Raw genomic sequence first — 57,671 nt, 5'->3', positions numbered from 1 at the left:
GGTTACTGCAATCAACAGAGATGATGCCACTTGTGTTTGACTATGCGTGGATGATGAACGGGCAGTTTGCTTTTTACCTCGTCGATTCATCGTCGTCTGATAATGGCGGCTCCGCGACAACATTGTTAGTGAGAGCGCTGTTCCACGATTACATAAGAAACAGAAAAGATTTTAATGTTGATCTCAAAGATATTGCTGAAATCTTAGAGAAGGGGATTCGTTGCTCTAAATGCTCCACCCCAGTGAATGCCTTGTTTGGTGTTGCTGACCTTGCCGAGGGAACCATCTCCATTTTGCCTGCGGGTCTAGACGGGCAATGGTCGAATGGTGAATTGAATCAATATATTGCAGCAGGTGAGCGCTTGGGTGAGAACTGCAAGAAGAACTTTATTACGCGGGACCTTCCGATCGAACAGGGCTGCCAACTGTCGTTGAGCCTACTTGGAGCGGCAAGTTTTAGTTTAGACATACACCAAGGGTCTACTGATTAACCCTATATTTCCTCGGTTTTTGTGAATAATTGATTAAGGTATAGTTGCGCAAATGGTGTGGCTATGCCTTTTTTGTTAAATGTCGATTTAGCAAAGCGGGTTTGGTTCGCCGGATACTTACCTTCACTAACAAAAACAAGAAGCAATCATGGCAGATAACAAAGACTTTCAAGACCCGTTTAATGTATTCTACTTTTTAGGATTTTTAGCCGCATTTTTAATGATTCCATTGCTACCAGCAACACTTACGTTGATCCGTGTATTCAATGGTTACGCAACATTCTAGTTAAGCTGTCGTCGCCGATTGGTGATAGCTAACTCAAGGAGGCCACAATTAGCGTTCGAGTTTTAAGCCTCAATATTGCTGGTGGCCTTTGTATATTTCTCGCAGTTCTAGGGATAGTTTTGCCCGTTCTGCCAACCACTCCTTTTCTCCTTCTTGCCAGCGCATGCTTCATGCGAAGCAATCCGCAAGTTCATAAATGGATGCATGAGCACAAAACGCTGGGTCCTTTGCTGAACAATTGGTATCAACACGGTGCCGTCACCAAACAAGTTAAAACGCGTGGCGTATTCTTTATCTTGTTGAGTTTTGCGTTATCCATCTACTTTGCCCCTATCATTTGGGTCAAGGCTTTCCTAATTTGTGTACTTGTTATTCTTCTCACATGGTTTATGCGACTTCCAACCCATGAGTTGGTTGCTGACAGCAAAGAAAATCACTACCATTAAGCCAGTGTGCCTGCTTGTATAGCGGGCGTTTATTATTTCAGCAATCAGAGTTATGACTCTCGTTGCAATGAATACCAATCGTACCTTTCCTTAATTCCGAGCGTTGATGTTTGATTCGTTAACGAGAGTTTGGAAAGCGGCCTAATGAAGTGCATAAGATTATGAACACAGAAAAAATCTCTCTGATCAAAGCAAGCATCAAAAGCATTCCTGATTACCCTAAAGCGGGTATTTTGTTCCGTGACGTAACAAGCTTGATGGAAGATCCAGTAGCTTACAAAGCGACTATCGACCTGCTAGCGGAAACATACAAGGACATGGGCTTTACTAAGATCGTTGGTACTGAAGCTCGTGGTTTCCTATTTGGTGCGCCTTTGGCACTTGAGCTAGGTGTTGGCTTCATTCCTGTTCGTAAGCCGGGCAAGCTGCCTCGTCAAACTGTGGCACAATCTTATGAGCTTGAGTACGGCACCGACACTCTAGAAATCCATACTGATGCTATCGTTGAAGGCGATAAAGTGTTGATGGTTGATGATTTGCTAGCAACGGGCGGTACGATTGAAGCAACAACAAAGTTGATTCGTCAGCTTGGTGGTGTGGTAGAACACGCTGCATTTGTTATTAACCTTCCAGAAATCGGTGGTGACAAGCGCTTACAAGGCTTAGGTCTAGAAGTGTTTAGCATCTGCGAATTCGACGGTCATTAATCCTTTTCGGAATTATTCATGAGCTATCTTGCGTTAGCGCGAAAATGGCGACCAACCAAATTCAAAGAAGTGGTTGGTCAAGCCCATGTTTTAACAGCATTAGAGAATGCCCTTAGCCAGAATAGGTTGCACCACGCATACCTGTTCAGCGGTACACGAGGTGTTGGTAAAACAACCATCGGTCGTTTGTTTGCTAAGGGACTCAACTGTGAAACAGGCATTACCTCAACACCTTGTGGTGAATGTGCAACCTGTAAAGAAATCGATGAAGGTCGCTTTGTTGACCTGCTCGAGATCGATGCGGCATCACGAACTAAGGTAGAAGATACCCGCGAGCTTCTGGACAATGTTCAGTACAAGCCTGCACGTGGTCGCTTCAAGGTTTACCTAATCGATGAAGTCCACATGCTTTCCAGGCACAGCTTTAACGCGCTTCTAAAGACCTTAGAAGAGCCGCCTGAGTATGTGAAATTCTTGCTCGCAACAACGGATCCACAGAAGCTTCCAGTAACGATCTTGTCGCGTTGTTTGCAGTTCCATCTTAAGCCGATCAGCGTTGATAATATTCACGAGCAGCTCGATCATATTCTTGAACAAGAAGATGTGACGTCTGAATCTCGTGCGCTTGGAATGATTGCTCATGCTGCTGATGGCAGTATGCGTGATGCGCTAAGCCTTACAGACCAAGCTATCGCATTGGGTAATGGCAATGTCGTAACAGATACTGTTGCTCACATGCTCGGAACACTGGATACCGACCAAGCTATCCACTTGCTTGAAGCGATTAGCAGTAAGCAGCCACAGCAAGCGATGGCGTGTATCCAAAGCCTTGCTGAGAACGGTGTTGAGTGGGATGGTTTGCTGAATCAGCTTGCGGCCCAACTGCATCGTCTTGCGATGTTCCAAGCTTTGCCATCTACATTAGATAAGGCACAGCCTGACGCTGAGAAGCTTGAACTACTGAGCAAAGCGCTTAGCCCACAAGACATTCAACTCTATTACCAGATCGTGTTGAAAGGTCGTGAAGACTTACCATTGTCGCCAACCGCTCGCGTTGGTATTGAGATGGTGGTTCTGCGTATGTTGGCATTCAGACCTGCTGAGCAAACTGTTGCTACGGCTATCTCGACTGAGTCGACTAGCCCAGCGCCTGCTCCTGCAGCTCAGAATCCGGTTCAGAACGTTGCTCAGTCAGTGAGTCAACCTGCGCCAATGGCAGCTCCGAGACAGCCTCAGATGCAACAACAGGCGCCTCAACAGCAAGCTATGCAGCAGCCACCCGTGCAACAGACTCCAGCACAGTATTCAGATTCGCAAGGTTACGCTGAACATTCAGGCAACCAAGGTTATCCTGAGCAGGATTACCCGCATAGCCAGTATGACGCGCCTCCTGCTTATGATGAGCGTCCAAGCTACGGTGCAGAGCAGCCTCAGCAGCAACAAACGAATTATCAAAACCAGAGTCCGGTTCAACAGCCAAGCGTTGCACCTTCTGCTCCGCAAGAGCAGCCAGCGCGTGCAACTTCGCCTGCGAGTGGTTTACGCCACCAATTACGTTCTCAACGTAGAGGCAGTTCGGCAACAGAAAACAAAGGCTCGGCGCCAAAAAAGGCTAAAGCGACACCAGCTAAAACTTCAGTTCTTGATCGAGTTGCTCAGCAACACGGTGGTTCTGAGCGGGTGTCGCCAGCTTCTTTATCAGCCTCTTCGACAGAAAATGTGACCAACGATAATGAACCTTATCGCTGGAAACCGTCTAAACCTGTAGTGAAAGAGGTGAGCAAAGAGCTTACACCTACTCAGATCAAACGTGCGTTGGAGCATATTAAGACACCAGAAATGGTCGATAAATTGCTTCAAGAGTCGATTGCTCAAGATGAATGGTCAGCCACGATTCAAAAGCTAGACACAGCCAAGCTTGTTGAACAGTTAGCATTGAACTCAGTGTTTGCTAAAAACGACACATCAATCACTTTAACGTTAAGAGCGAGCCAAGCTCACTTGAATACCGACCGCGCGCAGAGTGAGTTATTGCAGTCTCTCAATACTGTGCTTGGAGAAGAGTGTCATTTGAGTGTTGAAATCGGTGATGGTGGAGAAACGCCGCTAGAATTACGAGAACGATTGTATCAAGGTAAGTTGAAAGACGCGTTTACCGCTTTAGAAAACGATGCCAACGTACAGTTCATTGAAAGACGTTTTGCCGCTGAACTCGACAGAGACAGCGTTCGTCCTATCTAGAACGTTTTCTTGTTTAGTGACCGGCGTATCATCCCAGATAAGCAAATCTGAGAACTGAACATCGAGGGGTTGAATCACACTGTTTTAACCCCCATTTAAGCTCGTATAGCTTAATTAATTTTAATAAACCAATTAGACCAGAGAGTATTAACATGTTTGGTAAAGGCGGTATGGGCAACATGATGAAGCAAGCCCAGCAAATGCAAGAGCGCATGCAAAAGCTTCAAGAAGAAATCGCAAATATGGAAGTTACAGGTGAGTCAGGTGCTGGCCTTGTAAAAGTAACGATCACTGGTAGCCACAGCGTTCGCCGTGTTGATATCGATGAAAGCCTAATGGAAGACGATAAAGAGATGCTTGAAGATCTTATCGCTGCTGCTTTCAACGATGCGGCTCGTCGCGTTGAAGAAACTCAAAAAGAGAAAATGGCTAGCGTAACTGGCGGAATGCAACTTCCACCAGGTATGAAGATGCCTTTCTAAGTAACTTATTCTTAAAGGTTAATTCAGGTGGTGGTTTGTGTTGAACAGGCTATTACTTGAACATTAGAACGGTTAAATATGCGTACCAGTCATATGCTGGAGCATTTGATGGAGGCCTTACGTTGTCTACCTGGGGTTGGCCCCAAGTCGGCGCAGCGTATGGCCTTTCATTTGTTACAGCGCGATAGAAAAGGCGGCCTACAGTTGGCTGAAGCTCTTAGCCAAGCAATGACCGAAATTGGTCACTGTAATGAGTGCCGTACTTTTACTGAAGAAGATACTTGCCACATTTGTACCAATCCTAAACGTCAGGAAAATGGTCAAATCTGTGTAGTAGAGAGCCCTGCAGACATTGCAGCTATCGAAGCAACTGGCCAATATTCAGGTCGTTACTTTGTATTGATGGGTCATCTTTCACCACTTGATGGTATTGGTCCAAGCGACATCGGTCTCGATGTTTTGGACTACCGCCTGCGTCGTGGTGATATCTCGGAAGTAATCCTAGCGACTAACCCAACAGTTGAAGGGGAAGCGACAGCGCATTACATTGCTGAGCTATGTAATGCCCATGAAGTGAACGCAAGCCGTATCGCTCATGGTGTTCCCGTTGGTGGTGAGCTAGAGCTGGTGGATGGCACCACGCTTTCGCACTCCTTACTCGGTCGTCATAAGATCTAAAAAAGCCGCTTGGTGAAGCATCACTAAGCGGCTTTTTCTTTTATTGCTTTAGACGTTTTTCAGCGCTTAATCTGAACCTCTTACCGCTTTGTATATCATCGCGCCAATCACGGCACCAATAATCGGTGCAACCCAGAATAGCCACAATTGCGAAACGGCCCAATCACCGACAAATACAGCCACGCCGGTACTTCGAGCAGGGTTCACAGAGGTGTTGGTTACAGGAATACTGATAAGGTGAATCAAGGTCAAACAGAGACCAATCGCGATAGGTGCAAATCCAGCCGGTGCTTTCGAATCAGTCGCGCCCATAATCACGAATAGGAAAACCATGGTCATGACTACTTCACAAACGAGAGCCGCAGTGAGCGAGTAACCGCCCGGTGAGTGTTCACCATAACCATTGGAAGCAAAGCCAGAGGCAGCTGCATCAAAGCCAGCTTGGCCTGAAGCAATCACAAATAGCACGCCGCCCGCGATAATACCGCCAATCACTTGGGCAATAATATAAGGCGCAACATCCTTGCCATCAAAGCGACCACCACTCCATAGACCGATGGTGACAGCAGGGTTGAGGTGGCAACCGGATATATGACCAATAGCGAAAGCCATAGTGAGTACGGTTAAACCAAAGGCAAGGGAAACTCCGAGTAGACCAATTCCCACATCAGGGAAAGCCGCGGCTAAGACGGCACTACCACAACCGCCTAACACCAACCAAAACGTACCGAACATTTCTGCGATATACTTATTCATAACTATCCTTATTAATCTTTACCAGTATCAATAAGATAGTTTAGATTTCGCAGAAGTGTGAAATCTTGTGTATATAGTTGAAAGAAAGAACAGAGAATCTTATGTAATCACTTCGAACTCGCACTAAAGATCGTTAAGGTCAGTCGTATTCTATCGCTATTTTAGCAAGTAAGAGTGACCTGATAATTAGCCGTATTTGTGTCAGTATTCTTTTTATTTAAACTACGATGAGTTGATAAAAATTAAGTAAGTTCTACTTCTACCAACACCCCAAAGTGATCTGATACAACCGGATAAAAATCGTGATTAAAAATCACCTTATGCTGCTTTACCACTACAGGCTGATTACTAAGTACTAAATCAATGCGTAACGCTTGGCTATTTTGCTCCCAACCATCAATGTTTTTAATGACAGTGGTTCCATCATCTTTGATTTCAGCAACTTCATAACAATCCATCAAACCGCGTTGTAATACGTAATCATAGCCTTCATTACGTATATGGCTTGGGTTGTTGAAATCGCCTAATAGAAAGCTCAACTCTGTTGGTAAAGTTGCCTTGATTCGGTCGAACTGATCCTCAAATGAGTTCTCTGAGTCATTCCACCAGCCACAATGACAATTATAAAGATTAAAATCACCCTGTTGAGAGGTCACTTTAATACGCACTGCTCGCCGATGTTTCCAAAAGCTCACATCATAGTTATCACTTAAATCAATGACCTCATGTTCGACAATCGGTAGTCGCGTTAAAAATGAGAGCCCCTCTTGATATACTTCATAACTTTGATGAACGAAATCCCACGTAAGTTGGTAGTGATGACCGTATTCCATGAGTTTTTTCTGTAATAAATAACCATAGTTATTCGCCAACACAGTGTGATTGGTTAATATATTGGCATCAACGGCCGGGCTATCTTGATGTTGATTCACTTCCTGTAATGCAACCACATCGCACCCTTGCTCGATAATGGCTTGCGCGACCACATCTAACTTTTCTAGCTGTTTTTCTTCTTGCCAACTGTGGGTATTTAGTGTCATTAACTTCATTATTATTCACTTATTTATTCTAGTGAGATAAAACGCAGCGCACGGCTGCGTTTCTCGAGGTTATTTGATCTAAAAAGAATTACGCAGGTTGTGCTGAATATTTCTCTATTAACTTAGATTTAATAACATCCACCCCAGGGCCATAAATAACTTGTACACCCTGTTCTTTAATCACAGCACCAAGAGCCCCTGTCGGCTTCCATGACGCATATTCAGCAACCAACTTTGGATCATTAACTGTAATACGCAAGCGAGTCATACAAGCATCAATCTCAGCAATATTGGCACGGCCACCTAAATTCTGAATAATAATGTTCATCTTCTCATCTTCTGACATCGATTCTGAGCTTTCATCCAGGTAGTTACCCATACGACCCGGTGTTGGTAACTTCAATTTCACGATTAGGAAGCGGAACAATCCATAGTTAACCACAAAGAAAACAATAGAAACTAATGCAAAGCGAACCAGATCACCACCGATGCCCGCTGAAACCATCATAGGTATACGAGTGAGTAACTCAATCAAACCAAAGGCATGTACACGTAGGTCCATCACATCGACCAACGCAAATGCAACTCCTGTTAACACAGCATGTGCAACATACAAAACGGGAGCGATAAACATAAACATGAATTCAATAGGCTCAGTCACACCGGTTAATAACACAGCAAGACAGGCAGATAAGAACATTGGCTTATATTGTGCGCGCTTATCACTATCAACACAGTGATACATCGCAAGTCCAATACCAATCAATGAAGAGGCTGCGATAATAACTTGGCCTGCTTTAAAGCGTGCTGGGTGCACCGTATCTAACAGGTGTTGGTAAGTTGTCGGATCGCTTAATTTAAGATTATTTAAATCGCTGACCCAAGCAAGCCATAATGGATCTTGACCATAAACACTTGAGCCCGCATTCATCCCAGTCAAAAGCTCATAAGTACCACCCAACTCGGTGTAATTCATTGGAATAGTTAAAGTGTGGTGTAAACCAAATGGCAGTAATAAACGCTCTAACGTACCATACAAGAAAGGAGCAGTGATCGGCGCAGTGTCTTTAGAGGTAGCAATCCATTGACCAAAATCATTAAGCGCACCTTGAATTAAAGGCCATATTACAGATAAACCAAACGCAATAATCAGCGAATAGAAAATAACAACAAAAGGTACAAAACGCTTACCGTTGAAAAATGCTAATGCCTGAGGTAAGCGAGCGAAGTCATGATAGCGGTTAAATAAGTTGGCACCTAAATAGCCAGACATAATACCGATAAACACACCCATATTTAGGGCAGGAGCACCCAAAATATTCGTGAAGAATTGAGAGACAGGTAACTCAGAACCAAATAGGCTCATCACAACCGCTTCTGGGTCACTGAGCATAGCGTTATCCACGCCCAATATAACCCCAGTGATACGGTTGATTAAGATGAAGGCAATTAGCGCGGCAAATGCGCCACCTGCACGCTCTTTTGCCCATGAGCCACCAATCGCGACCGCAAATAATAGGTGAAGGTTAACAATGATCCCCCAACCTATGTTTTCCATTATAGCGCCTAGTGTTTCAATGGCACCAAACCCACCCGCATACATTGCGACCACTTTACCTAGTGATATCATGATACCAGCGGCAGGCATCACCGCGATAACAACGATAAGGGACTTCCCAAATCGTTGCCAAAAATCAAACGATAGTAACTTACTCATAAATAGTTCCTTGATTTAAATACAGGCTAACGTTATCAGCGCCTAGCCATAAATATAATTTAGTGCTTTCTTGCAAATATATACGCGGCATAAGCGGGGGCTATTTGCGTTGTTATAAAATCTGAGCGAACGTGTTCATTGTTAATATTCTGATTATCAAGCATTAACTCGCCTAATTGTGTGCAGTCGATATCAACAACGCTCTCTTGTGGACTTAAATTGGTAATAATGGTCCATGTCATATCTTGAGCAACACGTTGATAAACATAGATATTAGGATCGTTAGCTAGCAGTAATTGATAACGGCCAACCACTAAGCTTTCATGTGACTTGCGCAAAGCAATCAACTGCTTATAGAAACCTAAGATCGAATTTGGATCTTGCTGTTGTTGCTCAACATTGATATCTGCATACTGTTGATTCACCGAGAACCAAGGTTGCACCTCAGAAAAACCGGCAAAATCCTGGTCATTCCATTGCATTGGCAAGCGACTGTGGTCGCGGGATACTTGATTTAACAAGGCTAAGATATCGGCATCGCTCTGACCTTGTTGCGATAGCTTTTGAATTAAATTTCTCGCAGACACATCGTTAAATTCGTCAAGAGAAGTAAACTGATGATTTACCATACCAATCTCTTGGCCCTGATAAATAAATGGAGTTCCTTTCATCAAGAAATAACAACTCGCTAACGCGGTAGCACTGGCATACCTAGAGTTAGGATCGGCAAAAGTATCAATACTACGAGCTTGATCGTGGTTTTCTAAATAAAGCGCATTCCAGCCTTTACCTTCTAAGGCATCTTGCCAACGCGATAAAATGCGTTTGAACGCCACGAGATCGAAATTCTCGTTGCTTTGTTCTTCCGACCATAGCTTCATGTGTTCAAACTGAAAAATCATGTTAAAAACACCACCTTGATCGTGCTCGGTCGCTTCAGCAACCCAAGGCAATGCGTTGTCGGCCGTCACCCCATTGGCCTCACCAACGGTCACGATATCAAAAGGCGAAAACGCCTGCTCTTTTAACTCATACAGATGTTTTTCAATCCCTGCCACATTCATATGATAATCGAATGAAGAGACATAGTTTTCACCCTTTGGATTGGGTAAAGAGGGTAAACCAGCTTGTTTTTGAATATGGCTAATTGCATCGACACGGAAACCATCAATACCTCGTTCCAACCACCAATGAATCATTTTAAATAGTGCTTGTTTAACTTCAGGGTTTTCCCAATTAAGATCTGGCTGTTTTTTAGAAAATAGGTGCAAATAATATTGTGCAGTTTTGTCATCATATTCCCATGCACTACCATGAAAAATACTTTCCCAGTTATTTGGTTCGCAAGTCGGCTTTTCAGCTGTAGGCTCACAACCATCACGCCAAATATACCAATCACGCTTAGGGCTATCTTTGTTATCTCGCGATTCGATGAACCATGGATGCTCATCGCTAGTGTGGTTTATCACTAAATCCATAATAATGCGAATGCCACGTTCATGAGCAGCAGTGATTAATTTATCCACATCCTCAAGGGTTCCAAAGTCAGGATGAATCGCTTGATAGTCACTGATATCGTAACCGTTATCATCATTCGGTGATGCGTAGAATGGGCAGATCCATATTAAATCAATGCCCAAATCAGCAAGATAATCTAGCTTAGCAATGATCCCATTGATGTCACCAATACCGTCCTGGTTTGTATCATAAAAACTACGGGGATAAATTTGGTAGGCAGTTGCTTTCTTCCACCACGCGAGTGGTTTTGAGTGTAGATTATTAGCGAGTGTCATCGGTTATACTATGTGTGTTATCGTTAACACATAGTGTTAAATGGAACCTATTTGGACTCAATACAATTTCAGAGAAACTGTGAACTTTCTCTCATTCTTATGTCGAATGTGCCTTCAACGGAACTGAAATCGCGCTTGAGCAATTTTTTGACAGCTTGGTAGCCCACTTGATAGTAGTTAAAAGCGACAGTAGTCAGGCTTGGGACTAACAAATCGCTGTAGTCATAGTCACCCATGCCTACAATCCATAAGTTATGACCAATCTTGAGTTGCTGTTCTTTGGCGCGACGATATAAACGAATCGCAATATTATCGGTGGCACAAAAGTAGACATGATTAGGCTGTAATTGAATTGCCTGGTAGCCGGCTTTGTCCTCCGAGTTGGCTAGAGCTTGTAGTGAAAAATTCAACTCAGGGACGGTGTCAGTAATGGTGGCTTGCATCAACTTAGTACGGCTGGAAAGCATACGCTCATCATAAATATAATGTACGGCTGCCAGCGGTGCCTGCTGTTGTTTTAACTGAGTGATGGTTTGGGAAACGAGTGCTTTAATTGCAGCATGGTCAGGGTAATATAAACAGCAATGGTGGGGGGTGTTTTTACCAATAAATAACACATTGTCTAAGGTTTGATAAAACGTCTCTTCGACACTGTGCTTTGAAGCAATAATAATAGTGCCCAATGCATTTAAGCCATTAAACTCTCTCACAGCTTGGCATTCTGACTCATGGTTAAACCCTGAGGCATGAAAAAGCATTCGTACTTGTGATTCATTGGCAGCCGCCAGCGCCCCTTTGATTACTAAACTGGTTGTATATGACTCAATGCGAGGAGCAACGAAACCAATAATATTAGATTGGCTACGAATGGAACGAGCAAATATATTAGGGGTATAATGATTTTCTTTGACGATAGCATCAATTTTAAGGCGATTTTCAGCTGAGACATAACCGTCATTAAAGTAACGTGACACGGTCATTGTTGAAATTCCAAGCTGTCTTGAAATCTCCGCCATGGTCATTTTTTTACTCATCACATTTTCCTTCCATAATGTATTATTGCCATATTATCCAATATATTGGCTGACAACAAAGTAAATAAAAACGCTACCTGATGATATACACATAGTACTTCAAGTTTATAAGATATTGTCCACTTCTTGACCTGAACTGAATACCCGTAGTTACGGCCTTGCTCGCTCAGGTCTTCAGTGCAACGACTGCTAATTTAAAAATGGGCAGGAGATATCACCGACGTAGCTACAAACAAATATTGGCTATAATTAGTTGCCATTATTGACCTTTATTCAAGGCAAGTTATTGGTTGGTTTATGGGTACGAGAATAAAGGCCTCATTGATCTGTGATGTCTTATCGATGGCTTTATTTCGCCGAGAGTTTCCTGAAACGGTTATTACTCATAGCGAGGTAGTCAGTATTGTTTGAAAGACTATTGAGGCCTCATAAGCACCTATAACCTAAAGCAAAGTATGAGTAGGAAAAGAAATTGCTGGGATATAGAAAAGGGCTAATACGCTTAGGTAATAGCTTCTAACTCGATCAGGTTATCAAGGGCTTCTTGGTCGGTTTTACCACAAATGACAGGGCAAGCTTTGAATTGGTGACATACCTTCGGGCGTGAAGGTTGACCAAATAATTTGCAGAGATCTTGCTCATTTAATTGGATGCAGCGTACCCCAGCAGGCTTACCATTAGGCATTCCAGGAATAGCAGATGTAATACTTGGAGCGATACAGCATGCTCCACAACCTAGGCGACATTCCATCAAATTAAACTCACTAAATAACAGGGTGCGCGATAGTAGCAAAAAATGATGAGAGTGACAGCTGTTGATTGAATCAAAGAATGAACAATTATTATCCTTGAACTTTTTATGGGCTAGCGGTATAACACGCACCCCAGTAAAAGAGTAAGAAGTAATCCTATGACGAATCCATTTTGGCAAGAAAAGACACTAGAACAGATGACCGAGAATGAGTGGGAATCACTTTGCGACGGTTGTGGTAAGTGCTGCCTACATAAACTAATGGATGAAGATAGCGATGAAGTTTACTACACCAATGTGGCGTGTAGCTGGTTAAACGACAAAACATGTTCGTGTAAAGATTACCCGAACCGCTTCACTTCAGGTGAAGAGTGTTTGAAGCTGACTCGTGACAAGATCGATGAGTTTCACTGGCTACCAGACACTTGTGCTTACCGCCTTTTATCAGAATCTAAGCCGATTCCTGAATGGCACCCGTTGATCACCGGATCAAAAACAGAGATGCATGCAGCAGGTGAAAGCGTTCGTAACAAAGTGGTATACGAAATCGATGTTGTCGATTGGGAAGATCACATCTTGAACCACCCGAACCGCTAGTTAACGAAGACTAGTCAATCACCCGAATAAAAAAAGGCTCACATTTCTGTGAGCCTTTGTCGTATTTAGGAGGGTCCAAATCAATGGACTGTGTCATGGCTAATGTCAAGCAAGCGGTAAGTCTGCAACCACCTGATTGAACGTGATACGAGCATTCTGAGCTTGCTCAGATAACTCGATCTTTTTCGCTTGTGCGGCACTAAGATTACTCTCGGCCTGCTCAAGTGCTTGTTGTAGGTTCTCTGGTAACTCGTGAGTTTCCATTTGTGAACCTTGTTCTAACACATAAGCGCGAATTTCTTTCTTCACTGCGGCAAGTTCTGTGTAAGCAACACGCTCAAGTTCTGCGGCTTCTTGTGCTGCATCTCTTTCTTTCTCAAACTGAGCCAACGCCATACCTTCAGCAGACCAAGGGTCCATGTCTGGCAGTTCTTCGATGTTGATCGTTGGCTCGATATACGCATCTTGATGGCGTAGGTCGAGGTTAGTCGCACGAACCGCTGAAATCATCAGCATCACAGAGATAGCAAGCAGTGGTAAGCCACCAACAATCGCCGCCGTTTGTAGCGTACTTAGACCGCCTAAGAACATTAGAATCGTTGGTAAGAACGACAGAGTAAATGCCCAGAACATACGGTTCCAGCGCATTGGCTCTTCGGTCACGTTGTTTTGTACAACAGACGCTAGGATGTATGAGATAGAGTCAAATGTTGTTGCCGTGAAAATGATACACAGCATTGTAAATACAGCGATAACCAGCGTGCTCATTGGCAATTGTGCAAGCATCGAGAAGATAGCTTTGGTTGCGCCTTCCGCATTCAAAATGGCAACGACATCTAGCTCACCAGAAAGCTGCAGTGATAGGCCGTAGTTACCTAAGATCATGAAGAACAGGAAACAACCTAGAGAACCAAAGAAGATCGACCCTGACACCATTTGTTTGATGGTTCTGCCGCGAGAGATACGCGCAACAAACAGACCCATACTCGGTGCAAATACTAGCCACCATGCCCAGTAGAAAATCGTCCAGTCTTGTGGGAAGTGAGTGTTTTCGAATGTACCGTAACCACCAAATGGTTCAGCCCACGTTGCCATCACGAAGAAGTTAGACAGTAGACGACCAATTGAGTCTAAGCCTGTTTCTAACATGAAGATTGTTGGACCCGCGATCAGAACGAAAGCCAGTAGCCCCATCGCACCCCAGAAGTTGATGTTACTTAGGATCTTGATGCCTTTTTCCAATCCAGCATAAGATGAGTAAGCAAAAATCGCAGTACACACTAAAAGCACCATCACTTGCGTTAGGTTATTTTTAGGTAGACCAAATAGGTGATTTAGACCTTCAGTGATCAGAGGAGCGGCTAAACCTAATGTTGTTGCAGCGCCGCCTAATAGACCGAAAATGAATAGGATATCAACGATCTTTCCTGGTACGCCTTTACTACGGTGTTCACCAAGAACAGGCATTAATGCGCTTGAAATCTTTAGAACAGGTTGTTTACGTACGTAGAAGAAGTAAGCGATAGGAATTGCCGGGATTAGGTAGATAGACCATGCGATTGGTCCCCAGTGGAATAGGCCGTAGGTCGCAGCCCAGCGTACTGCTTCTTCACTGCCAGGTTCTAGTTGGAAAGGCGGTGATTGGTAGTAGTAAGCCCACTCAATACAGCCCCAATACAAGATACTTGCACCGATACCGCCACAAAATAGCATGGCAGCCCATGATGCAGTTTTAAACTCAGGCTCTTCATCAGCTTCGCCTAGTTTAATTTGTCCCATATCACTGAATACTACGTACACCATAAATGCACAGGCTGCGAGACCTAGAGCAAGATACAGGAATCCGAGTTGATCAGTCATGAATGTTTTCGCAACCGCAATCCAGTCTGCGCCCTGTGCAGGGAACAAAATGAGCGGGAAAACTATCGTGAGTAGGAGTGCTATAGCACCAAAAAAGGTTGGCTTATCGATAAGCTCAAAAGTGTTTTTCACGAGTATTATTCCATTAAAATGAGAGCGGAATTATGGAATGAACTCGTTTTTTAGACCTAATCGGGTCTATTGTCGTAACGATAAATCGCTTTTATTCTAGAGAATGCGATAGGTTGGCAAGGCTAAATGAGTGCGAGAAGAATACCGCCTACGGTTGCCGCTGCGGACAGGTATTGCCCCGCTGAATAAGAACCATCATCTTCTTCTTCAATCTTATCTGGGTGATCCATACCCAAGGCACCATGAGCGAATGACTCAACTTTATCGGTAACTGTCGCGTTTTCTGCTTCGACTTTCTTCGCTTCTTTATCAATTTCTTTTAGGGCAGATAAGAGTGCTTTGCCTTCATCAGAAAGCTTAACCGTATTTTGCTCAACCTTAAGCGGTGTAGGCTTTTCAGCTTCGTTAGCTGAACTCTTAGCGTTCATCTGCGAAGGCGAATACAGCTGAGTATTACTCGTTCCTACTGGCGTCATATAGCTCTCCTTACCTATCCTTAAATATAGTATCGGCAGAGGTGTGAAAAACTTGTGCAATTAATCATCGATAGTGATGTTTTTTTATTCGCACATTACATTTTCGTCTGCTTGTTAAATCGTCTATTTACTAAGCAAGTCTTGTGCCGATAAGAATGTTTGATTTTAGATAGAGTTAGGATGAATGACGGGAACGTGATCAAGTTGTGACGATGGGCTAATTATCTAGGATTAGCCCATCGACTCTTTAGCTTAGAAGAGTGGATCAACAGATCCTACTCACACTCTAGGCTAGCGCTACGTTTTGACAGATGCTTGTATGCCTTCATTCGGTTCTCTTTTTTTACAAAGCGAGCCGGCGGCGAAAGCACTTCAAGCTGATAATCACCGCTATCCGATGAGATCGCTTCAACCGGGCTGATGATGGCGATTTTTAAATCAGGGTTACGACGTAGAATTGATGCCGCCGTCCCTAAACCACCCTCGGTGTGGAACTTGCCAGCCACGTGAATCACTTGTTTATCAGGGTTTGATGCTAGGTAATCCACAATCGACTCAGCCATGGTTTCGTCCCAGGTAACCTGAGCGGCAAACTGCTTTTCTGTTTGCTCTGGCGTACCGTGATGCATAGAAGCCATGAACTTTTCTTTGTAAGGGCTATCGCCAGTTTCCACTTCGGCAGCAATCCATTGGCGTTGCTCGGTCGATAATTGGTCTAGGTAAGGCAATCCTTTACGGCCAATACACTGCACGAATGGCTTTGGTGCATTTGCCGCAATAACATCGACGTCGTTGGCTTTTGCGAACTCAACTAACGCGCGGTAATCACTTTCGTAATTTGGCCAAGCTGCCGCTTGAGACATGAGAATTTGTTCGCCAATTTCGCCGTTTAAGTATTGGTCAAGTGTGGCTTGGTGCTCTCGAGTGAACTGTTCCATTGAAAGCGCAATGTTTGATGTTGCGTTGCGGCGCGCTTTTAAGAAGTCGGTTTGGAAGCGGTGAATGGCAGAATGCGTGTGCCATTCGCCAATTAGAAACACATCAGCGTCAATCAGCTGCTCGGGTAATGCATCGAGAGAAAGTGTTTCGCCTTGTGGAGAAGCGAACTGGTAGTCATAGAATGTGGAAACGGATTCCGTTTGAGCCACTTTTTGAGAAGTGTCTTTTGCAGGTTGACTAGCACAAGCCGTGAGAAGAGTAGCTAATCCGATAAGAATAATACGTTGCATGAAATGCCTCCTTGAAGAACACGCATACTAAAGGAGGCAAGATAAGATTTCAATGCAAACGATAATCAATATCAATTAAATTTGTTTGCGGTACACTCGCAGCATAAAGTCAGCTTCACAGTTGAATTGCTCTGCCTCGGTGAGTTGTAGTTTAAACTCTTCACTCGCCTTCCAAGCAAACGGCGTCATCTGTAGCAGGTCGAATGCATCTGACCCCGATAGTTCCATCATATAGTTTAGTTGCTCTTGATGCTCAAGCGTAAAACCTTCGATCACTTCTGGATCTTCGTCGTGCAAGCGAACGCCATCATAAATTGCATCACGCAGTTGATACAGGTGTCGGCTAGCTGGTGTCACGGTGATCACCACACCATTATCTTTGATGGTGCGTTGTAACTCTTCAGCCTTGCAAGGCGCGTAAATGCGTAGAATTCCGTCTAAGCTGTTTTCAGCAAAGGGTAGGCGATGGCTTGATGCAACTGAGAAGTCGACAGCAGGGTAGCGTTTAGCGGCGTATTTGATAGCAATCTTAGAAATGTCTAGGCCAAAAGTAGCCCCTTTCTTTTCTTGAAGATTCACAGCAATTTCGTTGGTGTAATAACCTTCGCCACAACCAATATCCAATAGGCTAGGCGTCTCTTCTGGTAGATAGCGAGAACACAACGTCACCACCGCTTGGCGCATTGGGTCATAGTGGTTACCTTCAAGGAAGCGACGACGTGCCTGCATCATCTCTTTGTTGTCACCTGGATCTTTTGAGCGTTTGTGGTGCGCAGGCATCAAATTGACGTAGCCTTCTTTCGCTAGGTCGAACTGATGGTTCTTTTCACACTTAAACGTACGATCGTTTTGAGATAAAGGTTGGTGACACAAAGGGCATTGGTAAGTCATGGAGACCTCTAAAGGAGAATAGACAGCGCAAGTGTAACGAGCTAAAACCAAAAAGTAAAAGAGCGACATAAAGCCGCTCAAAAATCGTTTTTTATAACTGTATTTATACGGTTATTGGGCACTAATCACAGTAATCAGCTGGTGGCTTTCACTAGGCTGTAATGTTTTTCCTGCTTCTAGGCTTGGTGCGTGCAGTGTTGATTCAACACATAGCATGGTTAGGTAACCGTCGTCTTGCATGTCGCCCATACTTGCAGCGCCTTCTGCCCACGGGTTCCACAGTACTGCAGAGTTATGACCGTGGTTTTCAACTGTTAGCGTGCGATCCAGCTTCTTGTCAGCAACAAAGATTTGCGCTTCTGGTTGCGTGTAAACGCGGTCAATCGTGTCGGTCAGTACCAGTTCAGATCCACCTTGGCAGATCTTGCCACCTTGCAGGCTATCAATGTACTCAGCACCCATACCAGTGGTGGTTGTGTTGTGGATATCGCCAACGTTTAGGTAAGTGTGTAGTGCACCAGAGAAAGTCCATGGCTGAGAATCAGTGTTCTTCACGTCCAGCGTTACTTTTAGTTGTTCGCCGATCTCAACATTCAAGCGAGCATCAAACTGATGAGGCCATACTGCTAGCGTCTTTTCGCTTGGCTTCAGACCTAAGCTAACAATCACGCCAGCTTCGCTTTCACGGTGTTCAACCAATTGCCATTCACTTGAACGGGCAAAACCATGTGCTGGTGCTGCAATGCGGCCAAACCAAGGCCAACATACTGGAATACCACCACGCAGAGCCGTTTTACCATCGAACTTAGCTTGTTGGCTCATCCAAATTAGGTCTTCTTGACCTTGCGGTTGGAATGACACCACATGGCCGCCAAACAGTGAAATCGCTGCGTTTGCTTTATCGTGGATAACGCGAACCAGTTTTACACCTTCGTGTTCAACGATAGTGACGTTGTCAGAAAGTACCGTCAGTGCAGGTAGAGTAGATAAATCCATTACATGATCCTTCTAAGGAAATTGAATTCAAATGCTGACTAGAGTGATGCTTGTGTTTTCATGAGTAACAAGCAGAGTCAGTATTAGAATTGAATTTTGCGTTTGGGCTATCTTGATGAGCTTAGACAGACGCGGTTTAAAAGATAGCAGGCATTAAAAAGGCGACACTAAGGTCGCCTTTTTCAAAGTCTGCTCAAAACAGTCTTCGCTAATGCTTATCTAAAGCGATTTCTAAAAAGAAATTACTTAGAGATGTGAGCGATTAGGTCTAGAACTTTGTTTGAGTAACCGATTTCGTTGTCGTACCAAGATACAACTTTAACGAATTTGTCAGTTAGAGCAACACCAGCTTTAGCATCGAATACTGAAGTTTGAACTTCACCGATGAAATCTTGTGATACTACTTGGTCTTCAGTGTAACCAAGAACGCCAGCCATTTCGCCTTCAGAAGCTTCTTTCATTGCAGCACAAATTTCTTCGTAAGATGCAGCTTCTTTTAGGTTAACTGTTAGGTCAACTACAGATACGTTAGCAGTTGGTACACGGAAAGCCATACCAGTTAGAAGGCCGTTTAGTTCTGGAAGAACAACGCCTACAGCTTTAGCAGCACCAGTTGAAGATGGGATGATGTTTTGAGAAGCACCACGGCCACCGCGCCAGTCTTTAGCAGAAGGGCCATCTACAGTTTTTTGAGTTGCTGTAGTAGCGTGAACTGTAGTCATAAGACCAGACTCAATGCCCCACTTATCGTTAAGTACTTTAGCGATAGGTGCAAGACAGTTAGTAGTACAAGAAGCGTTAGAAACGATGTCTTGACCAGCGTAAGATGCTTGGTTAACGCCCATTACGAACATCGGAGTTGCATCTTTAGAAGGACCAGTAAGAACTACTTTCTTAGCGCCAGCAGTGATGTGCTTACGTGCAGTCTCGTCAGTTAGGAAAAGACCAGTTGCTTCAGCAACTACGTCTACGTCGATAGCATCCCACTTAAGGTCTTCTGGGTTACGCTCAGCTGTAACACGTACAGTTTTACCGTTAACGATTAGGTTACCGCCTTCAACTTCAACAGTACCGTTGAAACGGCCGTGAGTTGAGTCGTACTTAAGCATGTATGCCATGTACTCTACGTCGATTAGATCGTTAATACCTACTACTTCGATGTCTGCACGCTCTTGAGCTGCGCGGAATACGAAACGGCCGATACGGCCAAAACCGTTAATACCTACTTTGATAGTCATTGTAGTTGCTCCACAACTTAATTTCTGATTAAAGATAACTGGTAGTAAAATTACAGAATCCAGTATACATCTGCAATAGATAATCCGACTTAACTTGTTTAATGTCAAAAAAAAGCGACGCTTTTCTTAACAATTGGGTGTAAGTGCTTGAAAATTGACCATTGCAAGTGGCTCTGTACCCTTCCAGTTGGGTAAAATACCCCTAAATGATGATTCACTTATGAGTGTATATGTACAATGTTTCCTGGTGAGAAAGTATGTGCTACAAAACGACTCATATGCAAGCCTTTATAGAAAAAAGTAAATATAATAACTGAGAATGTGGAGAGATATTAACGTGATTCAAAAGGAAGGAAATATGATAAAGCCTGATGAATACTGGCGTGAGCGCCTAACGGACGACGAATTTTCAGTGTGTCGTGAGCGTGGTACTGAAGCCCCATATAGCGGCAAGTTACTGCACAACCATAAGACTGGCGTCTATAGCTGCACATGCTGTGAAAGCCCTTTGTTTCTGTCGGATAACAAATATGACTCAGGGTGTGGTTGGCCAAGCTTTGATGCCCCAGTGAATGATGAAGCAGTACGCTATATAGAAGATCTAAGTCACGGAATGAAGCGTGTAGAGATCCGTTGTACCGCCTGTGATAGCCATTTAGGTCACGTTTTTCCAGATGGCCCGAAGACCACAGGTGAACGGTTCTGTGTTAATTCAGTGTCGTTAATTTTCAACAAAAATGACGAAAGTACGAAATAACTTGTAACTATTGTCTAATCCTTACAGGTCGCATTTGTCGATTTAGGAATGCTGAAACGCCCAAGATTTCAGATTTAACTCTAGTACAAATAAAAACAGCTACCAAAAAGGTAGCTGTTTTTATTTGAAAGCAGGTGAATAAGAAGCTTAAGTAAGAACACTATAAATGAAGCGATCAGTAACTCGGGACGATTGAAGGGCTGTAAATTCCATCCTCAATCGCTTCGACGATGTTATCTGCGTCTTTATTTAGCTTCTTATAGGTTGCCTTGTCGAAATGGTACAACACCGTGAGCTCGGCTTCAGAAGCAATCGGCACGTCAAAGTCTTTGGCAACCATTGCCCAAACGTACGCTTTTTCCATATGTCCCAGGCTGTGGTTGATACTGGCCATCGACTTGAAGATTTCAGTGTTGGCTACCGAGCCATTAGAAAGCGTTAGCGCATTATTGAGTAGCTTAAGTGTCTTTATATGATTGCGGGTGGTATAGAAGGTTGCCAAGGCATATTGCATCTCAGCTGTGTTTAACGCTTCAGAGCCTTCTAGTTGTAGGAAACTGCGTCTGGCATTGGTGTCCCCAGTTTGCGACCACAAGAAGTAAAGCGTTTCCGGTGTATCAGATTTCGATAGCTCATCAACAATGCGCTCAGACTCTTCGATACTGTGCATTAAAGAGGTAAAGCGACGCTCTTGCAGCTTAGATTGATCGATCGTTTCGATCTGTGCCGCGAGCTCTAGGCACTTTTTGTAGGCAGTGACTAATTCGAATTCTTTAATTTTGTTGATTTCGGTGGGTTGCTTCTGAACTTCAAATCGATGCCAGATGAGGTCGGTACGTGCGACACGACATTGCCCATCGTTCATGTTCAATTGTTCACACTGAAGACCCGGATTGCTTTGGCACAGTTGATCGGTATTTTTGTTCCCTTCAAGACACCCAACCAGAGTGAAAGGCAATAGGCTAATCGCCAACCATTTCATAATTTTCATATTCCTTCACTTGTGATCAGATGCACTTATTATTGGTCAGGTTCTTGACTCAATTCTGTTACGGGTTATTTTCTGGTGAAAATTGTTAAAACTAAGGCTTTACCATGGATGCAGAACAACTTCTTAGCGCAATGACACCCGAGGTCTACGAACGTTTAACCTACGCAGTTGAAACGGGTAAATGGCCAGAAGGTACGGCGCTCTCAAAAGAACAGCGCGACTCGTGTATGCAAGCGGTTATGTTATACCAATCTAAACATAACTCTGAAGCTCAACATATGACAATTGCAGCTGGTGGTGAGATTAGCTTTAAATCTAAGTCTGAACTAAAGAAACAGTTTAAGTCAGATCAAGAAGACATTGTTAGGGTTAACCCGAATCATTAAGCTTAAATTACAACAAAGGGGTGGCAATGTGCCACCCCTTTTAGTTTAACTCGTTTATTTATAAGCAATAAAACGATTTAGTTCACGTTAAGCCGCCGTTACTTTCATAGAATAACTGGCTTTAACGTGAATCCTTGAACAGGTTATAAGCTCATCTCACCGCGCAATACTTGTTGCATCTGAGCCTTCACTTCTTCGTAGCCTAGGTTTTGGCTTAATAGATAATGCAACTTCGCCAGTGCCGCTTCTGGTGTCATATCGTAACCACTCACCACGCCCGCTTCTGCTAGTGCACAACCTGTCGCGTAACCACCCATGTTGACTTTACCAGCCAAACATTGAGTTAGGTTCACCACAATAACACCGCGCTCTGAGGCATCTTTCAGGTGCTGAAGCAGTTCTGGGTTTTGTGGTGCGTTACCCACACCGAAAGTAAGCAGAATCATCGCGTTAACAGGTTGTAATAGCGTGTTACGGATAACTTCGTGTGAGATGCCTGGGTACATTGTGATTACGCCGATAGGTTGCGGAGTAATGTTATGAACCTTGAAAGCACCTTTAGGTTGTTCGTTTACCTTTACGTTATTGCTAAGTTGGATATTGATACCCGCTTCTAGCAATGGATTCAGGTTTGGAGACGTAAACGCATTGAAGCCATCTGCGTGTGATTTTGTGCTGCGGTTACCACGCATCAACTTGTTGTTGAAGAACAGTGTCACTTCGTTGATAGGGTAGTTTGCGGCAATGTGTAGCGCATTCAGCAGGTTTGCTTGTCCGTCTGAACGAAGCTCTGCTAGTGGGATCTGAGAGCCCGTAACAATCACAGGTTTGCCGAGGTTTTCAAGCATGAAAGACAGTGCAGAGGCAGTGTAAGCCATAGTGTCTGTGCCATGCAGGATAACGAAACCATCGTACTTATCGTAGTTCGCGCGAATGTCATCAGCGATAGTCTGCCAATCAAGTGGCGTCATATCTGAAGAGTCCATTAATGGAGAGTATTCGTGAATGGTGTACTCAGGCATCTCTGGGCGATGGAATTCAGGCATGCCAGCTAGCTGCTTATCCATGAAACCTGCGACAGGAACATAGCCGTGGTCAATAGACTTCTGCATGCCAATTGTGCCGCCGGTGTACGCGATATAGATGTGTTTTCTTTCCATGGCGATTAATACTTAGTGTGATGTAGGGAACAGGGGGGCGATTATAGCGAATTATCATGCAATAAAAAGAGGCACCTCACACAGAGGCACCCCTTAGTTATTGAGTTATTGGCTCAACTTATTGAACTTGGCAATTTAAGCAGAAAGCGTATCGGCCTTGTGGGTCGTTAAAGTTGCCTAACAGCTGGCTATCTTGAGCTAACTGCTGAGTAACAGGCTGTAAACTGCTTGGTATCATCGACTGAATATCAAGGCCTATCGATATCTGAACTTGGTTCATAAATTCTTGAATAAATTGTTCAGTGGCCGAAAGTGGCTCTTCTACCCAGTAGATGTTGTAGCTTTCAAGCTCTGCAAGTGAAGCCGCAGCTGCAACCGCATCATCGAAATCACCAATCTCATCGACTAAGCCTTTCTGAATCGCATCTTGACCTGTCCAAACTCGACCTTGAGCAATCTTGTCGACAGCATCGACTTCCAGACCGCGATTTTCTCCAACTAGGCTGATGAATCGGCGGTATCCGTTTTCAATGCCCATTTGGAACGCGTCTTTCGCGCCATCGCTAAGTCCAGTTGTAATACCAAGACCAGAGAAAGGTGAGGTGCCAACGCCATCAGTGTAAACACCAATATCGTTCAACCCTTTTTCGAAGGTGGTGATAACACTGAAGATACCAATTGAACCCGTTAGTGTGGTTGGTTGAGCTAGGATCTTATCCGCACCCATCGAGATCCAGTAACCACCTGAAGCAGCAAGGCTCGACATCGACACAACAACCGGTTTACCCGCTTGCTTGATCGCTTCTATTTCATTACGGATAACTTCAGAAGCAAAGGCACTGCCACCTGGGCTATCGACACGAAGTACAACCGCTTTCACTTTATCGTCGTTACGTGCTTGGCGCAGTAGGGCTGCAGTGGTGTCTCCGCCAACGGTGCCACGCGGTTGCTTGCCATCCATAATTGCGCCGCTCGCTACAATCACGGCAACGTCGTGAGATTCACTGGTCATGTCTGGAAGCATGGTTGCACGGTATTCGTAGTAACCAAACGCGTTGTAGCTGTCTTGGCCGTCACTGCCGAAAACATCGGCAAGCTCTAGTCGAACTTGCTGGCGTGTCGCTAGCTCATCCACTAAGCCAAGTTTCTCAGCCAGTTTTGCAATGTCACCGTCCACCGACTCCAGTTCTTTCAAGAAGGTGTCCATGCTTGGATTCAGTGTCTTAGCGTCTATTTGACGGTTATTGCTGACATCATCAACGTACGCACCCCATAGTTGGCTTAACCAACGAGAAGCGGACTCTTTCGCTGCGTCTGACATGTCATCACGAATGAAAGGCTCAATAGCTGACTTATAAGTGCCTACACGGAACACGTGCGTGTTGACGTCTAGTTTCTCTAACAACGTTTTGTAGTAAAGCGAGTAAGCGCTATAGCCTTTAAGAAGAACCCCACCATCTGGTGATAGGAATACCTTAGTTGCGTAGCTGGCTAGGTAGTATTGGCTTTGGTTGTAAAAGTCACCCACCGCATAAATCGGTTTGCCTGATGCTTTGAACTCATTCAATGCTTTAGCAATGTAGCGCAGCTTGGTCAGGTTGGTTTCTGGCAGCTCTTTGAGTGCTAAAACGATACCAGTAACCTTGTCATCGTCTTTTGCGTAGCGAATCGTTTCAACGATATCAAACAGGATGTTCTCTTTTGGAAGGTCTTTGCCAAGCAGTGAACCTGTGACCGAATCCATCGGATTGATATAGCGGCTTTGTTCCACAATAGGGCCAGACAGGTTAAGCACTAAAGCCGAATCCTGTGGAACCGTCGGTTGAGCCGTATCTGAGTGGAAGTACACAAAGTAGATGATGGCGATACTAAGTAAAAAGACTAGGTTAACCAGCGCAAGACGTACAAACGTAATGAGCTTCCAAATCCCTTTAAAGATCATGCCTATAAATTTGAATATTTTTTTCATTCTGTCTCCGCAGTGAGATCACGTCGCTTTAACAAGCCGTAGTACCATTAATCTCAATAATATGAACTGCTTAGTATCCTACGATAATTCCCAAGCTCAAACTACACCAAGAATTGTTAATCGATATATATTCTCATTAAGTGTAGTCAAATTAAGGGCTTCTGAACGATTAATACGTGCAGCATTATGATCGGTGTTACAAAAATGTAAACGGTTGTTTGAACTTTTGGTAATTGAACTATACTGTGGTCAGACCACAAGGATAAAATAATAGAAGTGATGTCTGCCATGTACCCACATTTACTTGAACCACTCGATCTTGGATTTACCCAGTTACGTAACCGTGTATTGATGGGATCAATGCATACAGGTTTAGAAGAAAATAAAGAAGGTCTCCACAAACTCGCCGCGTTTTATGAAGAGCGAGCAAAAGGAGGCGTTGGCCTTATTGTTACCGGTGGTTTCTCTCCTAATTTACGTGGCAGATTAACCCCATTTAGTGCTGAATTCAGTAAAGTGAAGCATGCAAAAGCTCACCAAGTTGTTACCGAGGCCGTGCACAAGCATGGCGGTAAGATTGCCCTTCAGTTGCTGCATGCTGGCCGCTATGCCATGCACCCATTCGCGCAAAGTGCTTCGGGTATTAAAGCGCCAATCGCTAAGTTCGCACCGAGTGAGATGAGCCCTCGTCAGATCAAAAAGACCATTGGTGCCTTTGCCAACAGTGCCGAACTCGCCCAAGTCGCGGGTTACGACGGCATTGAGATTATGGGATCTGAAGGTTACTTGATTAACCAATTCATCTGTAAACGTACCAATATGCGTTACGACGAATGGGGCGGTTCTTATGAGAAGCGCATGCGTTTCCCGCTGGAGATTGTTAAATCGATTCGCGAAGCAGTGGGTGACGACTTCATTATTATTTTCCGACTGTCGATGCTGGATTTGGTTGAGCAAGGCAGCACCTTTGAAGATGTTGTTCTATTGGCTCAAAAGCTGGAAGAAGCAGGCGTGACTATTATCAATACCGGCATCGGTTGGCATGAAGCGCGTGTTCCGACTATCGCGACACAAGTACCACGTGGTGCATTCTCTTGGGTGACGGAAAAAGTGAAACCATACGTGTCGATCCCAGTGGTGACATGTAACCGAATTAATACGCCAGAAGAGGCCGAACGTATTCTTAGCTCTGGGCAGGCTGATATGGTGTCTATGGCGCGTCCATTCTTGGCAGACCCGGATTTTGTTAATAAAGCAGCTCAAGACCAAGCTCAGTTCATCAATACCTGTATCGGTTGTAACCAAGCTTGCCTTGATAACGTGTTTAAAGGTAAACGTGCGAGCTGTTTGGTGAACCCACGCGCTTGTTACGAGACTGAAATTGTTGTTCAGCCAGCGCAAGCGACTAAGACCATTGCGGTTGTCGGCGCAGGCCCAGCCGGTTTAGCCTGTGCAACGACTTTAGCTCAGCGTGGGCATAAGGTTGACTTGATTGAGAAAAATGACCGTATCGGCGGTCAGTTTAGATTGGCAATGCAGATTCCGGGTAAAGAAGAATTCAGAGAAACGATTCGCTACTTTGCTAACCAAATCGACGCATCAGGCGTGAACCTGAAACTGGATACTGAGGCAACGTTTGAGATGTTGTTGAAGTACGATGAAGTCGTGATGGCGGCTGGCGTAGAGCCAAGAAAGCTCGATATTGAGGGCATTGACCAAGAAAACGTGGTCGATTACCAAACCTTGATTCGCGAAAAGACACCAGTAGGCGAAAAGGTCGCGATTGTTGGTGCTGGTGGTATTGGTGTCGATGTGGCAACCATGCTGACAGAACCGACTTCACACAGCCTAGACGATTGGCTGCATGAGTGGGGCATCGATAAGAACATGGAACACCCAGGCGGACTTTACCCTTACCCTGATTCATTCAGCGATAAAACGGTGTGGGTGATGCAGCGTAAAGCGGGTCGTGTTGGTAAAGGTCCGGGCAAAACTACAGGCTGGATTCACAAACGCACACTAGAAAAACGCGGTGTTAATCTACTGGGTGGCGTGAGCTACAACAAGATTGATGACCAAGGTCTGCATATCAGCGTTGGTAAGAAAGAGCAGGTGCTGGATGCTGACTCGGTTATCGTATGTGCAGGTCAGGTGTCAGTTCGTCCATTCGAAGACATGTGGCAAGAGTTTGGTGGCAAACTGCATGTGATAGGCGGCGCCGATTACGCGGGTGAATTGGATGCAGTACGCGCAATTCGTCAAGGTGTTGAGCTAGCGATTAAGTTATAGAATCAGCTATCAAACTGTAATCTTATCAGTAGATATTGTTACTTAATTTGCTGAGTTAGATTTTGAACAAGGCTCCTAAGTCATAGATTTAGGAGCCTTTATTGTTTCTAATCTAGCCTAAATGGACAGCCGTTGAGATTTATTATCGTTTGTATTCTGTGCTAAAGTTCAAGTATACAAATAATAAAGAAATAGTAAGGACTTCAAATGGATGCTTTGGATCTATTGCTCAACAGACGCTCAATCGCAAAACTCTCTGATCCGGCACCTGAAGGTGTGGCGTTAGAAAACATCATCAAAGCAGGGCTGCGTGCTCCAGACCACGGTGCACTAACACCATGGCGCTTTGTTATCGCGCAAGGTTCAGGCCTACAAAAGCTTTCAGACATCTTGGTGCGCGCCGCTGAAGCGGATGACAGCGAAGAAGCGGTTATCGAGAAAGTAAAAAAAGCGCCGTTCCGAGCTCCGATGGTGATTACTGTGATTGCCAAAGTAACTGAGCACGAGAAAGTGCCTGCTATCGAACAACATCTGTCTGCGGGTTGTGCTGCACAGGCGATGCAAATGGCCGCAGTCGCACAAGGTTTCCAAGGCTTTTGGCGCTCAGGTAAATGGATGTTCCACCCAGAAGTACACCAAGCATTTGGCCTAGAAGGCGACGATGAAATTGTTGGCTTCCTATACCTAGGCACTCCAGGCTGTACACCAATGAAAGTGCCAGAGCGCGACTTCTCTAAGTTCGTTGAGTTTTTATAAAGAAAGCTGAAGCTTGAATAGTGGAATGCTAACTGTATAAACAACCAGTTTTTCTTGATTTATTAGGGTCACATTAGATAATGTGGCTCTAATTGTTTGTAGCATCTGGAAAAACATGTCTCGCCTTATTATTGCTGAAAAACCAAGCCTCGGCCGTGCGATCGCCGCTGCACTACCTAATCCACAAAAGAAAGACCAAGGGTTTATCAAATGTGGCAATGGGGATGTGGTGACTTGGTGTATTGGACACTTATTGGAGCAGGTTGAGCCGGATGCTTATGACGACCGTTATAAGAAGTGGAATTTAGCCGATCTTCCTATCGTGCCGGAGCAATGGCAGCTAAGACCGCGTAAGACTTCAAGCAAACAGCTCACGGTGATCCGAAAGCTATTGAAGGACGCCACTCAAATTGTTCACGCCGGAGACCCGGATAGAGAAGGGCAGTTGCTGGTTGATGAAGTGATTGATTACTGCAAAGTCTCTAAGGCTAAGAAAGAGTCGATGGACAGGCTACTGATCAGCGACTTGAACTTACCTGCCGTAAAACGTGCACTTTCTCAAATGCGCAGCAACCGTGACTTTATTCCGCTTTCTATTTCCGCATTAGCGCGCTCTAGAGCCGATTGGCTGTATGGCATGAACATGACTCGTGCTTATACCTTACTCGGTCAAAAGGCTGGCTACCAAGGTGTGTTGTCGGTCGGGCGAGTACAAACGCCTGTACTTGGTTTGGTGGTAAGGCGCGATGAAGAGATCGAAAACTTTATTCCGAAAGATTACTTCACTTTGCACGCTTTGATCCCTTATCAAAATCACGGCCAGAGCTTTGATATTCGTGCGCGTTGGAAGCCAAGCGAAGCATGTAAACCATGGCAAGATGAAGAAGGGCGCGTGCTCAATCGAAAGCTGGTTGAGAATGTGGCTAACCGAATTGCGAATCAACCCGCGACGGTGACGGAATCAGAGCAAAAGCAAAGTAAACAAGCTGCGCCACTGCCTTACTCGCTGTCAGCCTTGCAGATTGATGCGTCTAAGCGTTTTGGTATGAGTGCTCAACAGGTGTTAGATACGTGTCAGTCATTGTACGAGAAACACAAACTCATCACTTACCCACGTTCTGATAGCCGCTATCTACCTAAAGAGCACTACTCGCAGCGAGAATCGATCGTTGATGCTATCGCTAACAATGCGAAAGAGCTGCAAAGTGGCGATCAAGGTGCGGACCTTTCTCTTAAATCAAAAGCATGGAACGACAGTAAGGTCGATGCTCACCACGCGATTATTCCTACTCCGAAGAAGTCATCGGTGAACGGCCTGTCTGCCAACGAGATGAAAATCTATCAGCAAATCGCTCGTCAGTATCTAATGCAGTTTTACCCACCTGCGGTTTTTGCTGATGCTAAGCTGGTCTTTGATATCGCTGGTGGCGTGTTCATCGCAAAAGGGCGTCAGCTTATCAACCCGGGTTGGAAGGTGTTGATGGGTAAAACGGATACCGAAGAAAAAGGGGATGGCACGGATACGGTTCCTCCATTGGATAAAGGTACGGTGTTGACGTGCCGTGAAGGCGTGATTGGTGATAAGAAAACTGAGCCACCAAAACACTTCACGGAAGCGACATTGCTTCAAGCGATGACAGGTATCGCGCGTTTTGTTGCGAACAAAGATCTCAAAGCCATTTTGAAAGAAACCGATGGCCTTGGCACAGAAGCAACCCGTGCGGGTATTCTAGATACTCTATTCAAAAGGCAGCTGCTAACGCGCCAAGGTAAGAGTATTCACAGTAGCCCTGCGGGCAGAGGCTTGATTCATGCCTTACCTGAGGATTCTACCTTCCCAGACATGACGGCACATTGGGAGCACCAGCTGCAAGGCATGGCAGAACGAAATCAAGCGTATCAGCCTTTCATGCAAGCGTTAGAAAGCAAGATTGATGGTTTAATGGGTAAAGTAAAAACGGGAGAAGTTCCTGAATCACTCCGCCACCTTCCTAAAGTCGAGAGACCTGCCTTCAAACGCCGTAAAGGCGGTGGGGCGAAGAAGTCTTACGCCAAGACAGGTACGTATGCTAAGAAAGGTACTTCCGCTAAAAAGAGCACTAAAAGCTAAGACTTATTGAGGTTAGGATTAGCGACCGACTTTACGGCCACAACGTTTAAACAGTTGCTGCCAATAGTCAACATGGCGACGAGTGGATGATCGAAAGGCTTGATGTGCATCTTGGATGGGAAAGTAATAACTGTGCAGTTCAGGTTGCGCGTCAAACATTCCTAGTTGCGGGGCTATGTGCTGATAGTAGCCATCCAGTTGCGCCATGTAAGGCTGAACCTTACCTATGTATTGTTGCTCGAACACATTGTTGAGATAGCGGAACTTAGTGGTGTCTCGTTGTTTACCACAGATGATCTTGTCATCAAAAGTTGTCAGCTGTTTGGTGATGGTATCAAGCTCAACTGACGCCCGAGCGAGCGAGTAGTATAAATCCCCAAGGGTCGAACTCTTCTCTAATACTTCTTGAACCTCAGTGGTTTTGCCGGAAACGAGCGATGTGTTTAACGCTTGATTGACGTGTTCTAACGCATCACTGGTTTGTCGTACCTGATCGCCTATATCAGCGCGTAACCACTGACTACCCCGCATTTGTGACTGCATAGCATCGCTGGCATAGATGAGATTCCATTGATGCAGTGGAAACTGTGCGAGTTTCTGTTGCTCAATTTCTCTTAGTAATTCTACGATCTCTGGGTCTAATTCATTACTGGATAAACACTTGCCCACGCCTTCAAGTAGCGCGACTTGATAATCGTAATTACGAAACTCATCCGCGACCTTGCCCAGAACCGAATTTCTTTCTGCAATCAGATTGAACAATCCACACTGACGAAGCTGGTAGCTGTCGATGAGGCCGATAGAGAGTGAGGGCACGTCAAGCAGCAGTTCTCGTTTTCTCGGTAGGCTTTCAAATTCCCATTCCTCTATTATCTCGTCAGCATCTTGTACTCTGGCTATCTTTGTTTGATAGTCGTCGAACAAGTCGCCGGGGCCATCACTGAAACAGCCAGCTAGCATCACTGTTAGACAAAACAGCGTTGAGTGCTTAACTAGGTTTGAGAGATGCCCTGCATTCATCTGTGGATTACCAGTCAATTTCGCTGCCATCGAAATTGAAGAAGTGACCACTCACTTCGGTATTCGCTGACTCGATGACTTCAATCAGGCCGGAAGCTGAAGTGTCGGTGTCGATCAGAGCATTAGGGCCACCCATTTCAGTCTGCACCCAACCTGGATGCAGTGCTAACACCGTAAAGCCATCATCGGTTAAGTCGTTGCTTAGGCTTTTCACCACGGAGTTTAGAGCGGCTTTAGAGGAGCGATAGATGTAACCGCCGCCTGAGGTGTTCTCTGACATACTGCCGACTCTAGAGGATAAACAAGCGACCTTTTTGATATCGCTGTCTTTGAGTAAAGGCAATAGTGTTTCGACAAGCTTTAGTGGAGCGATGGTGTTGACTTCGAATACACGACGCCACTCTTCAACATCGGTATTACCCAGCCCGTAGCCTTTAGGGCCATAGTAGCCAGCGTTGTTGATCAAGATATCAATCGACTCTATTTGCGAAGGGAGTTGGCTTACTGCTTGGTAATCGGTTATCTCTAATTGAATACAGGTAAGGTTGGTGTTGTGGTCTGCGAGTGAGAGCAGTTCTCTTGCTGAATTGTCATCACGATAAGTCGCGTAAACCTTGTGATTACTTTCCAAGTATTGTCGAGTCAGGCTTAAGCCAATGCCGCGGTTCGCTCCAGTAATAAAAATAACGCTCATGGTGATTCCTTTTCAGTTCAATTAGTTAAGTTTGATGGCTTAACACGAGAAAATCAACGCTCCACCAACTGGCCATTAGCATTCCTACAAAAATCATTACTGCTGCCGCTGAGCCGCAGATCACCCCAAAGATGAGTATTACGTTTTTCATTGCTGTCTCTTTTTGAAAATTAAGTTAATGATAACTATTATCATTAATTAAGGTTGTCGCCTAGGCTGAGACTGTTATGATTTTGAGAAAGATACGCAATTAACCTGATTATGATTCCTTTAATTTACCACCCAATCTATTCGCAGTTACCTTTACCAGAAGGTCATCGTTATCCAATCAACAAATATCAGTTGTTGCATAGTGCTGTTGAGGCGCTAATGGATAGCGATCCACAATGGGGTAATGCATTCGAAATGTTCCAGCCAATGCCTGTTTCGATAGAACAAGTAAAGCAGGTACACGATAGTGAATATGTCGATTTGCTTGTATCTGGTAATTTGCCTGCAGCAAAGATGAGACGCATCGGTTTCCCTTGGAGTGAGCAACTTATCGAAAGAACACTCTACTCAAGTGGTGGAACCTGCTTGGCCGCTGAAATGGCAATAGAGAGTGGTTTAGCGATTCATTTGAGTGGTGGTTATCATCACGCGCATCATGATTTTGGTAGTGGCTTTTGTTTGTTGAACGATCTGGTGTTAGCGGCAAAACATGCGCTGACCTTTGAACATATCGATAAAGTGCTTATCGTCGACAGCGATGTTCATCATGGCGATGGCACAGCAACTCTTTGCCAAGAGAATGACGACATCATTACTTTGTCGTTCCACTGCGACAAAAACTTCCCTGCACGAAAACCGTTGTCTGATTTAGATGTGCCGTTAAGTCGTGAAACAGAAGATGAAGAGTTCTTACGTTGTTTTGAACAAGTCACTAAGTTAGCGATTGCTCACCATCAACCTGATCTGATTATTTATGATGCGGGGATCGATATCCATCAAGACGATGAATTGGGTTACTTGAATGTTTCGACACAAGGGATATTTGAGCGCGACTGTTTCATGATTGAATTAGCGAAATCAGAGTCTATTCCGATGGCATGCGTAGTCGGTGGCGGATATCGAACTCAACATCAAGATTTGGCGCCGATTCACATGCAGCTGTTAAAAGCGGCTTATCATGTTTACGGTTAACCTCTCAAATTAGCGCCTGATAGCTCATTGAAATGATGGTGTGAAATAAGCGTATCTTGCACCATAAAAGACACGGTTGCACCATTGTGATTCATATAAAGTGCTTTTTTATTAATTAGTTACGTATTTGTGTGATTAATTGTGGTCTGTAAATTGCTTTACCCATGTGTCTATAAAAACACAAGGGATAAAAATGAACCTGACGGACAAGGAACGTAGTTGGCTTAATTGGTTTGGAGCAACAGGAAAACTGGCTATGCGCAGAGCTTGTTTCCTCAATCGAAGTAGGACGGAAGAGCTTGAACAAGCTTTTGAAAGTATTGCTCACACGCGAGTTCAACTTCTGCATAACTGGGTCAAGAATCAATGGGATTTTTTAGAAGACTCTGCGGTTTATTTAGCAAGTCGAACGGAAGAACAAGCTCAGGGGACGTTAGCTAGCCTTCTTAAACGCAGTACGGATTTTTCTGAGTTGGCGATCGTCGATGCTAAGGGGATCGCACAAGCATCGAGTTATCATGAGCATGTCGGGGTTAATCTTGGAGACAAGAAGGCTTTAGTTGAAGGGGCTTCAAAGCGTTATCTTCATGGGCCGTATATGGATCAACGCACGTTGAACGTAGGGGCCTCGAGTTCATCGTTTCATGACCAAGTGACGCTGATGTTTTATGTCCCCTTTTCTCGGGATGAAGGGCCACAACAATTCCTATGTGGTCGTGTTCCAAATGATGTTATTGGTGACATTATTCAAAGAGAAGCGGGGCATATTTATAGCGAGTCGGGTGATAATTATATCTTTATGGTCGATTCCATTCATGATCCTCATACTCAGCCGGGTGTTGCGCTCTCTCGTTCTCGCTTTGAAGATAATACCTTTTCACACGGCGAGAACTTAAAGCAAGGGATTCATACTGATTGGGGAACGGTTAAGATCCAGCAGCACACCGAATTTGAAATTCGCTTTACGGACCCAGCCACTAACCAGCTTCATCCAGGCGTAAGAGAAACCATTAAAAATGGCGGTAACCTGTTTATAGGTTATCCCGGGTATTCCGACTATCGCCACATACCCGTTATTGGCAAAGGTATCACTTTTCAATTGGATGGTTCACCAGATACCTTTGGCATGATGTGTGAGTCCGATTTAGAAGAGGTCTACAGAGACCGAAGTCTAAGTTATACCTTATCTAAGCACTTTATCAGCTGCATGCTACTGCCTCTATTTGTTCCATTACTGTTTGCCAACCTTTATACACTCACACCTTTTATGCAGAGTGGCATTATGTTCGCTTGCGCGTTGCTTTCATTGGGCTTATTCCGTTTAGTTAGCGCCAAACCACTAGCGAAGAAGATTCATGAAATGACCGGGGTAATGCAGACCTTAGCTGAAGGTGATGGCAACTTAAGTCGGAGACTTGATCCCACCACATTCAGTCATAATGAACTTGGCAACTTAGGGCGCTGGACTAACAGTTTTATCGACAATTTAGATAACACGGTGAGTGAGTTGATCCATGCGAGTCACGAAGTTAGAGAGGTTTCGGAATCGATGTTTCGTCGCAGTGTCGTGATGAAGCAAACCAGTGATGATGCATCACAAGCGTTAAGCAATATGCTTCAGTTGAGTCAGTATCAACAGAGCGAAATTACTCATGCGAGTGTCTCAGCAACGCAAATGGACACGGTGATGAAACAAGCCGTCCTGAGCGCAGAGAAGGAGTACAATCAGTCCGTCGAAGGCATGGAGATTGTTCGCAATATCGTAGAAAGCTCGGCGCATAGCGTGAATGAGGTGAATAATGAAATGACTAAGGTGTCTGACATTATAGATATCATTACTGACATTACCGCGCAGACTAACCTTTTGGCCTTGAATGCGGCCATTGAGTCGGCAAGAGCAGGTGAACACGGGAGAGGGTTCTCTGTCGTCGCTTCTGAAGTAAGAACTCTGGCTGACCGAACTTCACAAGCTGCTAACCATATTAGTGACCTAATGAAAGAGCTGCATAGTAAGTCTCGCAGTGCTGTTGAGTCCATGGAGCGAGGTGTCGAGAATGTGAGTAAAGGAAACTTAACAGTCGACTCAAATGCTCGCAGTGAGCAAATTCAATCAGCGGTGAGTGACCTCTTTACCACGATGTCTAACTTAGATGAAAACAGTCAGAAAAATGGACAAACGGCAGATAAAGCCCAACGTTCAATATCTGACTTACAACTGTCTACTAAGCAACTCGCACGTCGAGTGTCCTTGATGGGCAATGCATTGAGCCGTTTAGACCAATTGATTGGGCGTTTTGAAGTGAGCCGAAAGGTGGCGTAGTGGAAAATACGTAAGTTCTTTACGCAAACGCCAGATACAAAAAAGCCGCTGATTTCTCAGCGGCTTTCTTTAAAGTGGTGGAGGGATAGGGATTTGAACCCTAGAACCGCTATTAACGGTTGCCGGTTTTCAAGACCGGTGCTTTCGACCACTCAGCCATCCCTCCAATGGCGCGTATGATATAAGGGTGGCTTTCGCTTGTAAATACCCTTATTAACTGACTGCTTTTTTTATGAACGCTTTTTGGTGTTTTTGTTCTGAATGATTATTTATTGTTCGGTTTATTAAGAAGCCGACAAAATCTAATATTCAATAAGCCAAGTATTCCCAACTTTTGTTATACGTGAAGTGTTTCTGTGCTATTAAAAAAGAAAGTATCTAATTGGCTTGCAGGTAAAGTTATGAGGGGAGTGGCTTAGGCGCATGAACTTTTAGTTTAGAACGGTGAGATCGGAATTTAAAACTAGGTATAAAGTGAATGGGTTTGAAACTGGGACTGTAGAGAGTTTTGTTAGATGAGCTTTATATTTTAAAAAGCTTCAGATGCAAAAAAGCCGCTGATTTCTCAGCGGCTTTCTTTAAAGTGGTGGAGGGATAGGGATTTGAACCCTAGAACCGCTATTAACGGTTGCCGGTTTTCAAGACCGGTGCTTTCGACCACTCAGCCATCCCTCCAGTGGCGTGAATAATATAAGGGGTGGAGGATCTTGTAAACCCTTAATTTTCATAATTTTGTTTTGTTGCTTGTTTTCTAATCATTCACGGCAATAAAAAAGGGAAGCCATTGGCTTCCCTTTGCTGTTTGCTGATTATTTAGTCATTTTTTGTGTAGAAACGCTGTAGCTCTGTCAGGCCTTGCATCAACACAGGTAAGCGAGGGCTTACGTTTTTCAGGCGCTTGTAATTTTGGTCGTACAATTTGTAGTTACCAAATTTATCCAACACCGTTGTTTGCTGGTCAGTAACAAGAGCAAGTTCACGAGAGTCGCCCGCGAGAATCCACTTTCTGTTACGTTCATTAAACAGGCTGCGACCACTACTGAAATCTGTTGGGTTCGAAGATACACCCAATAGCTCTTGCATCAGTGTTACTGACACGTCTAGATGACTAGAACGGTGGGTGTATTCAGAAGCAGACTTGCCAGGCCAGCTGATAAACAGTGGTACTTGTAACTGATAACGACTGTAGTTGGAGTTTGCACCCCAGCTGTTGGTTTTGGTTTCGTTAAACTCAGTACCGTGGTTAGAGGTAATGATAACCACCGTGTTATCGGCAAGCTCTAAGCGTTCCAGTTCAGCGTAGATAGTTGCTAGCTGAGCATCGGCCGCTGTCGCCGACTTTTGATAGTCTGCTGCAAAACGCTCTGCTGTCGTTAGCGTAGAGTCCGACTCTGAACTTGAATCGTAGCTGGCGAAGTTATCCAGTGTGGTTAATTCAATAAAGTTAAACCAAGGGCGTTTAGCTTGCGGTGATTGAATCCAGTTAGACCAAGCTTTTATGGCACTCTGGTCATCATAAGTTGCTTGCTCTGGCATCACATCACGGCCTCGGAAGATAATATCCGAGTAAAGTGCATCGCTAAAGTTGTCGCCACTGAAAGCAGCGAACTTGTAATCGTGATTCTCTAAAACATCGAGCAATACTGCGCTTGACCCCTGAGCTTCAATGCTGCTTGCGTAGCTGCTCGGTAGGCCGTAGAACAAGCCAAAAATACCGAACATATCGTTACTTGAACTGTAGTGGTTGGTGAAGTTGATCGACTGTTGCGCGTAGGCATAGCTGTTTGGCATCGCCGTCGCATTAAGTGCGTCAGAGCGAAGGTTGTTCACACTCACCATCAGGATATTAAGATCATCACTGCGGCGGTTGTATTGAATTTTTTCTAGCGGGTAGCTAACTAGGTTTACATTCTCTTTGTTCGCTTCTAAACGCTCAAGGTACTCTTCACGGTCTAATAGGCCATGTTTTTCCATAAAGCTTTTCGCTGTCATAGGGTAAGACAGTGGGAAGTTCGCTTTCTGGCTAGTAATTGGGTTATAGAAGTACGCATCAGCCCACATGTAGGTCAAGTGGCTGCTGATGAAACACAAGAAGAAGACGGCAGTAATCGGACGGCCAATGTGTTTATGAGACAGTTTACGCTGCTTACGCCAAACCCACTCAGATAGACCGAGTTGCAGCAAGAAGATAAGCGGCATAACAATGAAGAGGTGCTGCAAATCAGACGTGAATGCAGATTCCTCTCCACTGAATAAAACCTCCCACACGACAGGCGTCAGGTGGAGGTTTATATTTTGATACGTTTGGGTATCAATCAGTAGGACAGTTAAACCTATGGTCGCGAAGATAACGGCAACCAAACGTAATAACTTCCTCGACGGAAGAATAAAAGTGAGCGGGAACAGCACTAATAGATAGAGCGCGAACACTAAAAAGCCAAAATGACCAACCCACGATGCAGCCAAATAGAATTGGCCTAGCAAGGTTTCTGGCCAAGCAGATTGAGTAATATAACGAGTACCAATCAACATCGCAGCAATGATGTTGAAAAATGCAAACCAGTGACCCCAACCAACCAGTCGAGATACACGATCGCTATATGAGTTTGCGCTGTCTACCATTTATAATTCTTTTATCCGTCAATCAAATTTAGTGAGGCTTTTTATCTTCAAGAGAAGAAATTAAAGCCTCGGCAAATTTTTCAGCAATTCCTTTGCGTTGTGAAGCAGCAACATTCTGATTTAAGACATTGGTTGCGATATTTCCAGCGATCATCAGTGAAAGTTCTGGCGAAGCTTTGTGCTTAGTTAGTACAGCACCTACTTCAGCTAGGATTTTTTCAACTTGATCATCTGTGTATTTAGATATAATCGGCATAAGGACTCTAATAATGATAGTAAAAGCGGCTTATGATAACCTACTATGCACGACAACTGAAACCTGAACGGTAATATTTTCACTATGAGCCTTCACCTTTCCAACGTAATTTTACACCAGCTGAGCAAGAACGATCAGGATGAGCTGATTGTTAACTATCGTGCTGAATCTCTAGAAAACGATGCTTCATCTGAAAGCCTAGTTGCTGAACTTCACCGTGTTTTTAATTCAAAAGCAGGCAAAGGGTTTGGTTCTTTCAAATCTGACAGCGAATTCCAGCAGTGGTTGCATCAACTTCGTGCTGGTGAGACAAACTTTTACGATTTTTCTCAAAAGAGTGCGCAACGTCTAAAAGACGAACTATCAAAGTACCCATTCGCTGACGAAGGTATCTTGGTAATGGCTGAATATCAGTCACTTGCAACAGATTACCTTTTCATTGGTTTATTGCCTTCAAACCAAAGCCTAAAGGTAACTGAAGGGCTTGATATTAGTGCGACTGACTACCTTGATATCTCAAAAATGGATATCGCGGCTCGTCTAGACCTTTCAACTTATGAGACTGATAAAGAATCAAACCGTTACTTAACTTACATTAAAGGACGTGTTGGCCGTAAAGTCGCGGATTTCTTCTTAGATTTCTTACAAGCTGAAGTTGGTTTGGATGCGAAACAGCAGAACCAAGTACTGATGCAAGCGGTAGAAGACTTCGTTTCTGACTCGAAATTAGAGAAAGAAGAAGCGATCAGCTACAAAAAGCAGGTTGCGGATTACTGTAACGAGCAGCTTAAAGCGGGCGATGAAGTACAAGTTCGTGAACTTTCTGGTGAGTTGCCAGCAAGCACAGATGGCACAAGCTTCTTTGACTATACTAGTGAGCAAGGCTACGAGTTAGAAGACAGCTTCCCAGCCGATCGCGCAACTATGCGTAAACTAACAAAATTTGTTGGTGCTGGTGGCGGTTTGAATGTTAGTTTTGATAGTCTGCTTCTAGGCGAACGTATCTTTTACGATCCGGAGACAGACACGCTAACGATTAAAGGCACTCCACCGAACTTACGTGACCAACTGACTCGCAATAAGTCATAGTCCGAAGTTAACGGATAAAAGCGGCAGCAGGACGTTGTCGCTTATTTTGTGCTTAATCTTTTAGCTACGGTCATGGCTTCAAGTTAACACGCACAAGGAATATAGATGGAACAATCAGTAGCAAAGCCCAAACGCTTTAAAAAACCAGCCACCTTTTTGGTTGTGCTCTTGGCTCTGTGGTTACTTCCTTCATTGGCTCTTCTTAATCTAAGCCGTTCCTACACCAATTCTCTAGCTCAAATCGAAGAGCTCGGTATTCGAGTCAACGAATTGAGGCAATCGCTTTATTTCTCAGAACCGCTTCGAGTCTCTCGTATCAATGATCTCGCACTCGATGCTCAGTTGGTTTATTCGATCCGACTGCAGATTGAATCTGATTTCCAACACGCCTTGTTTCGTCCTGATGTCAACCAACTGTTGTACGTAGCTGATCAGTTCCTAGAAAAGTTCGATGAGTTCATTCCAATAGAAAGCCAAGTTCAAGACATCGTTGATAACATTAAGATCTTGCGTGCTGATAAAGAGCTTTCCCCTCAGCTAAAACCGCTCCTCAACGAATTCGGTGTTGTGGTATTTGAAGCCATGTATTCTGAAAATCAAAGTTCGTCAGCGACTTATCGCGCCTTTGATTCCATTCTAGAAAAATCTTATTCCTTAGAAAACGAAGAACAAGATGCACTCCAACAACTACTGGCTGATGCGTCAGCATTGTTGAGTGATTACGCTCAGCTTAACTATTTGGTTGATAAGATTAAGAAAAACTCAGTAAATGAACAGATCATAAAACTCGAAGCTGAGTTCCATGATCGTCAATTCAACCTATTGTTGGTGATGCTAGGCTTAAGCTTGGTGGCGATGAGCGGGATAGTGTTTTGGGGCGTTAGGTCCACAAAAACGATGAAAGAAGCAGACCAAGAACTCAGCTCTGAACTAGAAATTAATTCAAGTAAGGAAGACGCTTCTTATAGCGATGTTGTTTCCTCAGCAGTGAAACAAGCAGATAGTGACGCTTATGTATCCGAGAACAGGCCAACGCGCCAGTCTTCCGACTCTCAACCTCCGCAGAGCGTTAACGTTACAAGCCAACCCGTTGTACCGCAATACTCTATTCAGCAAGTCCCTGAACAGGCGCCAGTAGTAGAGAAACACGTTGCCAGTGTCACAGATTCAAAGCCTGCGATTGATATCGAAGACATGTTAGAAACGCTCGATGGTGATGCTGAGTCTGTCGAACTCTTGCTTGGTGTGTTTGTACAAGACCACGCAGGTGACTACGAGAAGTTTAAGTCTTTGTTGACTAAAGATGAAACCTCCGCGGCTCGCATTGTACATAGCTTAAAAGGCGTGGCTGGCAGTATTAAAGCGTCTCGGTTAGCCATCATTGCCGCAACCATTGAAATGACAATGAAGCAGTCCAGTGCGATCAGTGAACATGATTTAGCTGAACTAGAGCAGGCTATAAAAGCCTCTGTGGATTCTGCTCATGAATATTTAGACAGTCAGCGTTAACTTTTACAGGATTTTTGACAATACTCTGACGAAGCGCTCATACAATCAGCGCCCTTAGTCTTTGTCAGAGGTTTATATGTTACGAGTTTCGAGTCGAAGTTGGATGGTGTTGGTGCTTAGCATTGTGCTAAGTGGTTGTTCTCTCTTAGAAGTTAAGTTAGATAGTCAAACGACGCCTCTCACTCAACAAGAGTTAAATGCTCGGCTCATGACGCGTGAATACGCCAAGATGTTCTTTACACGAGTAGAAGATTCGGCCGATCTCATCGCGCAATCTTACCCTGCTGATGACACCTTACATCAATCTTATGTGTTGCTTTGGAAGATCCATGCAGAGCAGGGCTTACAACAAGCGGCTTACCAAACTTCCCCTATGTCTGCGTTAATTGACTCGTGGGTTTTCACTGCCCAAATGAATCAGTTTTATAGCCAAGGCGACGGCGCGGACCTATTCGCGACGGATGATGCAGTAGAGACCGCTCGTTTTCTTGATCAAGAAGCCGAGAAGCTGGCAAAGGGTGTATTGAACTCCAGTGATTTCAAAAAAAGCAAAGCGTTCGTTGCTCAGTTTGCCGCTAGCCACCCATTTAAAGATCTCACATTCAGAAGCACGCCTGCTTACCGTGAATGGCTAAGTTACCTTGGTAAAGACGAGTCGCAAATCGTCCAGAGTTTAGGCACCATGCCAGAAGCAATGAGCGATGCATCAGACCGCTTAAGCTTAATGGCTGACCAGACACCGAAACTGATGACGTGGAAAGCTGAGTTGGTTGCATTGAATAGCTCGCTAACGGGTGAAGACCTATCGATGACGCTAGAAAGCCTTCGTCAAACATCAGCAAGCATGCAAGACTTTATTGAGAACAACCCAGAATACATGCAAACGCTAGCCTCTATTATGTCGACAGAAATGCAGCCATTGCTCAACGACCTCAGTGATAAAACCGACCAAAAATTAGCGATGCTGAGTGATGAACGTGTGGCATTAGAAAAAATGGTGACACGTGAGAGAGAAGCTCTAGTAGAGATGATTGCGAAAGAGCGCATCGAGATTGCCGGCATTGTGACTTCAGAAAGAGAACTGTTCACGCAAGACCTTGATCGCGTCTCTCAAGAGGTGGTGGTACTGGCGATTGATAAGCTAATGGAGTTAATCAAAGGTGTGATTATCTACTTCATCCTGTTTATCTTAGTAGTGTTCTTTGCACCGTTAGGCATCGGTTACTGGTTGGGTAAACGAACCGCCAATAAATAGATAAATAAGTAAATCAGCAGATCAAAAAAGAGCGCTCTAGGGCGCTCTTTTTGCATTTATCCATTAACGTTTTGAGTTACGTTCGAAAGCGTTAGCTCCTGAACTTAAGCTTGTTGCTTGCTTAACTCGGTCGCTTCTTCAGCTTCAAACGCTGGTGCTGTTGGTTCACACTTATCAACGAACCAACCTATGTAAGATGTCACGATAGTCACGATGATACAGATGAAGCTTAACCACATGAAGGGTGCGTAAGACAGCGTCGCAACACCAAGAATACTCGCCATGTAGATACCGTTATCACTCCAGGGAACCATACCCGACGTTAACGTGCCACCAAACTCAGCATTACGCGATAGGTTCTTACGTTTGTAGCCTAAACGGTCGTAGTTTTTCGCACAGATTTTTGGTGTAAGGATTAACGATACGTACATTGCAGAACCGAATACGTTACCCATGAAAGCCGTACCAATTGTGCTCGTCGCTAGTGAACCTGCGCTGTTTACGCGGCGCTCAAACACCTTAGCGATTGTCTCTAGTACGCCCACTTTATCCAGTAAGCCACCAAAACCTAGACCAAATACGATAACCGCAACTGAACCCAGCATTGAAGACATGCCGCCACGGTTAAGAATCGAATCAATAAACTCTACGCCAGATGAGATTGAGAACGGTGCCCAAGCCGTGTTGAATGCCGTTAGGAAGTCGATATCTTGGATCATGACTGCCCAGATAATACCCAGCAGAGAACCAAAACTGATGACCGGGAATGAAGGCATACGGAAAGCCAACAGACCAAGCACGATAAGTACCGGAACGAATGAGTAAGGCGTGATGTAGAACTGAACTTCCATTGCTTTGATTACAGAGTCTACTTGGCTCATGTCAACGTTGCCCGCGTAGTGGAAACCAAACGCAGTAAACATGATGCCTGTAATCACGTAGCTGATTAACGCAACTGGAAGCATGCCCTTGATGTGTTCAACCACTTCAACACCAGACATTGAAGAAGCCAGAATCACTGAATCAGAAAGAGGAGACATCTTGTCACCGAAGTAACAGCCTGACAGCACGGCACCTGCAGTAATCGGTGCTGGAACACCTAGGCCTTGGCCGATACCCATCATCGCGATACCTGCTGTACCCGCAGCACCCCAAGAAGTACCGGTCGCCAATGCAGTTAGAGAACAGATGATCATGGTCGCTAAAAGGAAGATAGAAGGGTGGATAGCTTTCAGACCATAGTAAATGATAGTAGGTACGATCCCGCCTGAGATCCAAGTACCAACAAGAGCGCCAACGGCTAAAAGTATTAAAACCGCGCCTAAGCCATTGGATATTCCTTTGAGTGCTGCTTTTTCTAAGTCTTTGTATTGGTGTCCAAGACGAATACCAAGAACCATGATAATGAACCAGCCAATATACAAGGCAAGTTGAATTGGAAGGTCAAGTTTTGCAGTAAAGGAAAAAGCAAGGGATAGAAATAGTCCTAACGCGATGAATACCTGCAATAGGTTCGGTAGGCGAGTTTTACTCTGCTTCATAAAAGCCTCTTGTGATTTCGAGCATTTATAGTGCTTCGTTATAGTGCGTGGTGCAAAACGGACACTACAGTAATTAGTTTATTATATCGAAAAAATACGCCCAATTTGTGATATTTGACTGTTAACTCAATCAATTGTGGTTTCATAATCTAAATTTTTGTCACATTCATGATTGTTACATGTTGAAATCTGTCGCACGTTGTTTTCGTTTTGTAAAATAAAACTCTGATTAACCTTGGTTTAAAAGATGGATTTACTGTTTGTGATGAGCGTCGATTGAATCGACTTTGGCGATGTAAATGTTTGAATTTGACGATAATGGACGCTTAATCAATGAGGTGGAGATGGAATGTCGATACAGAGATAACTGCACGATTCATTACGTTCACTTAAAAGAAACGAAAAAGTTACACTTTTTGACAAAAAGCACTTGAGTTCTGTTTCTGAAAAACTTATAGATGGGGGAGAGCAATTTTTAATTTATACATGGAGAGTGAGCGATGAGAGTAGGTCTAGTTGGTTGGCGCGGTATGGTTGGTTCTGTACTGATGCAACGTATGGTTGAAGAGAAAGACTTCGACTTGATTGAGCCTGTTTATTACAGCACATCTCAGATTGGTATTCCTGCCCCTGTTTTAGGTGGTAAAGATGCGGGTCTACTTCAAGACGCTTTTGATATTGATAGCCTAAAACAGCTTGATGCTGTGATTACCTGTCAAGGCGGCGATTACACATCAAAAGTATACCCAGCACTGCGTCAAGCAGGTTGGAAAGGTTACTGGATTGATGCAGCATCTACTCTGCGTATGGATGCTGATTCAATCATCACTCTTGATCCTGTTAACTTGGCTCAAATCCAGCAAGGCATTCACAGCGGCACCAACACGTTCGTTGGCGGTAACTGTACTGTGAGCTTAATGCTTATGGCTCTAGGTGGTCTGTACGAGAAAGGCATGGTTGAGTGGATGAGTGCCATGACTTACCAAGCAGCTTCTGGTGCGGGTGCTAAGAACATGCGTGAGCTGATCTCACAAATGGGTGTGATCAACGACAGCGTAAGTTCTGAGTTAGCAAACCCTTCAAGCTCAATTCTTGATATCGATAAGAAAGTGGCTGATACGATTCGTTCATCTTCATTCCCAACAGACCAATTTGGTGCTCCGCTTGCAGGCTCACTGATTCCTTGGATCGATGTGAAGCGTGAAAACGGTCAGAGTAAAGAAGAGTGGAAAGCCGGTGTTGAAGCGAACAAGATTCTTGGTCTAGATGGTCAGCCAATCCCAATTGATGGTACTTGTGTACGAATCGGTGCAATGCGTTGTCACGCTCAAGCACTAACGATCAAGCTTAAGCAAGACGTGCCAATGGACGAGATCGAAGAGATCATCGCAACGCACAATGATTGGGTTAAAGTGATTCCTAATGACCGCGACATCACGGCACAGGAGCTAACACCAGCGAAAGTAACAGGCACAATGTCTGTACCTGTCGGTCGTCTGCGTAAGATGTCGATGGGTAACGACTTCCTAAACGCCTTCACGGTTGGTGACCAACTACTTTGGGGTGCTGCAGAACCACTACGTCGTACTCTGCGCATTATCCTTGCTGAGAAAGCGTAATAGGCAAGATTGCTTAAATTCTATTAGCTGATAAACCGAAAGGGTTGACGACAAACGTCAACCCTTTTTAGTTTATTGCTACCTCGTTATTCGGCCCTCGAAACTGCCCTTAAATCTCTTCGCATCTCGCTACTCGAATCTCGTGTCTGCTTTTATTTCTCGTCGGTGACGACACGCTTGTCTGGATCCGCTAATTCGCTAGCACAGTGCTTGCAATACATGGCGTCTGAATCATGACCCGCTCGGTTACAGTTCGGGCACTTAACCAATTCTTTGTGCGAGTTCATCTCATTACTGAGTTCTGCAGTAATGATCCCGGTTGGCACTGCTAAGATAGAGTAACCCAATAGCATGGTCAGTGATGCTATGGCTTTACCAAGCGCGGTCTGCGGCACCATGTCACCATAACCTACCGTAGTGATAGTCACGATGGCCCAATAGATACTGTGAGGAATACTGGTGAAGCCATTGTCAGGACCTTCAATAACAAAGATCAAGGCGCCAAAGATAACCACCAAGATGCCGACGGTGCTAAAGAAGATCAGTATCTTTCGTCGTGCCATTAATAGTGAGCGCAACAGAATATTGGAATCTTGCAGGTAGCGAACCAGCTTTAGAATTCGGAAGATACGCATCACACGCAGCAGTCTCACCACACCCATAAATGAAGCGCCTGGGAAGATGATTGCTAGGTAGGTCGGAAGAATCGCCAATAGGTCAACGACACCATAAAAACTGGTGGCGTAAGATTTTGGCTTTGGGGAGCAATAGAGCCTTAACAAATACTCAAGAGTGAAGAGTGCAGTGAAGGTGTATTCGATATAACGCAGCTGTTGTGACCATTCGGTCATCACATTAGGGATGGATTCTAAGATCAGAACCAACAGCGAAGCCAAGATTGCAACGATCAGAGTTATATCAAATGCACGTCCGGCTGGCGTGTGAGTACCAAAGATAATGACGTACAAATGATGCTTGAGTGGCTTGCGTGACATAAGGAGAGGTTCGTCTTCTGTTAAATGCATTAACAGTCATTATACAAGCTTCATAATAACGAGGCGAGTGAAAGCCCAATTGCTTTACTCGCCTCATCTATATTTCAATATTGTTGCCCTTTATAGAGCAACCGAAATGTTGTTAAACGTTATGCCAAGCCTGGGAACAGATTACGTAGGCCATTGGCGATGAACTCGATGCCCAATGCGCCAAGAATCAGACCCATGATACGAGTGATCACGTTGATACCCGTTTGACCTAAAAAGCGAACGATAACCGGCGCTGAACGGAACAAAAGCCAAGAGCACGTTGCGAATGCGATGATGCTAATGCCGATGCCGACCGTATCAATAGCAGCAGGGTAGCGAGAACCATAAACAATGGTCGAGCTGATTGCACCTGGGCCTGCCATTAGCGGCATAGCAAGTGGAACAACGCCGATCTGCTCTTTGCTGATGTATTCAGACTTCTCTTGTTTGTTCTGCTTATCTTCACCGAGCTTACCGCTCATCATCGAAAATGCGATGCTCAATAACAGTAAGCCACCAGCAACGCGGAATGAATCCAACGAGATGCTAAACATATCAAGAAGCATTTGCCCTGCAACAAGTGACATAATCAAGATCACGGCAACAGCAATATTTGCTTGTAAGGCTGTCCTGTTCCTCTCTTCTGGCGGCATATGAGCAGTAAGAGAAACAAAAACAGGCATGATGCCGATTGGGTTTACGGCAGCAACAAGCCCAAGGAAGAATTGCATAAAAATTGCGAGTTCTAAGCCTTGCATGAGAGCGATCTCCAGTTAGCGTACTTAAGGTTGAAGGGTTGATCTGTGAATAGTTTAGGCGCGTAATGTAAGGGACAAAATCAATTTACGCGAATGAAAAAAACTAACTTGAAATGGGTGATTCTTTTTAGAAAAACTAATTGAATCTCACTTTTGTTTTAAGCTTGCTGCAAGATAGTTGGTAGTGTTTCATTTTGTAATTTATTATTGAGTAACTGTTAACCGACGCACGAAATTAATAAAAATTATGTCAGAATCTAGCCCGTACAACGCTATGGATATACTCTCAGTAGCACGAATATAGCTGTATACATGTAATTTAACGGACTAAAAATGAAACTTTTTTACAGTTTATTACGCTATGTAGAAAAAAGTTGTCTGTTTGCTTGTTTTTTGCGCGAACGAAAAGTGTGAGTTTAATCTATATAAATCATGCTCTTAAGTTCATTTTTGCGATTGCCTTACTACTTTCTGGTTAATTCTTTTTGGGTAACTGATCTGGGTCAATTTTTTTCACACAGTGAAATAATATACTCAGCCCTGAAAGCAATTTACTAAGAACGCTGGTGTTTAAGGTTAACGGCAAGCAGCGAATTTAATAAAAAGTTTTTAATATTTATTATTTTAGGAGATCCACCATGCCTGTAACTAACTTAGCGGAACTTGATGCTCTAGTAGCTCGCGTTAAAGCAGCACAAGAAGAGTTTGCAACATTCTCTCAAGAGAAAGTAGACGCAATCTTCCGCGCAGCTTCTCTTGCTGCTAACCACGCTCGTATTCCACTTGCTCAACAAGCAGTTGCTGAATCTGGAATGGGTATTGTTGAAGATAAGGTTATCAAAAACCACTTTGCATCTGAATTTATCTACAACAAATACAAAGACGAAAAAACATGTGGCATCTTAGAAGAAGATGATAACCTAGGCACAATGACTATCGCTGAGCCTGTAGGTATCATCTGTGGTATCGTTCCAACAACGAACCCAACTTCTACAGCAATCTTCAAATCTCTAATTTCTCTTAAGACACGTAACGGCATCATCTTCTCGCCACACCCACGTGCAAAGAACTCAACTAACGACGCAGCGAAACTAGTTCTAGACGCAGCTGTTGCAGCTGGTGCTCCAAGAGACATCATCGGTTGGATCGACCAACCATCTGTAGAGCTTTCTAACGCGCTTATGAAGCACGACGGTATCGCACTTATCCTTGCTACTGGTGGTCCAGGCATGGTTAAAGCAGCATACTCTTCTGGTAAGCCTGCTATCGGTGTTGGTGCTGGTAACGTTCCTGTCGTTATCGATGAAACAGCTGACATCAAACGTGCTGTAGCATCTATCCTTATGTCTAAGACTTTCGATAACGGTGTAGTATGTGCTTCTGAGCAAGCTGCAATCGTAGTTAGCGAAGTATATGACGAAGTTAAAGAGCGTTTCGCTTCTCACAAAGCTCACGTTCTATCTAAAGCTGACGCTGATAAAGTACGTAAAGTTCTGCTTATCGACGGCAACCTAAACGCTAAAATCGTAGGTCAACCTGCTCCAGCAATCGCTGAAATGGCTGGTGTTAAAGTTCCTGCTGATACAAAAGTACTTGTAGGTGAAGGTCTTGGTAAAGTTTCTTACGATGACGAATTCGCTCACGAGAAACTATCTCCAACTCTAGGTCTATTCCGCGCAGATGACTTCGAAGACGCAGTTGCTCAAGCGGTAACTATGGTTGAAATCGGTGGTATCGGTCACACATCTGGTCTTTACACTAACCAAGATACTAACGCAGACCGCATCCGTTACTTCGGTGACAAGATGAAGACTGCTCGTATCCTAATCAACATCCCGACTACTCACGGTGGTATCGGTGACCTGTACAACTTCAACGTTGCACCTTCTCTAACTCTAGGTTGTGGTTCATGGGGTGGTAACTCTATCTCTGAGAACGTAGGTCCTAAGCACCTTATCAACAAGAAAACTGTAGCGAAGCGAGCTGAAAACATGTTGTGGCACAAACTACCTAAGTCTATCTACTTCCGTCGTGGTAGCCTTCCAATCGCAATGAGCGACCTAGAAGGTAAGAAACGCGCATTCCTAGTAACTGACCGTTTCCTATTCAACAACGGTTACGCAGATGACGTAGTTAGCTTGCTTAAAGCACAAGGCATCGAAGTTCAAACTTTCTTCGACGTAGAAGCGGATCCAACGCTATCTGTTGTTGAGAAAGGCGCTGAAGCAATGAAGAGCTTCCAACCTGACGTAATCCTTGCTCTAGGTGGCGGTTCTCCAATGGATGCTGCTAAGATCATGTGGGTTATGTACGAGCACCCAGAAACTCACTTCGAAGAACTAGCAATGCGCTTTATGGACATCCGTAAACGTATCTACAAGTTCCCTAAAATGGGTCAAAAAGCTGAGCTTGTATGTATCACTACAACTTCAGGTACAGGTTCAGAGGTTACTCCATTCGCTGTTGTTACTGACGACAAGACTGGTGCTAAATACCCACTAGCTGATTACGAAATCACGCCAAACATGGCTATCGTTGATGCGAACCTAGTAATGAACATGCCTAAGTCTCTAACAGCGTTCGGTGGTTACGATGCAGTAACTCACGCTCTTGAAGCTTACGTATCTGTTCTAGCGAACGAGTACTCAGACGGTCAAGCTCTTCAAGCTCTTAAGATGCTTAAAGAATACCTACCATCAAGCTACAAAAATGGTGCGGCTGACCCAATAGCTCGTGAGAAAGTACACAACGCAGCAACTATCGCTGGTGTAGCATTTGCGAACGCATTCCTAGGTGTGTGTCACTCAATGGCTCACAAAATTGGTGCTGAGTTCCACCTACCACACGGTCTTGCTAACGCACTACTTATCTCAAACGTTGTACGTTACAACGCGAACGATAACCCAACTAAGCAGACTGCATTCTCTCAGTACGACCGTCCACAAGCACGTCGTCGTTACGCTGAAGTTGCTGACCACCTAGGCCTAAGCCAAGCTGGTGACCGTACAGCTCAGAAGATTGAACGTCTACTGACTTGGTTAGAAGAGCTTAAAGTTGACCTAGACATCCCACTATCTATCCAAGCTGCGGGTGTTAACGAGTCTGACTTCATCGCTAAACTAGACGAGCTAGCTGTTGAAGCGTTCGATGACCAGTGTACAGGTGCTAACCCACGTTACCCTCTAATCACTGAGCTAAAAGAAGTTCTAACAACTTCTTACTTCGGCCAACCATACGTTGAAGGCGAAACTTTCGAAGGTACTACAGTTATCCTTAAGAAAGCAGACCAAAAGCCAGCTGAAGCGAAAGCGCCAAAAGCTAAAAAAGAAAAAGCTAACGCATAATAAGTAAGCATTAGTTTTGAGATAAGTTTTCGCTAGCACGATACTTATCTATCGGGAAAAGATGAAAGCCCCAGTCGAGAGACTGGGGCTTTTTTTATGTTTGGTTCGTTTGTAAAACGGATTGAGAGGCAATAGCTCTGCTACTTAATATGAGCTGAGCCAGTCATGTTCAATTGGAATAGGGAGTTAAACCTCTGCCGCGACAACTCGCCCACTGAAGTAGTCATTCGAGACAATGTATTCGGTTGTTCTGGTCAGCTCGTCTTGCAGCTGCGCCCAGTGACATCGGTTGAGCTTGCCATCGGAGTTATGAACGGCAGGAACAACGCCACCGACTCGAATGCCAAAGGGAGTCAGCTCTTTCGCCCAACTATGGGTAAAGCCAGTGATCATTGAGTTTGCGCTCTCTAAGCCAGACACATCGTGAAAGTCATCATGAGATATCACATTCACAATCACGCCTTCCTTATCTTCCTCTCGCAATCTCTCAGCACTGATTTGCCCAAATGCGAACAGGGTCGATGCCATCGATGAGAGATCATTAATAAAGCTGCTCACAGGCTGATCGCCAATTAGGCTAGGCATTGGGGAGCTTATCCAGTTATTGACCAGCACATCGGGTGTCGTGTTGAAGGTGGTTTGAATAAAATCATATACGCTGAGAATCGCTTGGCTGTCATTGCCTTTGAGCGTGTAGTGGTAAACAGAGTCAGAAAACCGGGCACACTGTAGATACGTCGCTTTAAGTGCTTCCGTGTCTTTATCACAAAGGATGACGGTGGCTCCAAGGTTAACAAAGTGGTTCGCAATCGCCCCCCCCAGTCGCGAGCCGGCAGATGTCACCAATATGATTGAGCTTTTTATTTCCATCCCAGTACCTAAACAAATCGTCCATGTCGGATAAGGATGGGTTAAAATTTATACAACGGGTGTGAATTGGTTCAAACTAAGGTGTGCCAATTAATAAGTTTTTATGAACTTAGTGGCACGTCACATTTTGTAGTAACTTCAAGCGGTAACCGACATCAGGTGTTTTTAGGTTGCCTAAGGCTAGTGGTTCATATCATTCGTGTGAATACTTTGAAGTGTGCGAGTTAGTCGAAGAAGAGCTATGGATAGACAGCGAAAAAGGGAAAGGTAGGTGATCGCTATACTTGAGCTTGAATTTGATACCGACGTTGCGCGGTGGTTAGCTCATTGTAGAGCGTGGCATGTGGCAAATCAGGTAAATGCTTGTTTGCGAGTTTGCGTCGGTCATGACCAGAAAGGTTTTGGTAAACCTCTTCGGGTAAGTCGGCTGTATCTTCAGGCATGAAGGCAAGCGCTTCAGGTTTCAAGTAATGGCTGAGTTTGGCGCTGGCAAGGCTAGCTTGATGAAAATGATTAGATTGCTGAGCTGAAATCTCATATGAAGACTGGTTTGAACGCAGTTGTTGAGGTTCTGCTACGCCAAATTGTTTGCGCAGGCGATCTTCATTTGTCTCTGTGATTTCAATGGTGTCAATTGGCGTGCAATCACGGACATCATTAGAAAACATAGATAACAGCAACGCGAAATCTGCACGGCGACCTTGCTCAACCGCTTGGCTGATCCCGATGCCGAACTTCAGTTCGTTGATGATTCCTGCTTTGTCTAAAGTATGTATTTGCATGTCGCCTCTCATTGGATACACCTTTAACGGCATGGAGTCGGCAAACTTTAGTGTTTAATTACAGGCAAATAGAGAATTTATGTAGGGTTGGGAAGAAGGCTATCAATAGTTCGAGAAGTAAGCGCTATTGGCGGGTTTATTACGAAATGTTTAGATTTTGTGGAACACGACAGATACAAAAAAGCTCACGCCGAGGCATGAGCTTTCAATAGATAACTCGCTATAAATAGCGAAGCGTAAACAATAATTACTTAGCTAGGTTCTCTTCTACGAAAGACCAGTTTACTAGGTTCCAGAATGCAGCCATGTAGTCAGGGCGAACATTGCGGAAATCGATGTAGTAAGCGTGTTCCCATAGGTCAACAGTTAGAAGTGGAGTAACACCTTCTTCTGTTAGAGGAGTAGCAGCGTTAGAAGTGTTAACGATGTCTAGAGAACCGTCAGCTTTCTTAACTAACCAAGTCCAAGAAGAACCGAAGTTGTTGATTGCTGAATCAGTGAATTTCGCTTTGAATTCTTCGAAAGAACCGAATGCAGCGTTGATAGCTTCTGCAACAGCGCCAGTTGGTTCGCCGCCCGCTTTAGGAGCAAGACAGTGCCAGTAGAACGTGTGGTTCCAGATTTGAGCAGCGTTATTGAAAACACCACCAGTAGAAGTCTTAACGATCTCTTCTAGTGTTTTGCCTTCAAACTCAGTACCTGGGATAAGGCCGTTTAGCTTAACAACGTAAGTGTTGTGGTGCTTACCGTGGTGGAAATCTAGCGTTTCTGCTGAGATGTGTGGTTCTAGCGCGTCTTTCGCGTAAGGAAGAGCCGGTAGTTCAAATGCCATTGCTCAATTCTCCATTGATATGAAAGAGTTAACTCTTTCGATTGCTTCCAGTGATATTATTATTCATGGCTCGCTATACTGCCAACCATGGTCAATTTGCTGACTTGCGATATAGTTTAGCAAGTTTTTACTTTATTAAAAGCTTATTTCATTACTTTTGTGTGAATTGTTAGCTTAGCTTGTTAACCGCTTTTTTTATATGGTTTTTATTCTTTTAGTTTGGGGTAGAATAAAGGCAATAAAAGCCGTAATCCATTAACGAGGAAGCAATGGAAACTATCGATAAAATCAAACAGCAAATTGAAGAAAACACTATTCTACTGTACATGAAAGGTTCTCCTAAGCTACCTAGCTGTGGTTTCTCTTCTCAAGCGTCTCAAGCTCTAATGGCATGTGGCGAAAAATTTGCTTACGTAGATATCCTACAAAATCCTGATATCCGTGCAGAGCTTCCTGCTTACGCACAGTGGCCAACTTTCCCACAACTTTGGGTTGAAGGTGAGCTAATCGGTGGTTGTGACATCATTCTTGAGATGTTCCAAAAAGGCGAACTTCAGCCAATCATCAAAGAAGCAGCGGCTAAAGTTGCTGGCGATGACGCTGAATAAGTTCTAGCCTTTGCGCTGAATAGTTAAAATGAGGGGCCTTAATCAGGCTCCTTTTTTGTTTGAATTGATCGAATCATTGACTCGATAAGGAATGAACAATGAACGTAAAACTTCATTATGTGCATGATCCAATGTGCAGCTGGTGTTGGGGTTACAAGCCAACACTTGAGTTATTGAAACAACAATTGCCTGCGAGCATTGAGTTTAACTATGTAGTGGGTGGTTTGGCCCCGGATTCTGATGAGCCAATGTCAGAAGAGATGAAAGGCAAGCTGCAAGCGATTTGGAAGCAGATCGAAGCTAAGTTGGGTACTGAGTTTAACCATGATTTTTGGACAGAGTGCCAACCTGTTCGCAGTACTTACCCTGCGTGCCGTGCCGTGATTGCTGCAGGTTTTCAAGACCACTACGAAGCGATGCTTGAAGCGATTCAACATGCTTACTACCTTCGTGCGATGTTGCCACATAGCCAAGACACACATTTGCAGTTGGCTGAAGAGCTAGGTATGAATGTTCTTCAGTTTGAAAATGACCTTTCTAGCAAGTTATTGGAAAGTGAGTTAGATGACCAGCTAGGCTTTAAAGAAGCGATGGGTGTATTTTCTTACCCGACCTTAATGCTTGAAGTGAACGGCATCTTTAGTGAAGTTGAATTGGATTATCATTCAACGGAAGCGACGCTTAAGTCTATTCGCGAAATTTTAGTGAGTAATGCTCCCGCTGCGTAATTCAGCGAGAGTCATCTGTATTCGCAATGATTTCTAAGGCTTACTCATCAGAGTAAGCCTTTTTTGTTTGGTGTCGCTAGTTCAATGAGAGTGAGCGGAAGGAAGAGTAGAATGAATCTCAGAGACAAAAAAGACCGCACGAGGCGGTCTTTATAAAAGTGAGCGTAGGACTGTTTAACTACAGAACCTAATTACAGAACCATGGCTGCAATCCAACCGAATACGATCAGTGGGATGTTGTAGTGCAGGAACGTCGGTACTACGGTTTCCCATACGTGCTCGTGTTGACCATCAGCATTTAGACCAGACGTTGGACCTAATGTTGAGTCAGAAGCCGGAGAGCCCGCATCACCAAGTGCAGCAGCTGTACCTACTAGAGCGATTGTTGCCATTGGCGAGAAGCCAAATGCTGCTGCTAGTGGAACGTAGATAGTTGCAAGGATTGGAATCGTAGAGAACGAAGAACCAATGCCCATAGTAACCAATAGACCAACAATTAGCATAAGTAGTGCTGCTAGAGGCTTGTTGTCGCCGATGCTTGTTGAAAGTGCTTCAACCAAAGATTCAACGCCACCTGTTTGCTTCATAACTGCCGCGAAACCTGCTGCTGCAATCATGATGAAACCGATCATTGCCATCATGTGAACGCCCTTGGTGAAGACATCTTGTGTCTCTTTCCAAGCAATAACGCCACCGAAGGTAAATACCATGAAACCCGCTAGAGCACCGATGATCATAGAGCCAGTCGATAGTTGAACTGTTAGCGCTGCTACGATACCAGCTGCTGCTACTAGGATGTGCTTTTTGTTGATCTCTTTCACTTCTGTTGAAACAACAGTGTGAGAGGTTTCTTTGTATTGGCGAGGCTTACGGTAAGTAAAGAATACTGCAGTAAGAAGACCGAAGATCATGCCCGCAGCGGGTAACAACATCGCCATTGGCACTTGGCTTGCTACTACGTTTTCAAGACCATTGTCGTGAAGGTTTTTAAGCAGAATGTTGTTTAGGAAGATGCCACCAAAACCAATCGGTAGCACCATGTAAGGTGTAATCAGACCAAAAGTAAGTACACACGCAACTAGACGGCGGTCTAGGTTCATTTTTGCGAATACGCCTAGTAGAGGTGGGATTAAGATTGGGATGAAGGCGATATGTACTGGAATCACGTTTTGCGAAGACATGGTCACTAAGATCAACGACGCAAGCATGCCGTATTTAAGACCAGTCGATGCCGCACTGTTCTCTTTGCCGTGAATGCGTTTGATAACACTTTGAGCAAGGAGATCTGTGATACCAGAACGTGAGATAGCAACAGCGAATGTACCAAGCATAGCGTAGCTAAGTGCAATCGTTGCACCGCCGCCTAATCCACTTTCGAAAGCCGCGACTGCGTCGTTCAAGCTCATACCAGAGGCTACGCCACCGATAATTGCACTGAACGTCAGAGCAACGACTACGTTTACGCGCATCAAAGCTAAAACAAGCATGATGCAAACTGAAATTACAACAGGATTCATATTATTCTCGGGATGTTGTGTTTTTTATGAAGGCAATACGAAAAAACGTTTACCGACTCTATTTTTTATTCTTCGTCAACAAGAGGCCAACCACCAAGGGCTTTCCATTTGTTTACAATGCCGCAAAATAACTCTGTGGTTTTTTGCGTATCATACAAAGCAGAGTGTGCTTCTTTGTTGTCAAATTCCATCCCTGCAGTGCGGCAAGCTTTAGCCAAAACGGTTTGACCGTAGGCAAGACCACTAAGAGCAGCAGTGTCAAAAGTAGCAAATGGATGGAAAGGGACGCGTTTAAGCTTACAGCGCTCACTTGCCGCATTAACGAAGTTCAAATCGAATGTAGCGTTGTGAGCAACCATGATTGCGCGACTGCAATCTGAAGCTTTTTGTTCTTTTCTCACTAGCTTGTAGATTTCTTTAAGGGCTTCTTGTTCCGACACAGCACCACGTAATGGGCTAAATGGGTCTTTAATTCCGTTAAAGTCTAATGCTGCCTGCTCTATATTTGCGCCTTCAAAAGGCTCAATGTGAAAATGAAGCGTTGATGCAGGGTGCAGATCTCCGTTCTCATCCATTTTTAATGTAATGGCACAGATTTCTAATAATGCATCGGTTTCAGCGTTAAACCCTGCGGTTTCCACGTCGATGACCACTGGAAAATAGCCGCGAAAGCGTTTTTTTAGGGTCAGAGCTTCGTTTTCTACAGTCATGTTAGCCCAAATAAGTGTGATTAAGGCTGCATTATTGCAGATAATAGCAGTGATAAAAACTAGGGAAGGGCAATAAATCTTAAATTACCTAACCCATTGCGGCTTGATAATTGCATATTTAAACGTGAGAGAAAAATGCGGCAATTGGCTGCATTGTTAAACGAATTGCTTAAGAGATACTCCACTTTATGAAGAAACAACTCATAACAGGTTCAATGCTATTTTCGCTACTTGTGTCGTCATCGGTCATGGCACAAGAAAAGCGTTACGGAGCATCTCCTCAACAGTCGACATGGGAGATGGTAGCCAACACGCCACTTGAATGTCGCTTGGTCCACCCAATTCCAAACTTTGGTGATGCTGAGTTCTCATCTCGCGCGAGTAAAAAAATCATTTTGGACTTTGAGCTTAAAATGCGCCGTCCAATGGGTGCGACGCGCAATGTAAGCTTGATCTCTATGCCGCCACCTTGGCGTCCGGGTGAAAGTGCTGATCGTATGACAACCATTAAGTTCTTCCAGCAATTTGACGGCTATGTCGGCGGTCAAACAGCTTGGGGCATCTTGAGTGAGTTGGAGAAAGGGCGTTATCCGACATTCAGCTACCAAGAGTGGCAGAGCCGAGATCAACGTATCGAAGTGTCGTTGTCGTCGGTGTTGTTCCAAGAAAAATACAATGTGTTCAGTGACTGTGTTGCTAACCTGCTGCCTTACAGCTTTGAAGATATCTCTTTCACTATTTTGCATTACGACCGCAACAGCGACCAGCTGAACAAGTCGTCGCGCAAAAGGCTGAGCCAGATTGCCGATTACGTTCGCTATAACCAAGACATCGACCTTGTGCTGGTGGCAACGTACACCGACTCTGTCGACAGCAAAGGGATTAGCCAAAACCTTTCAGAGCGCAGAGCAGAATCGTTAAGAGAGTACTTCAAATCTCTAGGCCTGCCAGAAGATCGTATCCAAGTGCAAGGCTATGGCAAGCGTCGTCCGATTGCGGACAATAACTCGCCAATTGGTAAAGATAAGAACCGACGTGTTGTGATCTCTTTAGGTCGCACACAGGTTTAAGCTAAACAACAGCTTGTTTTGAAATGACAAAGCCCGTCTTGATGAACTGACCCCCAATAGT

Annotated in this window: 51 protein-coding genes, 2 tRNA genes and 1 pseudogene (1 of these 54 running past the window's edge); 24 read left to right on the top strand and 30 right to left on the bottom strand. The window is 44.4% G+C overall.

Features of this window, described 5'->3' with window-relative positions; genetic code table 11:
* From AB4161_RS17180 to recR, 7 genes are all read left to right on the top strand, one after another.
* A protein-coding gene (locus tag AB4161_RS17180; protein WP_102332530.1) for a response regulator crosses the window boundary here: on the top strand, nucleotides 1-491 show its 3' end. The gene continues 613 nt to the left of window position 1, outside the view; 491 of the gene's 1,104 nt are visible here — the last part of the coding sequence; the start codon falls outside the window, past its left edge; the stop codon is at nucleotides 489-491.
* Nucleotides 492-639: 148 nt separating this feature from the next.
* Nucleotides 640-777, top strand: coding sequence for a hypothetical protein (locus AB4161_RS17175; RefSeq protein WP_017067606.1), 138 nt, complete (start codon nucleotides 640-642; stop codon nucleotides 775-777).
* Nucleotides 778-851: 74 nt separating this feature from the next.
* Nucleotides 852-1,223 carry a YbaN family protein gene (locus AB4161_RS17170; protein ID WP_372083709.1) on the top strand — a complete coding sequence of 124 codons (372 nt, stop codon included), beginning with the start codon at nucleotides 852-854 and terminating at the stop codon, nucleotides 1,221-1,223.
* Between the two features lie 161 nt (nucleotides 1,224-1,384).
* Nucleotides 1,385-1,930 (top strand): adenine phosphoribosyltransferase, encoded by a 546-nt coding sequence (gene apt / locus AB4161_RS17165; protein ID WP_017062340.1) that lies wholly within the window; start codon nucleotides 1,385-1,387, stop codon nucleotides 1,928-1,930.
* Nucleotides 1,931-1,948: 18 nt separating this feature from the next.
* Nucleotides 1,949-4,171 (top strand): DNA polymerase III subunit gamma/tau, encoded by a 2,223-nt coding sequence (gene dnaX, locus AB4161_RS17160; RefSeq protein ID WP_372083697.1) that lies wholly within the window; start codon nucleotides 1,949-1,951, stop codon nucleotides 4,169-4,171.
* Nucleotides 4,172-4,323: 152 nt separating this feature from the next.
* Nucleotides 4,324-4,653 (top strand): YbaB/EbfC family nucleoid-associated protein, encoded by a 330-nt coding sequence (locus tag AB4161_RS17155; protein ID WP_017062338.1) that lies wholly within the window; start codon nucleotides 4,324-4,326, stop codon nucleotides 4,651-4,653.
* Between the two features lie 78 nt (nucleotides 4,654-4,731).
* Complete coding sequence (gene recR, locus AB4161_RS17150) at nucleotides 4,732-5,331, top strand: recombination mediator RecR (RefSeq protein WP_019823189.1); 600 nt, start codon at nucleotides 4,732-4,734, stop codon at nucleotides 5,329-5,331.
* A 66-nt stretch (nucleotides 5,332-5,397) separates the two neighbouring features.
* On the opposite strand, the gene aqpZ is transcribed toward recR, so the two are convergent.
* From aqpZ to AB4161_RS17125, 5 genes are all read right to left on the bottom strand, one after another.
* Nucleotides 5,398-6,087 (bottom strand): aquaporin Z, encoded by a 690-nt coding sequence (gene aqpZ, locus AB4161_RS17145; protein WP_017070317.1) that lies wholly within the window; start codon nucleotides 6,085-6,087, stop codon nucleotides 5,398-5,400.
* Between the two features lie 242 nt (nucleotides 6,088-6,329).
* Nucleotides 6,330-7,136, bottom strand: coding sequence for an endonuclease/exonuclease/phosphatase family protein (locus tag AB4161_RS17140; RefSeq protein WP_019823193.1), 807 nt, complete (start codon nucleotides 7,134-7,136; stop codon nucleotides 6,330-6,332).
* A 79-nt stretch (nucleotides 7,137-7,215) separates the two neighbouring features.
* Nucleotides 7,216-8,844, bottom strand: coding sequence for a PTS transporter subunit IIBC (locus AB4161_RS17135; RefSeq protein WP_017070319.1), 1,629 nt, complete (start codon nucleotides 8,842-8,844; stop codon nucleotides 7,216-7,218).
* A 59-nt stretch (nucleotides 8,845-8,903) separates the two neighbouring features.
* Nucleotides 8,904-10,637 carry an alpha-glucosidase gene (locus AB4161_RS17130; protein ID WP_102320046.1) on the bottom strand — a complete coding sequence of 578 codons (1,734 nt, stop codon included), beginning with the start codon at nucleotides 10,635-10,637 and terminating at the stop codon, nucleotides 8,904-8,906.
* A 68-nt stretch (nucleotides 10,638-10,705) separates the two neighbouring features.
* Nucleotides 10,706-11,671 (bottom strand): LacI family DNA-binding transcriptional regulator, encoded by a 966-nt coding sequence (locus AB4161_RS17125; protein WP_017070321.1) that lies wholly within the window; start codon nucleotides 11,669-11,671, stop codon nucleotides 10,706-10,708.
* A gap of 140 nt (nucleotides 11,672-11,811) precedes the next feature.
* Here AB4161_RS17125 and AB4161_RS17120 point away from each other — a divergent pair.
* A pseudogene (locus tag AB4161_RS17120) lies at nucleotides 11,812-12,153 on the top strand (DDE-type integrase/transposase/recombinase); the annotation flags it as partial.
* A gap of 20 nt (nucleotides 12,154-12,173) precedes the next feature.
* Here AB4161_RS17120 and AB4161_RS17115 read toward each other — a convergent pair.
* On the bottom strand, nucleotides 12,174-12,422 hold the full coding sequence (locus AB4161_RS17115) for a YkgJ family cysteine cluster protein (protein ID WP_017059389.1): 249 nt from the start codon (nucleotides 12,420-12,422) through the stop codon (nucleotides 12,174-12,176).
* A gap of 159 nt (nucleotides 12,423-12,581) precedes the next feature.
* On the opposite strand from AB4161_RS17115, the gene AB4161_RS17110 reads away from it, so the two are divergent.
* On the top strand, nucleotides 12,582-13,019 hold the full coding sequence (locus AB4161_RS17110) for a YcgN family cysteine cluster protein (protein WP_017059388.1): 438 nt from the start codon (nucleotides 12,582-12,584) through the stop codon (nucleotides 13,017-13,019).
* Nucleotides 13,020-13,124: 105 nt separating this feature from the next.
* Here the strand turns inward: AB4161_RS17110 and AB4161_RS17105 are convergent, their stop codons facing one another.
* The 6 genes from AB4161_RS17105 to gap all read right to left on the bottom strand — a co-directional run bounded on the left by AB4161_RS17105 (nucleotide 13,125) and on the right by gap (nucleotide 19,841).
* Nucleotides 13,125-15,011, bottom strand: coding sequence for a BCCT family transporter (locus tag AB4161_RS17105; RefSeq protein WP_017063436.1), 1,887 nt, complete (start codon nucleotides 15,009-15,011; stop codon nucleotides 13,125-13,127).
* Between the two features lie 122 nt (nucleotides 15,012-15,133).
* A complete protein-coding gene (locus AB4161_RS17100) occupies nucleotides 15,134-15,487 on the bottom strand; it encodes a hypothetical protein (protein ID WP_017070749.1) in 354 nt (117 codons plus the stop codon).
* Nucleotides 15,488-15,762: 275 nt separating this feature from the next.
* On the bottom strand, nucleotides 15,763-16,716 hold the full coding sequence (locus tag AB4161_RS17095) for a ChaN family lipoprotein (RefSeq protein ID WP_136981676.1): 954 nt from the start codon (nucleotides 16,714-16,716) through the stop codon (nucleotides 15,763-15,765).
* A 75-nt stretch (nucleotides 16,717-16,791) separates the two neighbouring features.
* On the bottom strand, nucleotides 16,792-17,607 hold the full coding sequence (gene rlmA / locus AB4161_RS17090) for a 23S rRNA (guanine(745)-N(1))-methyltransferase (RefSeq protein ID WP_017059384.1): 816 nt from the start codon (nucleotides 17,605-17,607) through the stop codon (nucleotides 16,792-16,794).
* 111 nt (nucleotides 17,608-17,718) lie between these two features.
* Entirely contained in the window at nucleotides 17,719-18,603 is an 885-nt protein-coding gene (locus AB4161_RS17085; RefSeq protein WP_372083696.1) for a D-hexose-6-phosphate mutarotase, read from the bottom strand.
* A gap of 242 nt (nucleotides 18,604-18,845) precedes the next feature.
* Nucleotides 18,846-19,841, bottom strand: a complete 996-nt coding sequence (gap, locus tag AB4161_RS17080) for a type I glyceraldehyde-3-phosphate dehydrogenase (RefSeq protein WP_017059382.1) — start codon at nucleotides 19,839-19,841, stop codon at nucleotides 18,846-18,848.
* Between the two features lie 319 nt (nucleotides 19,842-20,160).
* Between gap and msrB the strand changes: the two genes are divergently transcribed.
* Complete coding sequence (gene msrB / locus AB4161_RS17075; RefSeq protein ID WP_136981678.1) at nucleotides 20,161-20,598, top strand: peptide-methionine (R)-S-oxide reductase MsrB; 438 nt, start codon at nucleotides 20,161-20,163, stop codon at nucleotides 20,596-20,598.
* A gap of 175 nt (nucleotides 20,599-20,773) precedes the next feature.
* Here msrB and AB4161_RS17070 read toward each other — a convergent pair whose 3' ends face one another.
* A complete protein-coding gene (locus tag AB4161_RS17070; RefSeq protein ID WP_017059380.1) occupies nucleotides 20,774-21,580 on the bottom strand; it encodes a DUF2989 domain-containing protein in 807 nt (268 codons plus the stop codon).
* Nucleotides 21,581-21,693: 113 nt separating this feature from the next.
* Here AB4161_RS17070 and AB4161_RS17065 point away from each other — a divergent pair, with 113 nt between their 5' ends.
* Nucleotides 21,694-21,975 (top strand): YeaC family protein, encoded by a 282-nt coding sequence (locus tag AB4161_RS17065; protein ID WP_010437067.1) that lies wholly within the window; start codon nucleotides 21,694-21,696, stop codon nucleotides 21,973-21,975.
* A 143-nt stretch (nucleotides 21,976-22,118) separates the two neighbouring features.
* On the opposite strand, the gene ansA is transcribed toward AB4161_RS17065, so the two are convergent.
* Together ansA and sppA are read right to left on the bottom strand one after the other, a co-directional pair.
* Nucleotides 22,119-23,135: an asparaginase gene (ansA, locus tag AB4161_RS17060; RefSeq protein WP_017059379.1), complete on the bottom strand. Its 1,017-nt coding sequence runs from the start codon at nucleotides 23,133-23,135 to the stop codon at nucleotides 22,119-22,121.
* Between the two features lie 118 nt (nucleotides 23,136-23,253).
* The gene (gene sppA / locus AB4161_RS17055; RefSeq protein WP_136981680.1) at nucleotides 23,254-25,104 is read right to left on the bottom strand and encodes a signal peptide peptidase SppA; all 1,851 of its coding nucleotides are present in this window, start codon (nucleotides 25,102-25,104) and stop codon (nucleotides 23,254-23,256) included.
* 279 nt (nucleotides 25,105-25,383) lie between these two features.
* On the opposite strand from sppA, the gene AB4161_RS17050 reads away from it, so the two are divergent.
* The 3 genes from AB4161_RS17050 to AB4161_RS17040 all read left to right on the top strand — a co-directional run bounded on the left by AB4161_RS17050 (nucleotide 25,384) and on the right by AB4161_RS17040 (nucleotide 30,259).
* Nucleotides 25,384-27,393 (top strand): NADPH-dependent 2,4-dienoyl-CoA reductase, encoded by a 2,010-nt coding sequence (locus AB4161_RS17050; protein WP_017070327.1) that lies wholly within the window; start codon nucleotides 25,384-25,386, stop codon nucleotides 27,391-27,393.
* Between the two features lie 207 nt (nucleotides 27,394-27,600).
* Nucleotides 27,601-28,149: an NAD(P)H nitroreductase gene (locus tag AB4161_RS17045; RefSeq protein WP_017059376.1), complete on the top strand. Its 549-nt coding sequence runs from the start codon at nucleotides 27,601-27,603 to the stop codon at nucleotides 28,147-28,149.
* Between the two features lie 115 nt (nucleotides 28,150-28,264).
* Nucleotides 28,265-30,259, top strand: coding sequence for a DNA topoisomerase III (locus AB4161_RS17040; RefSeq protein ID WP_372083695.1), 1,995 nt, complete (start codon nucleotides 28,265-28,267; stop codon nucleotides 30,257-30,259).
* Nucleotides 30,260-30,277: 18 nt separating this feature from the next.
* On the opposite strand, the gene AB4161_RS17035 is transcribed toward AB4161_RS17040, so the two are convergent.
* The 3 genes from AB4161_RS17035 to AB4161_RS17025 are packed head-to-tail and all read right to left on the bottom strand — an operon-like array spanning nucleotide 30,278 to nucleotide 32,124.
* The gene (locus AB4161_RS17035; RefSeq protein WP_372083694.1) at nucleotides 30,278-31,309 is read right to left on the bottom strand and encodes a DUF3080 domain-containing protein; all 1,032 of its coding nucleotides are present in this window, start codon (nucleotides 31,307-31,309) and stop codon (nucleotides 30,278-30,280) included.
* Nucleotides 31,287-31,973, bottom strand: a complete 687-nt coding sequence (locus AB4161_RS17030) for an SDR family oxidoreductase (RefSeq protein WP_372083693.1) — start codon at nucleotides 31,971-31,973, stop codon at nucleotides 31,287-31,289. The genes AB4161_RS17035 and AB4161_RS17030 overlap by 23 nt, the downstream gene beginning before the upstream one ends.
* 25 nt (nucleotides 31,974-31,998) lie before the next feature.
* Entirely contained in the window at nucleotides 31,999-32,124 is a 126-nt protein-coding gene (locus AB4161_RS17025) for a hypothetical protein (protein WP_017063447.1), read from the bottom strand.
* Between the two features lie 110 nt (nucleotides 32,125-32,234).
* Between AB4161_RS17025 and AB4161_RS17020 the strand changes: the two genes are divergently transcribed.
* Both AB4161_RS17020 and AB4161_RS17015 read left to right on the top strand, forming a co-directional pair.
* Nucleotides 32,235-33,155 carry a histone deacetylase gene (locus AB4161_RS17020; RefSeq protein WP_372083692.1) on the top strand — a complete coding sequence of 307 codons (921 nt, stop codon included), beginning with the start codon at nucleotides 32,235-32,237 and terminating at the stop codon, nucleotides 33,153-33,155.
* Nucleotides 33,156-33,348: 193 nt separating this feature from the next.
* Nucleotides 33,349-35,475 (top strand): methyl-accepting chemotaxis protein, encoded by a 2,127-nt coding sequence (locus AB4161_RS17015; protein WP_136981681.1) that lies wholly within the window; start codon nucleotides 33,349-33,351, stop codon nucleotides 35,473-35,475.
* 75 nt (nucleotides 35,476-35,550) lie between these two features.
* Here the strand turns inward: AB4161_RS17015 and AB4161_RS17010 are convergent.
* The 4 genes from AB4161_RS17010 to AB4161_RS16995 form a co-directional block, all read right to left on the bottom strand.
* A tRNA-Ser gene (locus AB4161_RS17010) sits at nucleotides 35,551-35,641 on the bottom strand.
* A gap of 418 nt (nucleotides 35,642-36,059) precedes the next feature.
* Nucleotides 36,060-36,150 (bottom strand) — tRNA-Ser (locus AB4161_RS17005).
* 138 nt (nucleotides 36,151-36,288) lie between these two features.
* Complete coding sequence (locus AB4161_RS17000; protein ID WP_017065981.1) at nucleotides 36,289-38,097, bottom strand: DUF3413 domain-containing protein; 1,809 nt, start codon at nucleotides 38,095-38,097, stop codon at nucleotides 36,289-36,291.
* Nucleotides 38,098-38,125: 28 nt separating this feature from the next.
* A complete protein-coding gene (locus tag AB4161_RS16995; protein WP_372083691.1) occupies nucleotides 38,126-38,353 on the bottom strand; it encodes a YejL family protein in 228 nt (75 codons plus the stop codon).
* Nucleotides 38,354-38,437: 84 nt separating this feature from the next.
* Between AB4161_RS16995 and yejK the strand changes: the two genes are divergently transcribed.
* The 3 genes from yejK (at nucleotide 38,438) to AB4161_RS16980 (ending at nucleotide 42,206) form a co-directional block, all read left to right on the top strand.
* Nucleotides 38,438-39,442 (top strand): nucleoid-associated protein YejK, encoded by a 1,005-nt coding sequence (yejK, locus tag AB4161_RS16990; RefSeq protein WP_017061190.1) that lies wholly within the window; start codon nucleotides 38,438-38,440, stop codon nucleotides 39,440-39,442.
* Between the two features lie 105 nt (nucleotides 39,443-39,547).
* Complete coding sequence (locus AB4161_RS16985; RefSeq protein WP_017061189.1) at nucleotides 39,548-40,951, top strand: Hpt domain-containing protein; 1,404 nt, start codon at nucleotides 39,548-39,550, stop codon at nucleotides 40,949-40,951.
* A gap of 76 nt (nucleotides 40,952-41,027) precedes the next feature.
* The gene (locus AB4161_RS16980; protein WP_372083690.1) at nucleotides 41,028-42,206 is read left to right on the top strand and encodes a chemotaxis protein; all 1,179 of its coding nucleotides are present in this window, start codon (nucleotides 41,028-41,030) and stop codon (nucleotides 42,204-42,206) included.
* 104 nt (nucleotides 42,207-42,310) lie between these two features.
* On the opposite strand, the gene nhaC is transcribed toward AB4161_RS16980, so the two are convergent.
* Nucleotides 42,311-43,747, bottom strand: a complete 1,437-nt coding sequence (nhaC, locus tag AB4161_RS16975) for a Na+/H+ antiporter NhaC (RefSeq protein WP_372083689.1) — start codon at nucleotides 43,745-43,747, stop codon at nucleotides 42,311-42,313.
* A gap of 500 nt (nucleotides 43,748-44,247) precedes the next feature.
* Between nhaC and asd the strand changes: the two genes are divergently transcribed.
* The gene (gene asd, locus AB4161_RS16970) at nucleotides 44,248-45,366 is read left to right on the top strand and encodes an aspartate-semialdehyde dehydrogenase (RefSeq protein WP_017629874.1); all 1,119 of its coding nucleotides are present in this window, start codon (nucleotides 44,248-44,250) and stop codon (nucleotides 45,364-45,366) included.
* Between the two features lie 152 nt (nucleotides 45,367-45,518).
* Here the strand turns inward: asd and AB4161_RS16965 are convergent, their stop codons facing one another.
* Together AB4161_RS16965 and AB4161_RS16960 are read right to left on the bottom strand one after the other, a co-directional pair.
* Complete coding sequence (locus tag AB4161_RS16965) at nucleotides 45,519-46,361, bottom strand: ion transporter (RefSeq protein ID WP_029235134.1); 843 nt, start codon at nucleotides 46,359-46,361, stop codon at nucleotides 45,519-45,521.
* 149 nt (nucleotides 46,362-46,510) lie between these two features.
* On the bottom strand, nucleotides 46,511-47,149 hold the full coding sequence (locus tag AB4161_RS16960) for a YchE family NAAT transporter (RefSeq protein ID WP_017061184.1): 639 nt from the start codon (nucleotides 47,147-47,149) through the stop codon (nucleotides 46,511-46,513).
* Nucleotides 47,150-47,787: 638 nt separating this feature from the next.
* On the opposite strand from AB4161_RS16960, the gene adhE reads away from it, so the two are divergent.
* Complete coding sequence (gene adhE / locus AB4161_RS16955; RefSeq protein WP_017061183.1) at nucleotides 47,788-50,493, top strand: bifunctional acetaldehyde-CoA/alcohol dehydrogenase; 2,706 nt, start codon at nucleotides 47,788-47,790, stop codon at nucleotides 50,491-50,493.
* Between the two features lie 186 nt (nucleotides 50,494-50,679).
* Here the strand turns inward: adhE and AB4161_RS16950 are convergent, their stop codons facing one another.
* The 3 genes from AB4161_RS16950 to sodB form a co-directional block, all read right to left on the bottom strand.
* Nucleotides 50,680-51,363 carry an SDR family oxidoreductase gene (locus AB4161_RS16950; RefSeq protein ID WP_017061182.1) on the bottom strand — a complete coding sequence of 228 codons (684 nt, stop codon included), beginning with the start codon at nucleotides 51,361-51,363 and terminating at the stop codon, nucleotides 50,680-50,682.
* A gap of 278 nt (nucleotides 51,364-51,641) precedes the next feature.
* A complete protein-coding gene (locus AB4161_RS16945; RefSeq protein ID WP_276202729.1) occupies nucleotides 51,642-52,145 on the bottom strand; it encodes a VC2046/SO_2500 family protein in 504 nt (167 codons plus the stop codon).
* Between the two features lie 247 nt (nucleotides 52,146-52,392).
* Complete coding sequence (gene sodB / locus AB4161_RS16940; RefSeq protein ID WP_004734050.1) at nucleotides 52,393-52,977, bottom strand: superoxide dismutase [Fe]; 585 nt, start codon at nucleotides 52,975-52,977, stop codon at nucleotides 52,393-52,395.
* Nucleotides 52,978-53,246: 269 nt separating this feature from the next.
* Between sodB and AB4161_RS16935 the strand changes: the two genes are divergently transcribed.
* Together AB4161_RS16935 and AB4161_RS16930 are read left to right on the top strand one after the other, a co-directional pair.
* On the top strand, nucleotides 53,247-53,585 hold the full coding sequence (locus AB4161_RS16935; protein ID WP_004741702.1) for a Grx4 family monothiol glutaredoxin: 339 nt from the start codon (nucleotides 53,247-53,249) through the stop codon (nucleotides 53,583-53,585).
* Between the two features lie 98 nt (nucleotides 53,586-53,683).
* Nucleotides 53,684-54,313, top strand: a complete 630-nt coding sequence (locus AB4161_RS16930) for a DsbA family protein (RefSeq protein WP_137002410.1) — start codon at nucleotides 53,684-53,686, stop codon at nucleotides 54,311-54,313.
* Nucleotides 54,314-54,504: 191 nt separating this feature from the next.
* Here the strand turns inward: AB4161_RS16930 and AB4161_RS16925 are convergent, their stop codons facing one another.
* Nucleotides 54,505-55,830 carry a Na+/H+ antiporter family protein gene (locus tag AB4161_RS16925; protein ID WP_029235135.1) on the bottom strand — a complete coding sequence of 442 codons (1,326 nt, stop codon included), beginning with the start codon at nucleotides 55,828-55,830 and terminating at the stop codon, nucleotides 54,505-54,507.
* Between the two features lie 65 nt (nucleotides 55,831-55,895).
* Nucleotides 55,896-56,540 (bottom strand): ribonuclease T, encoded by a 645-nt coding sequence (rnt, locus tag AB4161_RS16920; protein WP_017061178.1) that lies wholly within the window; start codon nucleotides 56,538-56,540, stop codon nucleotides 55,896-55,898.
* 188 nt (nucleotides 56,541-56,728) lie between these two features.
* On the opposite strand from rnt, the gene motY reads away from it, so the two are divergent.
* Complete coding sequence (gene motY, locus AB4161_RS16915; RefSeq protein WP_017063457.1) at nucleotides 56,729-57,610, top strand: flagellar protein MotY; 882 nt, start codon at nucleotides 56,729-56,731, stop codon at nucleotides 57,608-57,610.
* Nucleotides 57,611-57,671: the final 61 nt, after the last annotated feature.

Source organism: Vibrio sp. 10N.286.51.E5, assembly GCF_041469125.1.
GTDB classification, from domain to species: Bacteria; Pseudomonadota; Gammaproteobacteria; order Enterobacterales; family Vibrionaceae; genus Vibrio; species Vibrio crassostreae_C.
This window is presented reverse-complemented; position numbering and strand designations above follow the sequence as displayed.

What these genes read in the sequence shown, in the direction of transcription:
- AB4161_RS17115 (WP_017059389.1), bottom strand. Translation starts at nt 12,422, where the DNA reads ATGGAATGTCGCCTAGGTTGTGGAGCATGCTGTATCGCTCCAAGTATT.
- AB4161_RS17095 (WP_136981676.1), bottom strand. Translation starts at nt 16,716, where the DNA reads ATGCAACGTATTATTCTTATCGGATTAGCTACTCTTCTCACGGCTTGT.
- AB4161_RS17155 (WP_017062338.1), top strand. Translation starts at nt 4,324, where the DNA reads ATGTTTGGTAAAGGCGGTATGGGCAACATGATGAAGCAAGCCCAGCAA.
- msrB (WP_136981678.1), top strand. Translation starts at nt 20,161, where the DNA reads ATGTGGAGAGATATTAACGTGATTCAAAAGGAAGGAAATATGATAAAG.
- nhaC (WP_372083689.1), bottom strand. Translation starts at nt 43,747, where the DNA reads ATGAAGCAGAGTAAAACTCGCCTACCGAACCTATTGCAGGTATTCATC.
- AB4161_RS17000 (WP_017065981.1), bottom strand. Translation starts at nt 38,097, where the DNA reads ATGGTAGACAGCGCAAACTCATATAGCGATCGTGTATCTCGACTGGTT.
- AB4161_RS17020 (WP_372083692.1), top strand. Translation starts at nt 32,235, where the DNA reads ATGATTCCTTTAATTTACCACCCAATCTATTCGCAGTTACCTTTACCA.
- AB4161_RS16995 (WP_372083691.1), bottom strand. Translation starts at nt 38,353, where the DNA reads ATGCCGATTATATCTAAATACACAGATGATCAAGTTGAAAAAATCCTA.
- sppA (WP_136981680.1), bottom strand. Translation starts at nt 25,104, where the DNA reads ATGAAAAAAATATTCAAATTTATAGGCATGATCTTTAAAGGGATTTGG.
- AB4161_RS16935 (WP_004741702.1), top strand. Translation starts at nt 53,247, where the DNA reads ATGGAAACTATCGATAAAATCAAACAGCAAATTGAAGAAAACACTATT.
- AB4161_RS16960 (WP_017061184.1), bottom strand. Translation starts at nt 47,149, where the DNA reads ATGCAAGGCTTAGAACTCGCAATTTTTATGCAATTCTTCCTTGGGCTT.
- AB4161_RS17125 (WP_017070321.1), bottom strand. Translation starts at nt 11,671, where the DNA reads ATGAGTAAAAAAATGACCATGGCGGAGATTTCAAGACAGCTTGGAATT.
- ansA (WP_017059379.1), bottom strand. Translation starts at nt 23,135, where the DNA reads ATGGAAAGAAAACACATCTATATCGCGTACACCGGCGGCACAATTGGC.
- AB4161_RS16925 (WP_029235135.1), bottom strand. Translation starts at nt 55,830, where the DNA reads ATGAATCCTGTTGTAATTTCAGTTTGCATCATGCTTGTTTTAGCTTTG.
- AB4161_RS16930 (WP_137002410.1), top strand. Translation starts at nt 53,684, where the DNA reads ATGAACGTAAAACTTCATTATGTGCATGATCCAATGTGCAGCTGGTGT.
- AB4161_RS17085 (WP_372083696.1), bottom strand. Translation starts at nt 18,603, where the DNA reads ATGGATTTATCTACTCTACCTGCACTGACGGTACTTTCTGACAACGTC.
- AB4161_RS17175 (WP_017067606.1), top strand. Translation starts at nt 640, where the DNA reads ATGGCAGATAACAAAGACTTTCAAGACCCGTTTAATGTATTCTACTTT.
- AB4161_RS17050 (WP_017070327.1), top strand. Translation starts at nt 25,384, where the DNA reads ATGTCTGCCATGTACCCACATTTACTTGAACCACTCGATCTTGGATTT.
- AB4161_RS17135 (WP_017070319.1), bottom strand. Translation starts at nt 8,844, where the DNA reads ATGAGTAAGTTACTATCGTTTGATTTTTGGCAACGATTTGGGAAGTCC.
- gap (WP_017059382.1), bottom strand. Translation starts at nt 19,841, where the DNA reads ATGACTATCAAAGTAGGTATTAACGGTTTTGGCCGTATCGGCCGTTTC.
- AB4161_RS17110 (WP_017059388.1), top strand. Translation starts at nt 12,582, where the DNA reads ATGACGAATCCATTTTGGCAAGAAAAGACACTAGAACAGATGACCGAG.
- dnaX (WP_372083697.1), top strand. Translation starts at nt 1,949, where the DNA reads ATGAGCTATCTTGCGTTAGCGCGAAAATGGCGACCAACCAAATTCAAA.
- AB4161_RS17140 (WP_019823193.1), bottom strand. Translation starts at nt 7,136, where the DNA reads ATGAAGTTAATGACACTAAATACCCACAGTTGGCAAGAAGAAAAACAG.
- AB4161_RS17030 (WP_372083693.1), bottom strand. Translation starts at nt 31,973, where the DNA reads ATGAGCGTTATTTTTATTACTGGAGCGAACCGCGGCATTGGCTTAAGC.
- rnt (WP_017061178.1), bottom strand. Translation starts at nt 56,540, where the DNA reads ATGACTGTAGAAAACGAAGCTCTGACCCTAAAAAAACGCTTTCGCGGC.
- AB4161_RS16985 (WP_017061189.1), top strand. Translation starts at nt 39,548, where the DNA reads ATGGAACAATCAGTAGCAAAGCCCAAACGCTTTAAAAAACCAGCCACC.
- AB4161_RS17035 (WP_372083694.1), bottom strand. Translation starts at nt 31,309, where the DNA reads ATGGCAGCGAAATTGACTGGTAATCCACAGATGAATGCAGGGCATCTC.
- asd (WP_017629874.1), top strand. Translation starts at nt 44,248, where the DNA reads ATGAGAGTAGGTCTAGTTGGTTGGCGCGGTATGGTTGGTTCTGTACTG.
- yejK (WP_017061190.1), top strand. Translation starts at nt 38,438, where the DNA reads ATGAGCCTTCACCTTTCCAACGTAATTTTACACCAGCTGAGCAAGAAC.
- AB4161_RS17065 (WP_010437067.1), top strand. Translation starts at nt 21,694, where the DNA reads ATGGATGCAGAACAACTTCTTAGCGCAATGACACCCGAGGTCTACGAA.
- AB4161_RS17040 (WP_372083695.1), top strand. Translation starts at nt 28,265, where the DNA reads ATGTCTCGCCTTATTATTGCTGAAAAACCAAGCCTCGGCCGTGCGATC.
- rlmA (WP_017059384.1), bottom strand. Translation starts at nt 17,607, where the DNA reads ATGACTTACCAATGCCCTTTGTGTCACCAACCTTTATCTCAAAACGAT.
- AB4161_RS16945 (WP_276202729.1), bottom strand. Translation starts at nt 52,145, where the DNA reads ATGCAAATACATACTTTAGACAAAGCAGGAATCATCAACGAACTGAAG.
- AB4161_RS17070 (WP_017059380.1), bottom strand. Translation starts at nt 21,580, where the DNA reads ATGAAATGGTTGGCGATTAGCCTATTGCCTTTCACTCTGGTTGGGTGT.
- AB4161_RS17045 (WP_017059376.1), top strand. Translation starts at nt 27,601, where the DNA reads ATGGATGCTTTGGATCTATTGCTCAACAGACGCTCAATCGCAAAACTC.
- sodB (WP_004734050.1), bottom strand. Translation starts at nt 52,977, where the DNA reads ATGGCATTTGAACTACCGGCTCTTCCTTACGCGAAAGACGCGCTAGAA.
- adhE (WP_017061183.1), top strand. Translation starts at nt 47,788, where the DNA reads ATGCCTGTAACTAACTTAGCGGAACTTGATGCTCTAGTAGCTCGCGTT.
- AB4161_RS17100 (WP_017070749.1), bottom strand. Translation starts at nt 15,487, where the DNA reads ATGACGCCAGTAGGAACGAGTAATACTCAGCTGTATTCGCCTTCGCAG.
- AB4161_RS17025 (WP_017063447.1), bottom strand. Translation starts at nt 32,124, where the DNA reads ATGAAAAACGTAATACTCATCTTTGGGGTGATCTGCGGCTCAGCGGCA.
- aqpZ (WP_017070317.1), bottom strand. Translation starts at nt 6,087, where the DNA reads ATGAATAAGTATATCGCAGAAATGTTCGGTACGTTTTGGTTGGTGTTA.
- AB4161_RS17130 (WP_102320046.1), bottom strand. Translation starts at nt 10,637, where the DNA reads ATGACACTCGCTAATAATCTACACTCAAAACCACTCGCGTGGTGGAAG.
- AB4161_RS16950 (WP_017061182.1), bottom strand. Translation starts at nt 51,363, where the DNA reads ATGGAAATAAAAAGCTCAATCATATTGGTGACATCTGCCGGCTCGCGA.
- AB4161_RS17015 (WP_136981681.1), top strand. Translation starts at nt 33,349, where the DNA reads ATGAACCTGACGGACAAGGAACGTAGTTGGCTTAATTGGTTTGGAGCA.
- AB4161_RS16965 (WP_029235134.1), bottom strand. Translation starts at nt 46,361, where the DNA reads ATGTCACGCAAGCCACTCAAGCATCATTTGTACGTCATTATCTTTGGT.
- motY (WP_017063457.1), top strand. Translation starts at nt 56,729, where the DNA reads ATGAAGAAACAACTCATAACAGGTTCAATGCTATTTTCGCTACTTGTG.
- apt (WP_017062340.1), top strand. Translation starts at nt 1,385, where the DNA reads ATGAACACAGAAAAAATCTCTCTGATCAAAGCAAGCATCAAAAGCATT.
- recR (WP_019823189.1), top strand. Translation starts at nt 4,732, where the DNA reads ATGCGTACCAGTCATATGCTGGAGCATTTGATGGAGGCCTTACGTTGT.
- AB4161_RS16980 (WP_372083690.1), top strand. Translation starts at nt 41,028, where the DNA reads ATGTTACGAGTTTCGAGTCGAAGTTGGATGGTGTTGGTGCTTAGCATT.